The organism is Balneola sp. EhC07 (genome assembly GCF_001650905.1).
Lineage (GTDB): Bacteria > Bacteroidota > Rhodothermia > Balneolales > Balneolaceae > Balneola.
In genome coordinates this window covers 1-41351 of record NZ_LXYG01000007.1, presented here as the reverse complement: position 1 = coordinate 41351, position 41351 = coordinate 1, and the positions used below count along the sequence as shown (strand labels likewise).

Here is a 41351-nt window from a genome sequence, read left to right as displayed (position 1 = left end):
TTTTAAAGATTTCTTAAATAATCTTTAATACCACCTTAACTAAAAGGATAATATTCTGAGAAAGGGTAAATAACTGATTGTTTTTATGTAACCGATCTTTCGCTTACAAAAACCTAGTTCTTGTAATTTTTTACAATGTAATCATTCAGAATAGATTTAAACTCTTTTCCTATCCCCTCACCTTTAAGGGTTTTGAAATGCTCTCCATCTACATAAACCGGAGCTTTGGGCTCTTCAAATGTTCCGGGAAGAGAAATCCCTATATTTGCCGCTCGTGATTCTCCGGGGCCGTTTACTACACAACCCATTACCGCAACATCCATTTCTTCCACACCCGGATATACTTCTCTCCATACCGGCATGGATTCCACTATGTAATCCTGAATTTCTTCAGCTAATTCCTGGAAATATGTACTTTTTGTACGTCCGCATCCCGGGCAGGAAGTCACTTGTGGAATAAAACTCCTGATTCCCAGCGATTGAAGTACTTGCTGAGCAACCTGAACTTCCAATGCTCTGTCAGCGCCGGGCTGAGGTGTTAATGAAACTCTTATCGTATCACCAATTCCTCTTTGTAAGATAACGGACAAAGCCGATGCACTTGCTACCATACCCTTCATCCCCATTCCTGCCTCGGTTAATCCTACATGAAGCGGATAATCTACAACCTCAGCTATTCGTGTGTATACATTTACAACATCCTGAACACCACTCATTTTGCAACTGATGATGATCTTATCCGATCCCAATCCAACATCTTCGGCTAATTTTGAAGAACGCTTTGCACTTTCAACCATAGTATCCAGCATCACTTCTTTGGCTGACTTAGGTTCTGCCAAATCGTTATTTGCATCCATTTTTTGAGCTAGTAACTGCTGATCCAGCGATCCCCAGTTTACACCAATTCGAACGGGTTTGTCATATTTAATGGCTTGTTCTACAATCGTGGTAAAATTCTTGTCACGAGTTTTTGTCCCTGTATTACCGGGATTGATACGGAACTTTCCCAAAGATTCCGCCATGTCGGGATATTTCGTCAACAGCACGTGACCATTATAATGAAAGTCCCCAACGATAGGCACGGGAACTCCACGATTCATCAATTTCTCTTTGATATGAGGAACTGCTTTCGCTGCCGCGTCATTATTTACGGTAATTCTGACGATCTCAGAACCTGCTTTGTGCAGATGATCAATTTGATCTACTGTTTCATCAATATCAGCGGTATCGGTATTTGTCATTGACTGTACAACGATCGGAGCTCCCCCACCAACCGGAACATCACCAACCATTACTTGAATTGACTTTCTTCTTTTTATAGAAGCCATGTATGCCCTAATTTTTCTTACTTAATTCGAATAGTTTCTGTTTTTCTTCCTTCGTCAAAGCATCATAACCGCTTTTAGATATCTTTTCTAAAATTTCATCCAATTCGGTTTGATCAACTTCTTCAACGATCTCAACATCCTTCACAATGCTCATATTCTTATTTTTCGGCTTTGAAGAAGGACTTGGTTTTACCCGACCAAAAAGATACTCAAAATATCGAATTACTTTACTCAGATCTGTTCCTGATTTATGAGCCGTAGTCAATAAATATCCAACCGAAGCTCCACCAATATGAGCAAAGTGAGCAACATTACTTCCGCTGTTCAGAAGCAACACATCGATCGCAACCAATCCTGCAACTAAATATCTGGCTTCAATCGGTGGTAGAAGCAAAAGCATTATCGGTGTTCTTGGAAAAAGAACAGCAAAAGCTACCATAATTCCATTAACAGCTGCAGATGCACCAATCACTAAATTATAGTCAAATACAAATGCTGATGAAAAATGAAACAAAGCACCGGCTACCAATGCAGAAAAATAGATCGTTAAAAATGATCTTGGTCCAATTGTATCTTCCACCGCTCTTCCCATCCACCAAAGCCAAAGCATGTTGAATAGAAAATGCATGAAATCACCATGCAGAAATCCATAGGTAATGATTCTCCAAGGCTCTAAATAAATAGTTGGAAAATTTGGAACAAAACCAAAATTCAATTTGATCCATGTATTTAAACTAGGACCTACCAGCAACTGAATTACAAATATAACTGCATTGATGGCTATGATCGTACGAAGAGCAACAGGCACCCGCATGAAGCCTCGCTTAAAAGTATTTCCAAATGAATCGTATGACTGATTTCTCATCTCTTTCTAATTATCTGAGCTTAAGCATATTCGGATGGTTTCTTTAATCCCCACAACTTGATCAAAATAAAACCTACTAATAAACCACCTAAATGTGCAAAGTGTGCAACGCCACTATCAGCTCTGGTTAATCCATTAAATAATTCAAGTGCACCGTAAAATCCAACAAAATATTTAGCTTTAATTGGGATTGGCGGGAATAAAAGCATGATTCTGCGATTTGGATACATCATTCCGAATCCTAATAAAATCCCATACACAGCACCGGAAGCACCGATAGTTGAACCACTACTCACAAATAGCTGAATCAAACCTGCTCCGATTCCTGTTAAAAAATAGTACATCAAAAAGCGCTTAGTTCCCCATAATTGTTCTAGTGCCTGACCAAATATCCAAAGCGCAAACAAGTTGAAAAAGATGTGATAAAAGTCCGCATGTAAGAACATGTAAGTTACCAGCTGCCATGGCATAAACCCATCACCGAAAGGCTGCAAAACAAGTAACGGAGCCAGAGCCGAACCCATTGGAGTCCATCCTGAACCAAAAATGTTAATGGTGGCCAAAAAGAAGATCCCGTTCCAGATCAATAAGTACTTAATTGCAGGAGGAAAAAATGAAAACTGAGTATTCGGAGAAAATTGATTCAATTGAAAACCTTATCGCTGATTTTTAATTCTGTTCTGATTTTTTTTGATACGCCAATATACGTTGATACCACTTAAAGTTACGCCCGGAATTCCTTGTCCGGGATAAGTTGTATCGCCCACAAGATATAATCCTGAGAATGGCGTTTGGTTTGGTGTCCATTTAAGCAAGCTGCGTGCCATGCTTTGCGGGATACCACCAACCCTGCCTTTTTTGCGGTATACCCAATTTTGCCATGTAATGGGAGTAGCCGTATGAATTGTTTCGATATCACTTTGTTCAAAACCCGGTAGTTTCTGTTTTAGTGTTTCAACTATAAACTCTTCTGTTTGTTTCTTAGCAGATGCATAATCACCATTTAATGAAAACCAATATTCAGGTGAAGCGTGACAGGATATATTGAGCGTTCTTTTTCCTTCCGGAGCTCGATCGGTATCTCCTCTTTTTGACATAGATACAAATATCGAATCTGAATTTGTAAACGGAATAGAATCTTCTTCTTCCAAATGAATTTGATGGTGTAAACTCATTTCATCGGGATAAGTATCCGTGGTTGCTATACCTAATGTGATCGCTCCCCAAGCTTCGTCAAAATCTTCAGATTCTTCTACAAAATACTCCGTCATTTCTCCTGATGTGATATCTTTCATATTCCATATCGGGATATTGGAAACCACGATCGGGGCTTGGTAAATATTTCCTTTTTTGGTTTGAATGATGAACTCTTCTTCTTTTTTACTCAGATGAGTAACCGCTTCCCTAGTATGAAGAGCACCATCCTTTTCCTGAATAAAACTTCTGATGGAGTTGATCATTTCCAGTAATCCACCGGGAACATAAAAATTCGAATAGTTGGTATAAGTCAAACCGGCTGCACCGAATAAAAACGGTGTATCTTCTGCTTTTGATTGAGCTGTGATCATCAACTGTTCATCTACAAATCGACGAAACTTAGGTGTGTCAACTCCAAACTTTCGCATTACATCCTCAACCGATTGAATGGCATAAGGTAACACCCAAACATCTAAGGGAGAATTTAAGATCGCCAGTCTTCCCCAATCGGTTATATTCTGCGGTGGAAAAAAAGGATTTTTGAGTGATACACCCCAAACGGTATCAGAGACTTTTAGTGCTTCTTCCCAGAATGATCTCTGTGCCTGAGGATTACCAAAAACTCGTCCGGCTTCTTCAATCCATTCTGCCCGATCTTTATACCGGATAATCTCTTCGCCATCTAACCTGACCGTCATACTTGGAGTGATCTCTTCTCTGGGAATCTGAATTCCGGTTTCTCTCTCCAATTTCCACAATGGCTGATTTTCATCAAATCCGATAAGTGTAGTCGCGCCAGACTCGAACGTAAATCCTTTTCTGTAATACGATGAACTGCATCCACCCGGAACTGCCGCGGCTTCCAGGATCAGAACTTTGTAGCCGTCATTGGCAAGCATCGCCCCTGCACTCATCCCTCCCATTCCCGAACCAATAATAATTACGTCGTAGTCTTTGTTGATAGTCATGGAAGCAGAACATCTTTACCAATAAGAAATGTTCCATCTAAATGACGTCATCCTGAACTTGTTTCAGGATCTTATGAGCTACCTCAGATCAACCCCTTAAAGTCTCATCCCAATCTTCCAGCTTTGGATTGTGTTGCTTTACCAAATTCCATTTCCATTCTTTATGCCAATTCTTTAATTGCTTTTCGCGATCAATGGTATCCACTATTGAATCGAATTCCTCTGCGTAAACCAGAATAGTTAGCTTATACTTTGAAGTAAACTCTGAACCTTTTCCTTGTTTATGTTCCCAAATTCTTCTAGTGAGATTAGAAGTAAAACCAATATATAGCGTAGTCCTTTGAAAGTTGGTTAGAAAATAGAAGTATCCTTTGCTCATAATTAGTAAGACAGATTCGACTACCATTCCTTACAAAGATCCCGAAATAAATTCGGGATGACGTCCTTTTTGGAGATGAAATCGTAAATCAGAATTATTACTAATTGAAAAATTCTTAATTCTTCATTGAGCCATTCTTAATTGATCAATGCGCCTCCAACCAATTCTCTCCAATTCCGGCTTCAACTTTTAAAGGAACATCCATCTCAAAAGCCGATTCCATCAATTCTTCGATCTTCTTTGGAACTTCATCCAGCTCACTTTCATGGATCTCAAAGATCAGTTCATCATGAACCTGAAGTAACATCCGGCTTTTCTTGTCGTTGTTCTTCAGCCAGTTATGGATGTTGATCATCGCCAGCTTGATTACATCTGCAGCCGTTCCCTGTATCGGCATGTTGATCGCTACACGTTCAGCAAATCCACGAACATTCCAGTTTCCTGAATTGATATCCGGCACATATCTCCTTCTTCCGATCAATGTTTTCACATATCCGTGTTCCTTGGCAAACTGTTTAGTGTCATTGATGTAATTCAGAATATTCGGAAATCGCTCAAAGTATTCATCGATCATTTCCTTCCCTTCTGAATTTTCGATGCCGAGATTTTGAGCTAATCCATACGCACTTAATCCGTAAGGAATTCCAAAATTCACTTCTTTCGCTTTACGACGATGGTCTGCAGTAACATCATCCAGTGAATCCAAGTGAAAGATCTCTTTGGCTGTTCTGGAGTGAATATCTTCCCCATTTTTAAACGCCTCGATCATAGCTTCATCTTTAGCGATATGAGCGATCACTCTCAACTCTACCTGAGAATAATCCGCAGACATCATTTTAAATCCTTTATCAGCTATAAATGCTTTACGGATCTCCCGACCTCGTTTTGTTCGTATCGGAATATTCTGAAGATTAGGATTGGAAGATGAAAGTCGACCCGTTGCCGCCACACTTTGATTGAAATCTGTATGAATTCTACCGGTAGCTTCATCAACAATCGAAGGTAATGCATCAACATAAGTAGATTTTAGTTTCGCCAACTGACGATATTCCAAAATCAGATCCGGCATTTCGTACTTCACAGCCAGTTTTGTCAACACCGATTCATTGGTAGAATACTGACCTGTTTTCGTTTTCTTTCCGGCAGGTAATCCCAGTTTATCAAATAAAATGGTTCCCAACTGTTGCGGAGAATTGATATTAAACTCCTCTCCAGCCTTCTCATAGATCTGCTTCTCCAATTCTTTAAGATCGGTAGCAAGATCTTCGGAAAATCCTTCCAGCATTCCAACATCCAGCTTTACTCCCTGATATTCGATCTCGGCAAGCACTTCCATGAGTGGAAATTCAACTGTTTTTGCAACTTCATCCAATTCATCTTTGGTGAGCTGTTCGCTAAATATCTCATACAATCGTAAAGTTATATCTGCATCTTCACACGCATACAAATACACTTCTTCAGGAGTAAGATCAGCCAAAGAGATCTGCTTCTTTCCTTTTCCGATCAATGCTTCAATCGGAACCGGCTCATAATTCAGATACTTTTTTGATAGTTCATCCATCTTGATCTTTTGAGTCGCATCAATAAGATACGCAGCGATCATGGTATCAAATGGCTTTCCTTTGATCTGAATTCCTGCTCGATGGAGAATCAGCCAATCGAACTTATAGTTATGAGCCACAAGGGTTTTACTCTCATCTTCAAACAACAGACGAATGATATCAACCACTTCTTTTTCATCCAAAGCTCCTTCAACATTTACAGGAATATAAAAACCCATTCCCGGCTTGGCTGAAAATGAGAATCCTACCAATGAAGCCGAAACCGGATTCGGTGAATTTGTCTCTGTATCAAAACAGATCACGGATTCTTTCTTTAGATCCTCAACAAGCTTTTTAACCCCGTCTATGTCTTTGATCAGCTCATATGCATTCTTTTCTTCGTCCAGCTTTTCAGTAGGTTCTTCTTCAACAAAAGTCCCGAAAAGATCTCCCTGATCTCCGGCTTTATTTTCGATGGGCTCTTCGCCTAAATATCTCTTTGTAAGAGTTCTGAATTCCATTCTTTTGAAAAAAGCACCCAGATCATTCTTATTCGGACCATTCCATTCTAACTCTTCCCATTCTGCTGTATCAGGAACATCTGTTTTGATGGTCACCATAAATTTGGCATGCATTGCCTGATCAGCAAATTCCTGTAATCCTTCTCGCTGACGTTTTGCGGAAATGGTGTCAGCTTTGGCGATGGCTTCTTCCAAAGAACCAAACTCATTGATCAGTTTTGGAGCGCCTTTCTTTCCGATTCCCGGAACACCCGGAATGTTATCAGAAGCATCACCGATTATTGCCAGCACATCGATCACCTGATCCGGATACACTCCGAAATAATCATGTACTCCTTCTCTGTCGATGATATTAAATCCACCGTCTTTGTTATCGGGCTTCATCATTTTTACATGATCGTGCACCAATTGCATAAAGTCCTTATCAGGAGTAACCAGATATACATCTACATCATCTGCATTTGCACCTGAAGCAATGGTTCCGATTATATCGTCGGCTTCATAGCCATCTTGTTCAATATTTTTGATGCCCCAATTTTCTACCATTTCTTTGATCAAAGGAATTCCCACTTTCAGTTCATCAGGCTGTGGCGGACGTTGAGCTTTGTAGGTTTCGTCGGCAGTATGACGGAAAGTTGGAGCGTGAGTATCCCAGGCAACGGCAATGTGTGTGGGTTTTTCTTCGTCCAGCATCTTCATCATAGTATTGGCAAATCCAAGCACAGGACCGGTGGCTATTCCTTCAGAATTTTTAAGTCGAGAATTAACAAATGCGAAATGAGCACGATAAGCCAGTGCCATCCCATCAAGTAAAAAAAGAAGTTTCTTTGACATGTAGTCTTTTATTTGTCGAAATTGTAGTCTTTGAAACTAAAGGTTTTGACATTAATTCCGAATTCAGATTCTAAATCATTTGAATAATTTTACTCAACAACTTCAACAACTCCCAAAAGTAGAACTGCACGTTCATCTGGATTGCTCCCTGAGCTTTCTGGTGGTTCAGAAACTACTTCCCGGAACAACACAGGAAGATTATAATGAGCGTTTTGTAGCTCCCGAAAACTGTGGAAGTTTAGTTGAGTATATAAAATGTGCATCTGCCAGCATAGACATCATGCAAACCAGAGAGCAACTGGAATTAGTTACACTGGATTTTATTGAGCAGCTAAAAGCGGATAATGTTATTTATTGTGAAGTTCGCTTTGCACCCCTTCAGCACTTGAATCAAGGATTAACTGCAAAAGAAGTTGTTGAAACCGTCAACGAAACTATTTCAAAAGCCACAGCTGAACTGGAGATGGAAGTTCGACTGATCTTATGCTCTCTTCGCCATTTTTCGGAAGCACAGAGTTTAGAAACCGTTCAATTGGTTCGTGATTTCAAAGACACAAATGTAGTTGGTTTTGATCTTGCTGCGGATGAAGCCGGTTATCCGATTGATGAACACAAATCAGCCTTCGAATTTGCAAGAGAAAATAATATTCCATGTACTTGCCATGCAGGAGAAGCATGTGGACCTAAAAATGTATGGGAAGCCATTGATGAGCTTCATGTTCAAAGAATCGGTCACGGAGTGCGAAGTTATGAAGACTCTACATTGATGGAGTATCTCAAAGAAAAAGATATTCATCTGGAAGTTTGCCCGACCAGTAATATTAAAACGGGAATCTATCCAAAACTGGCAAATCATAATATCGATAAGATTTACAGATCCGGAGTTTCTCTGAGTGTGAATACCGACGGCAGATCACTTTCCAATGTTAGTTTATTAGACGAATACAAAAACCTGAACACCCATTTTGACTGGAAGCTTAAAGACTATTTAGCAACCAATCTCTTCGCCATCGAAGCTGCTTTTGTGGATGAGGAAATGAAAGAAAAATTGAAAAAGAGACTACCAAATCACCTCTGAATAAATAATCTACTCGCATAAACATTCCTATCAGCTATCAGCTATCAGCTATCAGCTATCAGCTATCAGCTAAACGAAATATTAATCAAGCCAATTCAAAACTTTTTGACTATTATTACGAACAAGGCACAAATAAATAATCAGAAGCACATACTTTGAGTTTAAAAAACGAAGCACAGTCGGGTTACGGAACCAAGAAATTCTATCAGGAATATGTTTCCGGAATGTCAAAAGACCGTATTTCCAAAGAGCTCACCGCCGACACCGATCGTTTAAAACTGTTATACAAAGAAGCTGTTGAAGATATCGAACGCCAACAAGGTCAAAATCTTCCCGGACATGTTAAGTTCCTTCGTGTATTTTCTGATCTGACTCAACGCCTTAATCCTACAAGAAGATTAGCATTCGGGTTAGGCTCTGTTGGATTTGTATCTCATTATTTAGTGAACATTTTTGGGTTAGAAGGAATTGTTTTCTTTTCTGAGTTACTTCTCCCCTTTGGTTTTGTATCCATGTTTCTTCTGCTGTTGGTAGAGTTACTCGAAAAGTCCGATGTGCAAAAAGAGATCGATCTTGCCAGAGATATTCAATTGAGCCTGTTGCCAAGTACTTCCTTAAACAAAAAGAATCTGGAAGTCTATTCCTTTGCTCATACTGCTAAAGAAGTAGGCGGCGATTATCTGGATGTGATCGATACTGAAAAAGGCACCTATGTAATTATTGCTGATGTTTCCGGAAAAGGACTTTCTGCAGCTCTTTATATGGTAAGGATGCAGGCGTTAGTAAATATGTTGGTTACCAAAGAACATCCTTCACCAAAAGATCTTTTCATTCAATTAAACGATTACGTAAAAAGTAACAGCCGTGATAAGACCTTTGTAACCGGTTGTGTTGGTTTTTTTCCGAATGACAAAGAAGAATTCGAATATGTTCGCGCCGGTCATAATATCCCGATCTACTACAGCAGAGAAAGAGATACTACTTTCAATTTAAAAGCCGAAGGATTCGCTTTAGGTATGACCAACAGTGCCTTGCTTGCAAAACATCTTGAAGTAAAGAAATTTCATTTCAAACCCGGTGATTCTGTTCTTTTTTATACTGATGGGTTAAACGAATCCAGAAACTATCGTGGTGAAGAGTACGGTGAAGAACGTATTCAGTCCTTGATGGAGATCTATGGTTCCCTTCATGCTAAAACCATAGTTAAAAAACTCCAAAGCTCTTTAGAAGCCTTCATAGGTCAGGAAGCCCCTCTTGATGATGTGACTTTTACGTGCGTACATAGGCCGGAATAAGAATCACTGATTGCACTATTGTTTTTGGATCAAAGATTTTTCGAATTGACTCAAAATTACTGCCTTTGAATCTTTAGTGATAAAGTGAGAGGTGTAAAAGCGTAAGTAAGAAGTCACTCAGGTGAGATTTAAATTAAAGGGTAGATTTGCACGTAGACCTTTGACTTCTTATAGCTTTGAAACCTCGAACGCACTAAAGATTCATCGCAAAGAGTTTTTGTTACTTTTGTCGGTACAAAAGTAAGTAGAATCACTTGAAATATGTCATAAAAAAGGCTGACTAAAATTTAATTCAGCCAGCCTAATTGTGGAGGTGCGGGGAGTCGAACCCCGGTCCGAAACAGTAAACCTACAAACATCTACATGTTTAGTTACTGATTAAATTTCGCGAGAAGCCGAGCCCAGTAACAAAGCGACTTCAAGCTATTCTGTTTAAGTTTTACGCATTGCAGACAGAAAACACCAATACGCTATCCTATCTTGTATGATGTTCAGCCCGGCACTGATAGGCACGCTAACCGGGGGAACAGCTTAGTCAGCTTACGCTGCTAGGCGGTATGAGTAATTATTGTCAATTACATTAATTTCCATAATGGTTATTATTACGAGATCCATTGGACAATCTCGACATGCAACCTGCGATATTACGCGTCCCGTCGAAGCCAGAACACCCCCATCTTTGTTGCTCACCTAAAATACGAATAATTTGAGACAATATTTTCCTCTATAAAATAAGAATTTTGAATGCGTGAATTCTAAATTTTGAATTTGGGTTACACATTTAATACTAAGATCTTCTTTAACTAGAGGACAAATTCAAAATCCATAATTTAAAATTTTTAATTCAAAAAAGATGAAATTCGGAAGCGTAGACGACCCTGGAAATTCAGACCTCTCACTCCCTCAAGACCATCCTGATACCTACAAGGTGTTGGAATCAAATAAACAGGGAAAGCTGGAAGGAATATATGTGGGTTGCGCTAAATGGAACAAGAAAGATCTGAAAGGTTTTTACCCGCGGGGCACAAAAGATGAATTAGAATATTATGCCAAACAGTTCAACTCTATTGAATTAAACGCTACGCATTACAGAATTTTTGGTGAAGACATTGTCACCGGATGGAAAGAAAAAACGGGCGATGACTTTAAATTCTTTCCGAAAGTGGTAAACAGTATTAGTCATTTTAAAAGATTAAAGGGTGTTGAAGCATTAGTTGAAGAATACACACTTCCTATTCGAGCATTTGAGGAAAAATTAGGAATGATCTTCCTGCAACTTCGGGACGATTTTAAACCAAAAGATTTTGATAGAGTTGAACGATTCTTAGAAATCTGGCCTAAAGATCTTCCATTGGCAATAGAACTCCGTCATACAGATTGGTACAATGATGAAACCGTAGCCGCCCGAACTTATAAATTGTTTGAAGAACATAACGTCTCAAATATCATTACTGATACTGCCGGACGACGGGATCTTCTTCATATGCGACTTACAACTCCGGATGCTTTTATCAGATATGTAGGAGCAAACCATGAAACAGATTATTCCAGACTGGATGAATGGGTAGACAGACTTAAGATCTGGAAGGATCATGGTTTAAGAAATCTGTACTTCTTCGTTCATCAAAATGTAGAGAAGGAATCTCCTTTACTCTCAGCTTATTTCATTGAGAAATTAAACAAAGCTCTGGGCACAGATCTGGATTTGCCTAACAAAGATCCTGAACCCCCAAAACTAGATCTATAAATCACATATTCTTAACAATAAAAAGCTATTTATTTCGCTAACTTTTTGAGCGCTTTATCGTTAAAGACCAAAAAAATATTACCGACTCTAATTTATGATAAAACAACTTGCTGCATTTTTGATGCTTTTTATGCCAACAATGCTGATCGCCCAAAATGCTTCGGTAAACGGTTACATAACAGATAAAAGCTCAGGAGAGACTCTTATAAGTGCTAACGTTGCCCTACTCGAAAACAACCGGGGTACATCCACAAACACACTTGGCTACTTTTCACTCACGAATCTGGAACCCGGCACTTATACCATTGCAGGTTCTTACATTGGATTTAAGCTCTTCAGAAAAACTATCACTCTTTCGGCTGATGAAACACTTCGACTAGATATTGAACTGGAGCCGAATGTTGTATCAACTGACGAAATTGTTGTAACCAGCGATCGTGTGAAAGAAGAGCAAAAAGATATTGGAACCGCAGAAATTAATACCGAGCTTATAAAATCACTTCCTAAGGTTTTTGAAGCAGATGTATTTAGATCCATTCAACTTCTTCCAGGCGTAAAGGCTGCTTCCGACTTTTCGAGTGGTTTGTATATACGTGGAGGAAGTCCTGATCAAACCCTGATCCTGCTTGACAGAAATACTGTTTATAACCCAAGCCACTTTTTCGGGTTTTTCTCAACCTTCAATCCGGATGCTATTAAAGATGTACGCCTTTACAAAGGTGGATATCCTGCAGAATATGGTGGGCGGTTAGGTTCAGTGCTTACCATTTATAACAAAGACGGAAATAGAAATGAAACAGAGGGAACTGCAACGTTGGGGATGTTAGCCTCTCGTATATCCATTGAAGGACCTTACAAAAAAGGATCCTGGATGTTTTCAGCCAGAAGAAGCACTTTAGAACCGGTACTTGCTGCTTTAAGAAGTACAAGTGATAACATCCCATCCAGCTTCTATTTCTTAGATTTTAATGGGAAAGTAAATTTTGACGCTTCTAAAAACGACAAACTTTCTCTGGCCTTCTATTCCGGACAGGATAAAGTGAATTTCCCTTTTTCAGATGACGCTGAATTTAAACTGAACTATGGTAACAGAACATTGAGTACAAACTGGACTCATATTTTCAGTAATAAACTTTTTTCGAATTTTGTTCTTACCGGTTCTCAATATTTCAATTACCCGGAAGTTGAACTTGGCGGTACTCCCATCGAAAGAAGAAATAATATTTACGACTATTCGGTAAAAGCTGATCTGGAATATCTTCCTAACGAAAAGCATGAACTTGCCATAGGAATTTGGGCAGGAACACTTACTATTAGATTAAACGATCGTTTTGATGACGAACCAAGTTTTAGTTCCAGAAGCCATTCTAAATATGGTTCGGTATATTTATCCGATACTTGGCGCCCATCAGATAAATGGAAAATAGTTAGCGGTATCAGAACCTCTTACTTATCTGATGGAGATTATTTTCGTTTAGAGCCTCGTGTATCCCTCGAATATAAAGCTAACGACAGGATTCGGCTCCAAACCGCTTACGGGCGCTATAACCAATACCTGACATTGATAACAAATGAAGCCTTTTCCGGATTTGACGTTTGGCTGACTGCTGATGATGGAGTAAAACCTTCATTCGGAGACCAATTTATAGTAGGAGCAAAAACAATCCCCTTTTTAGGTTATGGTTTAGATATAGAATTCTACTATCGTACGATGAATGATATGTTTGAACTGGATCCGTTCTTACAAGATGTTTCCGGATTAGATTATCCTGAACTGTTTAGAATTGGAAACGGTGATGCCTATGGAGCTGAACTTTTCTTTGAAAAAAGGGTCGGGGATCTTACAGGTTTTATAGGATATACATTTGCTTACACATGGAAAAAATTTGATGAATACAATAATGACATCGGTAATCCTGATGGCTCCGGCAGAAGATACCCGCCAAAATATGATCGGAGAAATGATGTAAATCTGGTTCTTTCATATCAGCTTAGTAAACGCTGGAAATCTACTTTGTCTTTTAACTATGCTACAGGTCAAGCTTACACTCAAGTATTAGGTCGTTATACTGTCAGCAACACTCCTTGGTCAAATGCTGATTTTAATACTTTTACCGTGGGTAAAATCAATGCATCCCGACTACCTGCCTATCACAGAATGGATGTTTCCTTTGCAAGAAGCGGCACCTTTTTCGGGATGGGCGAAGCCGAATGGCAGTTCCAGATCATTAATGTTTATTCAAGAAGAAACATTTGGTTCTATAATTTCGATTTTGATGAAAATCCCGTTTCCAGATCGGCAGTCCCACTCCTCCCACTCCTCCCTACAATTTCTTATACCGTAAATTTTTAATTCATGAGACATTTAACTTTAGCCTTACTGGTTTTTTCTGTACTTCTCATTTCATGTGAACTTTATCCTCAGGATGAATATGAAGAGTTTTATGTTGTTGAAAATTATTTAACAGCGTTGGATGAACTATCAAATTTATATCTATCAACTACTGCACCTGCAAACATAGAGTACAGTTTTGAAGACTTCGCTGTCAGAAATGCCAGCGTTCAGGTAAACCTGCTTTCTGAGGGAGTTGGATCTTCTATTGAAGATGAGTTTCCTTATGAAATGAATGAACCGGGTGTTTATAGCCCTCTGGTAGCTCATAGAACTTTACCGAATAGAACTTATCAATTGACGATCTCTAATATTCCCGGAGATATTGAAGCCTCTATCGAGGCTTATACAACAGTACCTGATACTTTCAGCACTGTGAGTCAGGTACAGGATACCGTGATTTATCAGTCTGAGAATCAGATTGAAATAGATATTACTCCTAGTGAAAATTCTGAACGCCAAAGTTATTTTGTATTTACAACCATATCTCAAAATCCAAGCATTGAAAACCTCACTCCTCTTTATGCTGATTTCTTTGAGGATGAAGAAGGAGATATAAAGGAATTTGCTAAAACAAGTTCAGGCATAGTTAATGAAGCAAATTTTGAGCAAACACCGAATGGCTCCATAAGGCTGAAATACCCCTGGTTAGCTGTGGCTTTCTTTGAAGACAATAAGATCGTAGCAAATATAATTGATGATAACATTTATGATTTCCTGCGATCCCAATCTGTTCAACTAGGTGGTTCTACACTTTCTCCAGGAGAAATCCCGAATGCTCTTTACAGAATTGAAGGTGGAATTGGTGTATTCGGATCGCTTGCTGCAGACACCATTCAAACCTATATTAAAAGACCTGAATAGAACTATTATTCTATGAAATACTGCTTATTACTTTGTTTTCTTTTCTTTCTCAGCCAACCTGCTGTTTCTCAAGTATCCGGAGAATTTGAAATAGCACGGGTAAAATATCGTGGTGGCGGAGATTGGTATAATGATCCTTCTGCTCTTACAAACTTAATTGGGTATGCAAAAAATCAGATCCCGATCAGTATTGCTGAAAAATATAAAGATGTCTCCATCGGCAGTAGTGATTTACATAGTTATCCTTTTTTATTTTTAACGGGACACGGAAACATCGCTATAAATTCATCCGAGGCAAGTAATTTAAGAGCCTATCTTGATAATGGAGGTTTCTTATTTATTGATGATGATTACGGCATCGATGAACACGCCAGAAAAATGATGAAGCAAGTGTTTCCCGATGAAGATTTCATTGAGATCCCTTTTGCTCATCCGATCTATACAAATGTCTATAAATTTGAAAACGGTCTGCCAAAGATCCACGAACATGACAATCAGTCTCCGAGGGGTTACGGACTGTTCAGAAACGGAAGATTAGTTGTCTTTTATGCTTATGAATCTAATTTGGGAGATGGTTGGGCTGATCCGGAGATCCATAATAATCCTGCCTCTGTTCGTCAGCAAGCTCTGAGGATGGGGACGAATATTTTAGTATATGCACTTACAACACTTTAATGGATAAAATTATGGATTTAATTTCTCCCTATTTAATCTTTCAAGGAAATTGCGAAGAAGCTGTCAACTTTTATCATCATTGTTTAGGAGGAGAACTGGCTATAAAACGCTTTGGAGATACCGAAATGCCTGTTGATGAAGATTATAAAGACAAAATTATGCATGCAGAATTAAGCATTGGTGATCTAAAGATCATGTTTTCTGATGGTGCCCCACATAAAAAGATAACGGTTGGAGATAACATTCAGATTAATCTTCACTTTGAAAGTGAAGACCATATGGAGAAAGTGTTTAACAACCTGGCAAAAGGTGGTAAAGTAACTATGCCAATCGATGTTACTTTCTGGAATGCTAAATTTGGTATGCTTGAAGACAAGTTCGGAATTAAATGGATGGTAAACTACTCCCTTAAACCCTGATCCTGATTCAATAGTTTTTTAGTGCTGACAAAATAGTATTGATAACAAAATTTAGTTGTTCATCAGAAATTATCAATGGTGGAGCTAGTCTGATCAGTTGATTTGAGTGGAGAGTCCAACCTAACAAAATTCCCTTCTCAAAGCATTGATCAACAACATGTTTGGTTAACTCAACACTCTCTAGTTCAAGACCAAGCATGGCTCCTATTCCACGTACTTCCTTGATCCCTTTACCTTTTAAGCCGGACTTCATGATCGTTTCAATTTCCTGAGCTCTTTTAAAGTAATTTCCCTCCAGAAGTTCTTTTAAATTTGCATGAGCCGCTGCACAACTAACCGGATGTCCTCCGAAAGTTGTTACATGGTTTAAAGGTGGGTCGTATTTAAAAGTCTGGAATATCTGTTTTGATGAAACAAATCCTCCAATTGGCATTCCTCCACCCATTGCTTTCGCCATGCATAAAATGTCCGGTGTCACTCCATAATGCTCAAAAGCAAAAAGCTTTCCTGTTCTGCCAAATCCACTTTGTATCTCATCAAAAATTAAAAGCGTATTATGTTCATTACATTTCTTTCGTAATGATGTTAACCATTTTTTATCTGCCGGAATTATTCCACCTTCCCCTTGAATAGGTTCTAAAATTACAGCAGCTGTTTCATCACTGATCAAGTCAAGTGCAGAGTCAGAATTGAATTCTCCAAAATACACATCAGGAAGTAAAGGTAAATACGGATCTCTGTAAATATCTCTTCCCGTTACACTTAAAGATCCCTGTGTGTCGCCATGATAGCTATTATTAAAAGCAACAAATTCAGACCTCCCTGTATATTTCTTAGCTAATTTTAAAGCTCCTTCATTAGCTTCTGTACCACTATTTACCAGATAGATCTGTTCCATTGAGTCAGGAAGTTGATCCAAAAGTAACTGAGCAAATTCAAGTTGGGGCTTTTGAATATACTCCCCATATACCATAACATGTAAATGACGATCTATCTGTTCGTGTAGCGCTTTAATGATCTTTGGATGTCCATGCCCCAAACTACTTACAGCAATTCCTGATATAAAATCCAGATACGATTTTCCGGAACTGGTATAAATATAACAGCCCTTTGCATTAGATATCTCTAGTGCCATTGGTGAATCACTTGTTTGTGCAATTATGTGTTGGAATAAGAGTTTATTCAAAGTTGCTGTTATTAATCAAAATATTATAAATTAATACGGTAATAGTTGCTGTAAATTACAATATTGTTTCAACTATTAATTCATCTTTTTAAATGAAAAAACATGTTCTTTTAGCTATTTGTGCTCTCTTTGTAATAAGTTGTGCGAATAAAAAAAATACAACCGATACTTCCCAACCAAGCCCTCAAGCTGAGCTAAGTTTGGCTCCCGGTTATATTCAAGCTGATCTAAAAATTTTGAATATTGAGGATAACGGTGAACAAAAGATCATTTCTTCTGAAGTTTTAGATATTCTAAACTACGGAAGTTCTACAGACCCTGTACCCAAAGGAACTTATCTTAAGTTTACTATTGATAAAGAACTTTACAATAGTTCATCTTCCAAATTCAAATCGAATGGAACTCTTACCGCAATACTTTCTAAACAAGAAAGTGGTATGATGATGGGTGGTCAAGAAAAGTCAAATCTTTGGAAACTAATAACTATCAACAACTAACAATGAAGAGAAAATTACAAACCATTTCAAGTGCTCTTTTATTAGCTCTTACGCTAGTTTTTTTGATCACATTATCAACATATAAGAACTCTGAGAATTTAAACAATAGTTTTGTTCCTGGCCAGGAAAAGTCTGTTAATGACAGAGCTGAAAATTCGCAAGCACGTAGAGAACACTTTTTTAGATTAACTAGAAGTCCTCATACTAATACTATTCCTAAAAATATTAGATCAAGAGAGCTTTCTCATGCCAAATCGCTTGAGAATTCATTTAACTATAAAACCAATACACTCCTTCAGGATGAGATCTCAATAGTGGAAGCCGGCCCAAATGATGTTGGCGGCAGGACAAGAGGTCTGGGAGTTGATTCAAGAGATTCAGATATAATACTTGCAGGAGGTGCCTCAGGTGGTATGTGGAAATCTGTTGATGGAGGTGCAAATTGGTCTCAAACTAGTGATCTGGGAGAAAATTTAGGTGTTACTTCTCTGATTCAGGATCCTGATAATCCAGACACTTGGTATTATTCAACAGGTGAATTTTCCGGAGGTTCAGCCAGAGCAAGAGGCGGTGGTGGTCAACTTTATGGATCAGGAATTTATGTTTCTAATGATAACGGTGATAGTTGGGCTCAAATTCCTACTACTGATGATTCTGACGTTTCCTTCAATTCCAAATTCGACTATATTTCAAGAATTGAAGTAAGTCCTACTACAGGGACAACTTTCTTTGCGAGTAATGCCATAGGTGTTCATAGGTCTACGAATGACTTTGTAAGCAGTTCTCTTGCTTTAGGTGGAACTAATCAACATGTTTATAGTGATGTTCAGGTGGCCTCTGATGGAGTTGTTATAGCTGCTATTTCAAGACCTTTTGATGGCTTTTCCCAAGCAAATTCTTCCGGTGTTTATATTTCAACAAACGATGGTATTACATGGACAGATGTTACTCCTGCTACCTATCCATCTAATCCCGGAAGAGCTGTAATTGGAGTGTCAGAGTCTGATCCCTCCTTCTTTTATGTATTTGCTGCTGATAATTCAAACCAACCTACTTTGTTTAGTTTTAATATTTCCGACCTACAAAATGTTCTGTCATTCGATCGAACTGACAATATTCCTAATTTCGGTCCACAGGTGGGTAGTTTAAATCTGCAAGGCGGGTACAATATGGTTTGTGAAGTACACCCAACTGATCGTAATACAGTTTTGATTGGTGGAACTAACTTATTCAGATCTGTTGATGGATTTACTTCTACTCCGGCAGATAATGAAGACCAAAATGGAAATGCAGGAAGTGATGGTTATGCTGATAATACTGAAAAAGATAAGTTCTGGATCGGTGGCTACGCACCTCAAAACAATGTATCACAATATCCAAATCACCATCCTGATCAACACTTTGTAGTGTTTGATCCAAACGATGTGGATCGTGTTTTCAGTAGCCATGATGGAGGAATAAGTGTTACTTCAAATATTAAAGCAAACACTATCAGCTGGCAAGATCTTAATAACGGATATAATATAACTCAGTTTTACACTGTTGCCATTCATCCTGATGCCGGTGACGAACGCGTTCTGGGAGGCACTCAGGATAATGGGTCCCCGTTTTTTGAGTTTTCAGCACTTTTAGGAACTAGTGGATCTTTTGATATATCCTCCGGTGATGGAGCCTATGCTTATCTGGGTGAAAATTATCTTACAACCTCATCTCAAAGAGGCCGGTTAATACAATATAGATACACATTGGATGGAGACCCGACAACATTCTCTTATATCGCTCCAATAGACGCCAGTAATCAGTTATTTATCCATCCGTATTTAGTCAATCCTAATAGTGAGAATCATATTTTTTATCCAGCTGGTAATAAATTATTCAGAAATTCATCAGCAACGCTAATTCAGACAAATCAAAGTAATCCGGATGGTACTTCGGAAGGGTGGTCTGAATTAACAAACTTGGCAACACCTGCCGGTACAATTATTTCTACTTTAGCAATAAGTGCCAGTAATCCGGGTAATGTGCTTTATTATGCTTCATACTCAGCATCTCAAAAGCCTGAAATTTACAGATTGTCTAATGCTAACAGCTCTTCATCCACCAGCGACCTTAAAGTACAAACCTTTACAGCTGCTAATTCGGACTCTATTCCACCTGAAGGCGCTTACATACATGATATTGCTGTAAGTGAGGATAATGGTGACGAGATTATTGCTGTAGTATCTAATTACAGTACAGAAAGTATCTATTACTCTACAAATGGAGGCGATACCTGGACCGGAATTGGAGGCAACCTTGAACCTTCGAATGGAAACGGACCTTCTGTGAGAACTGCAGCGATTACCAAGACCGCTTCAGGAGAAAAAACATATTTTGTTGGAACCAGCACGGGGTTATATGCAACGAATACCCTCGCAGGTGGAAATACAGAATGGAAATTTCAGGGAGCTTCAACTGTTGGAAATACTGTAATTGAATATTTAGATTACAGACCCTCCGATAAAACACTTGCAATAGCAACCCATGGTAGAGGAATCTTTCTGGGGAACGTATCAATGTCGGTTTCAAATGAAGTAGCAGATCTCTCTGATATTCCTGGAGAATTTAGTCTGGATCAAAACTATCCAAATCCTTTTAACCCATCTACAAATATCTCATATTCGCTACCCTCAAACAGTACAGTGAATATCTCAGTATATGATATAAACGGAAGAAAAGTAGCAGATCTTCTTGCAGGAGAATCTAAAACTGCCGGGAACCATACTTTAAGTTTTGATGCCAGCAATCTTGCTAGTGGTGTCTATCTCTACAGAATTGATGCTAACTCTGTTTCTCAAAATCGTTCTTTTTCTCAAATAAAAAGAATGACTTTGATCAAATAAAAAGAATGACTTTGATCAAATAAAAAATCATAGATCACAAAAAAGCCCCTTTCTTATAAAAAGGGGCTTTTTTTATTTCAACGAAATTTAAAGGAGTTTATCTCTGGGATTCTACTGCTTCAACTACTTTTTCAGTTGTAATCCCAAAATGCGAATACAGCTCTTCATAAGGAGCTGATTCACCAAATGAGTCAATACCGATAGCAATACCTGTGTTACCTATCCATTGGTTCCATCCAAAGGTTGTGCCGGCTTCTACTGAAACTCTATTTGTTACAGATCCGGGTAGTACTTTCTCGATATACTCGGCATCTTGTTTTTGAAATAACTCCCAACAAGGCATGCTTACAACTCTTGCATCAATTCCTTTTTCTGATAAAATTGCTTTAGCTTCCATCGCTAAATGAACTTCTGATCCTGTCCCAATAAGAATTGAATCAGGAATTTCCTTGTCTGAATCAGATAGAATATAAGCCCCTTTTTCGGTTAAGCTTGCAGCATTACTTGATGTTCTGGAGAATGTTGGGATATTCTGTCTTGTTAAAACAATAATGGTAGGAGTATCTTTACTTTCAATGGCTATTTTCCATGCATATGAAACTTCATTAGCATCTCCGGGTCTGATTACATTTACATTCGGCATTGCTCTTAAACTAGCTAAATGCTCTATAGGTTGATGGGTTGGCCCGTCTTCTCCTAATCCAATACTATCATGAGTCATAACATAGATGGAAGGCGTCTGCATTAAACCAGCCAAACGAATTGAAGGTCTACAGTAATCTGTAAACACAAAAAATGTTCCACCAAAAGGAATCATACCACCATGTAATGCCATTCCATTCAGAGCTGCAACCATTCCGTGTTCTCTAACTCCATAATGCACATTCCTGCCTACGGAATTTTCCGAGCTAAATACACCTTCATCTTTTAGATTGGTCTTAACACTGCCCTCTAAATCTGCCGAACCTCCAAAGAGATTAGCAATTTCATCTTTTAAAGCATTTAACACAGTACCTGATGCTGATCTTGAAGCAACTCCCTTTTGGTCTTCGTCAAAATCAGGCAACAAACTCTCAATATTCTCAGAGATCTTTCCATTCATCCAGTCTTCGAATAAAGAAGCTAACTCTTTATTTTCTGATCTATATTCATTTAGCAATTTATTCCATGATTCCTCAAGAGCAATCCCTTTAGGTACTTCTTTTCTGTACAAAGCAAGAGCCTCTTCAGGAATGAAGAATTTTTTCTCGGGGTCCCAACCATAGGCTTTTTTTGTAAGCTTTATCTCATCCTCTCCTAATGGAGATCCGTGCGAAGAAGCTGAATCTTGTTTGTTAGGACTTCCAAATCCAATATGAGTTCTGCAAATTACAATAGATGGCTTTTCTGTTTCTGACTGCGCATTTTTTATCGCTGATTCAATTTCATCATGATTATGGCCATCGATTTCCTGTACATGCCATCCATATGCTTCAAATCGTTTTACAGGATCTTCAGTAAATGCAAGATCAGTTGAACCATCAATGGAAATAGAATTGGCGTCGTAAAGATAGATCATTTTTCCCAGCTGTAAGTGCCCGGCCAAAGATGCTGCCTCATGAGATATTCCTTCCATCAGGTCTCCGTCACTTACAATTGCATATGTATAATGATCCACGATCTTATGTTGATCTGTATTAAACTTACCCGACAGAAATTTTTCTGCCATAGCCATACCAACCCCGGTTGCAAATCCTTGCCCCAAAGGCCCTGTAGTCATCTCTACTCCCGGTGTTAAATGCTTCTCAGGATGTCCTGCTGTTTTACTACCCATCTGGCGAAAGTTCTTAATCTCATCCAAACTCAGATCATAACCTGTTAGATGAAGAAGACTATAGATAAGCATTGAACCATGACCGGCTGATAAAATAAATCGATCTCTGTCAAACCATTGCGGATTTTTCGGGCTGTGTTTGAGAAATTTTGTCCACAAAATATAGGATACATCAGCCATTCCCATTGGCATTCCGGGATGCCCTGAGTTGGCTTTTTGAACAGCGTCTATTGAAAGAGTTCTTATTGTATTGACACACAGCTGATCTAAAGAAGCCATAGATAAAGAGTAGTTAATTTTTAAAATTTAAGAAAACGAAGGTCTTTTCAATCAAAAAAGATAAGCCTTTTTCCAGAAGTTATTTTAAATAAAAAAAGCCCAATGAAAAAATCATTGGGCTTTTAAGATACATTAAATAATATGCTAGTTAGTTGAACTACACTTTAGTTCGAACTCCATTGAATGCTTTGCAGGAGCACTGAATGATCCAAAAGATGCATTCGTATAAGCACTACAAGCATCTGCTTTATTCCCTTTCATTTGGTAAGCATATCCCATTTCAAAATAAATTTTAGCTTTATCAGTTTTCCCTCCTTTTTCATAAGTGAGAGCAGTTTTAGCATTAGATATAGCTGAATCATATTTACTTTGCTGATTATAAGCCTCTGCTAATCTGTAATACACATCTGCAGATTCAGCATCATATTCAGTTGCTAAATTTAGAAGATCGATAGCATCGCTAAAGTTTTTTGCTTCGATAAGTTTCGATCCTCTGAAAAGAAGTTCGTCATGAGCTGCATTTTTTGCTTGTCTGGCGATTTGACCCTTATTCGTTTTATCAGCTACAGCAATTGCCTGATCAAACCATCTTAAAGCATCATTGATATCATCAGATAATTTCTTAGCAACCAGACCTTTGGTATAGTATGGCTGAGCGTAATTAGCATTTGCTTGAATTGCACTATTTAAAGCATCATCCGCTTCTTCGTACATTTCTCTTTTAAATAGCATAGTAGCTTTCTGGTAATAAAGCTGAGGAACATATCCTTGTGCAGCCTGTGTTACACGAGTATCTTCGTATTCTTTACCGATCTTTACGGTTTCTTCAAAAGCAACTATAGCCAGATCAAGATCAGGAATTTGCTTAGAAGATCTGAATGCATTAAATAAATTTCCTGCTTTGTTCAGTTGAACCTTGGGTATTTGTTGCTCAGAACGAGATTTAATATCTGCTCCCTGTGGTGTTCCCAATTCTTCACCAATCTTTGCTGCTTCCATATAGGTAGAAATAGCTTTATCGTATTCCTTTGCTGATGCTTGTTCAGCAGCACTATTATATAATTTTACTGCATCTTCATAAGTGCTTTGCGCATAAACAGCGCTTGATAACAGCCCCACAAATAAAACCAATAAACTTTTATTGATAAACTTCATTTTTCTAATGTCTAGTGTTAATTATTTCAAAGCTTTTAATTTAAATAAAAAAAAGCTTCATATCTAAAATTAATAACCCATTTATTCCGATGGTTATTTCTCACATATTCATGTTAGTATAAATGTTCTTCATTATTTATTTAAAATGAAAAATTCGGTTTTGGTTCCTTTTTCTCATAAAAGTCACATATTATCTTTACAGCTTCTTCTTTGCTATCCGTAACATGAAATAAATCAGAATCTTTCTCTGAAATTGTACCGGACTCCTTCATAGTACTATTAATCCAATCAACTAAACCTGTCCAATAATCAGACCCAAAAAGGATGATCGGAATTTTTGAAATCTTATGAGTTTGAATCAATGTCAGACTTTCAAAAAGTTCATCTAAAGTTCCGAACCCACCCGGGAAAACGATAAATCCCTGAGCATATTTTACGAACATTACTTTTCTGACAAAGAAATAATTGAAATCCACTGAATAATCTTTGTTTACAAATTCATTCATCCCCTGTTCAAACGGAAGCTCTATTCCCAACCCAACTGAGCGACCATTTCCAACCGAAGCCCCTTTATTTCCTGCTTCCATAATTCCGGGGCCACCACCGGTAATGACACCAAATCCTTTTTCGGTAATAAGTTTACCCGTTTCAACAGCGAGTTCGTAATACTTATCACCTGGTTTTGTTCGTGCGGATCCAAATATTGAAATACAGGGACCTACTTTGTATAAAGTATCAAAGCCTTCAACAAATTCCCCCATAATTTTAAAGACACTCCAAATATCTTTATTACTCCCTTCCTCATACTGCCTTTGTATTTGTGCTTCTGATTTTTTGGATTTATTCATACTAAAAACTTATTGAAAGTGAAATTGAAGGTACATCTCCGAGTAAAGGAGAAGTAATGTTGTCCGGCTTAAATGTTCTATTCATTGAAAGGTCATCTGATACATCAAAAGGCCGTAAATGTGCAAAAACATATGCATCTACTGCATTTAACACATATGACAGAAATATCGTTACATAAATAAAATCCCTTCTGTTTCTGAGAAAATCTCTGTTACTTTTTAACGCCGTTTGACCTTGACCGATCAATCGATCCGGAGTTGGCCCAAATCTCATATCTGTGTTTGAATCAAAAGAATTATAGTAGGCGGCTCTGTAATCATGATATTGTTTTGTAAGATATACACTGTAATATCCAAGTCCGCCTAGCAAACCATAAACTATGGGGACTTTCCAGGCTTGCCTGTTTGTTATTTGTCCCCAGCCCGGAACTATTAGTGATCTTCGTACTACTAATTTAGGGTCAGGATATTGAGTTTTTGTACTATCTGTATTTAGAGAATAGCTATAAGAATATTTTTCTAAATCTGCTTTTTGCAAATACTGGGCTTTTGTATTTACGCTGCTTAAAATAACTAAGCTTGCAAAAACGATATTAAATCGAATCAAAAATCCCAAGAATGCGCTCCAGGTCATCTTCTGAATAATATTCGATTTTGATTTCTCCACCTTTGGCTTTTGGGTTAACCTGCACTTTAGTACTAAAAGTTTGTCTCAGTCTTGAAGATATTTCTTCGTAAAATGGATTATTGGGATCTTTTTTAGATGAGGTTTTCTTTTTCTTACCAGCTGAAGATAATGCTCTTACCGCATCTTCCATTTGTCGTACTGACCATTCATTTGTGACCGCTTTTTTCAACAATTTTTGCTGATCAGAAATATCTTCGATAGTAATAAGAGAACGAGCATGCCCCATAGCTATTTCATTCTTTTTTAATGCTGTTTGAATGAAATCTGGCAAGGTCAATAACCGTAACATGTTTGTAACCGTAGTTCTGTTCTTGCCTACTCTTTCCGCAACTTGAGCTTGAGTATAATCAAATTCCTCTAAAAGCCTTTTATAGGCCATAGCAACTTCAAGGGCATTCAGATCTTCCCGCTGAATATTCTCTATCAAAGCAAATGCCATGCTTTGCTCATCATCGGCTTTACGAACGTATGCTGCTATCTCTTTAAGCCCTGCAAGTTTCGATGCTTTTAATCTGCGTTCACCACTTATCAGCTCAAACTTTCTTTCGCCAATATACCTGACCGTAAGTGGCTGAATAATTCCATGCTCTTTAATAGAATCAGCCAGTTCGTCCAGCTTCTCTACATCGAATTCCTTACGCGGCTGGTGTGGATTTGCTCTGATATCATCTACAGGAATATGAAGAACAACGTTTACTAATTCGGCAGGATCAACTTCAACTGTTTTTTCCGAATCAGAGCCTTTTTGTTTTGCTATAGGCTCTCTTTTATTCTCTTCGGATTTCTCCTCGTCGGATTGATACTCCGGGAAATATACACCTAAACCTCTTCCTAAAACCTTCTTTGCCATTCTATTATTCCTTAATTAGAAAGTACAGGACTATTCTTAAATAGCTTTCTGTTTTTCTTAATGATCTCACGAGCTAAAGACAGATAATTTTTACTTCCGGTACTGGTAGAATCATATAAAAGCGCCGGTTTACCAAAACTTGGAGCTTCAGCAAGCCTGATATTTCTGGCGATCACTGATTTGAAAACTCTGTCATCAAAATAACGCTTTACTTCTTCAGCCACCTGATTGGATAATCTAGTTCTGGTATCATACATCGTCAATAAAACGCCTTCAATATCCAAGTCAGGATTCAAGTGTTGTCTTACAATTTTGATCGTATTCAATAATTGACCAAGACCTTCTAATGCAAAGTACTCGCACTGAACAGGTATTACAATAGAATCCGATGCTGTAAGCGCGTTGATAGTTAAAAGTCCCAGAGAAGGCGGGCAGTCAATAATGATAAAGTCATATTTATCTCTTAGATCACCGATAGCCTTATCAAGAATTCTTTCGCGATCCTCTCTGTCAATCATTTCGATTTCCGCACCTACCAAGTTTATGTGAGCCGGCACCAAATCCAAAAAATCTAATTCTGTTGAGCGTATCGTTTCAGTAGTGTCTGTGCTACCAATCATCACTTCATATACAGAATTGGTAACCGTCTTAACATCAATACCTAATCCACTTGTTGTATTACTTTGAGGATCTATATCAATTACAAGTGTTGGGTGCTCTATGGCCGCTAAACTAGCAGCTAAGTTGATAGCAGTAGTTGTTTTACCTACTCCTCCCTTTTGATTTGCTATAGAGATAACTTTACCCATTAAATACTCGCTTATTTTGGTTCTTTGACATTAAAATCAATATAAAGCGAGGTATCATGCGATACAAAAATACTTATTCACATCCATATAGCAAGTTATCCACAATTGGGATTAGTTATTAACCGGAGAACTGGTTAATAGTACTCCCTGTCTTTGATTTGAGGATATATCAACTTTATCTACCGGTATAAGTTTTTCATAACTCTTTTCGTACTCGGCACCAATTCTTTGTGCCTGAACCGCGTCTGTACGATCTGATATATTAATAATTTCATTCCTGTCAACCCATGGCTGAACGGTACCGGCAGAAATTACAGTGGTTTGAGCGGGTGAGCTGGTTAACGTTCCAAAATCAATGAAATATGCAGAAATCGAAATAAGTAGCAGAATAGTTGCGGCTACTGCTACCGATTTCCCAAACCAACCTATTAACTTAAACGAACTTCGTAGTCGCTTTTGCTGATCGGATACAGCTTGTTCTTTAACTTTATTGAGTATTTCAGCAGGTGTCTGCTTTAATGGTAACTTTTTAACCTTATTGTATGTGCTCCTTAAACTTTCAACTTCTATGAGTAAGTTTTCATTACTCATCATTTCTCTTTCAAATTCGATCTCCTCAGAGGGATCCATCTCCCTCATGAGGTACCGAATACAGTCTTCATCGTTTATTTGCATGTTTAAACTCATGTTGTCTTTCTTCCTCAAAGTGCTTGCGCAAATTTATCAACGCATAACGCATACGACCTAGTGCCGTATTTATTGATACATTAGTCAATTCTGCGATTTCTTTAAAGGGCATTTCATAATAATGCCTCAAAAGTACAACGGTGCGTTGTTCCTCAGGTAATTTAGCTATATGAGCCATTAAACTGGACTTTGTTTCGCCCTCAACTAATTGCTCATCTGCGTCTACCCAACTCTCGTCCGTCATTCTATCGAAGTAATCTGAGCGAGAATCATCATCGTCGTACCAAGAGTTAACGTCAATGTAACGCTTTTGTTTTCTTATATGGTCAATTGTTGCATTGTGCGCAATTCTCATTACCCACGCAATCCATTTACCCTGTTCGTTGTAGGTGTCATCCATTTTTGTGACCACCTTCGTAAACACTTCCTGAAAAATATCATTAGCTGTTTCAGGGTTGTTGATCATACTATAAATGTATGAATAAATTTTTGCCTGGTGACGGTTCATTAATTCATTGAATGCAGCTTCGTCAGCCTTTTTTCTAAAATAACGTACCAGATCTCTGTCCCGAAGATCTTTATAAGATGCCTTTGTAGTTCTCTTTAATAGTTCCATTGTGTTCACCCGTGTATTTTGGGGTTAACTCTTTGCCAACGTATTGATTAAACTCTGAATACCTCAATTACATTCAATCAATAACATTTATTAACACAAAGAGCATTTTACCTCTTGTCTTGCACTATTGTACGAAGAGCTAAGACAATTGGCTTGGTTCTATTTTAATTCATGATGCTCAACCTTCATATCACATGATGATGTTAGCCGTATTATCACATCACAAGCTAAGACGATCTAATTATTGAAATGGTTGTAAACTTTTTCTCCGGATTTTTCCCCGATCACTTTTTGAATCTCTTCTATTTCAGCTTGTTTTACTTTTTTTACTGAACCAAATTCCTTCAACAGTGTTTGTGATGTTTTTTCACCCACTCCCTCTATATCAGTGAGTTCTGTGATCAATGTTCTCTTGGACCTTTTTTGACGATGAAATGTGATCGCAAACCGATGTGCTTCATCTCTGGCTTGTTGGATCAGTTTAAGGGCAGTTGATTTTTTGGGGATCATAATAGATTCTGACTTCTCAGGTAAAAAGACTTCTTCCAATCTCTTTGCTAAGCCGATAATTTCACATTCACCGTAGAACCCAATTTCTTTAAGGGCTTGCACTGCAGAACTAAGTTGTCCTTTCCCACCATCAACAATAATAAGATCCGGAATTTGCAATCCATCTTTCATCACTTTGGAGTAGCGCCGTGTCAATATCTCTTTCATCGATGCGAAATCATCCGGGCCAACAACTGTTTTAATATTGAATCGCTTGTACTCGCTTTTTCGAGGTTTTGCGTCCACAAAGCAAACCATAGAAGCTACAGGATCTGATCCTTGTAAATTTGAATTATCAAAACACTCAATTCTTCTGGGAAGTCTCTGTAAACCTAAATGCTCTTTCAGCTCTTTTACTGCGTGAGGAATGCGATCGCGTTCTGCTTTTTCTTTTTCTAATCTTCTTTCATTCAAATGAAGCTTCGCATTCGATTTGGCCATTTTGATCAACTGTGCTTTCTCTCCGATCTGCGGTACATGAACCGGTACTTTTTTCCCTTTTTCCTGATACAGATACTGTACCAATGCTTCATCATCTTCCATTTCTTTGCTGATATACACCTCATCCGGAATGGCCGCTGTATATTGACCGGTGTAATAATCTTCCACAAAAGACTGAAGCAGAACACCTTCAGCCAGTCCTTCAATATTTTTCAAAAAGCGATGGAATTTACCGATCAACTTTCCTTCACGAACTTTAAATAAAACCCCACAGGCTTCTCCAAGTTCCGAATCGATTATCAATGCAAATACATCGCGATCTACTTTTTTATCCGCGACCATTTTCATTTTTTTGCTGTAGCGCTCCACGGCAATAAGACTATCCCGAAGCTTAGCTGCTTCTTCAAATGCTAAAGCGGAAGATGCTATTTCCATCTCTTCCTTAAGTTCGCGGATCAATACTTCCGTTTGTCCGTTCAACAGGCGCTCTACTTTTGATACAACAACATTATAGCGTTCATTATCCCAATCGCCGGAGCAGTTCTCTAAATAATCATCAAAACAGGAATGCCACTTAGGAATCCCGCGAGTTCGATCAATATTCTTGATTGAAACCGCACAGGTACAAAGATCAAATGCTTTACGAATGGTTTCCAGCATTCGCTTCATGTTTATCACACTGTCGTACGGACCGTAATATTTACTTCCGTCTTTTACGATAGTCCGGGTTGGAAACACTCTGGGTTTATCGTCTTTTGTGATGCAGATATAAGGGTACGATTTATCATCCCGATACATAATATTGTAGCGAGGCTGATACTGCTTAATGAAGTTATTCTCCAAGATCAGAGCTTCCGCTTCCGAATCAGTAACTACCACTTCCAGATCATCGATCTTAGAAACCATCGTTTTGATGCGCCCATCTACATTCCGGGATTCCTGAAAATAAGAACGAACTCTGTTTCGGAGCTTCTTGGCTTTTCCTACATACAACACACTTCCGCTTTTATCTCTGTAGATATACACTCCGGGTGAAAGCGGTAGATTCGCTACTTTTTCAGAAACTTCTATGTTGATCTTGGTATTGCTCACAACTCAAAGATATAAAAGAATCAGTAATCTAATTTGAAGTATCCCACTCATCTGTTACTTTCTCAAAAATAAATTTCTATGAGCGAATCAAAAGACAGACTGGATCAGCTTCAACATAAGCTGGATAGCTTTTTGCAAAAACAACAACAGATGCAAAAAGAAGTATTATTACTCCGTTCTGAAATCAGATCCCTTCAACGCAGAGAACAGTTTGATCTGAAGAAGCCCGAAGATTCTGAGCAACCAACTGATAAGAATAAAGAAGAAGCTGTTCCTAAAAAAGAACTTCCATTACCGGAAGAATTCGATTCTTTTGTGCTTGGAAAATATCAAGAGAATAAGCCGGAGATTCATGAGGAGGCAAATTCTGAAAAGCGATCGAAAGCAAGCTGGTTGGATTTTGAGAAATTACTCGGTGAAAATCTTATTAATAAAATTGGGATCATTATCACAGTAATTGGTGTGGCTATCGGTTCCAATTATGTCATTGAAAATGATCTGATAAGTCCTCTTACAAGAATCATATTAGGTTATTTATTTAGCATTGGATTAGCCGGGGTAGCTTATCGCCTCAAAAATAAATACCTGAATTATAGCGCAGTAATAATGGGTGGTGCTATGGCATCCATGTATTTGATAACTTTTGCAGCCTACAATTTTTACGGTCTTATTCCACAATTAGTAACTTTTATCATCATGGCTTTGATAAACGGCGTTACCGTTGTAACAGCGATTGGTTATAACAAAGAATGGATATCTGTATTCGGACTTGTTGGCGGTTATGCAGTGCCATTTTTAGTTGGAGGAGAATCAAGCAACTATATTGTTTTATTCAGTTACATACTCTTTATAAATCTTGGAGTATTATTTATCGCCCTTCAAAGGTACTGGAAGATCCTGTATTACTCAGCTTTCTTATTTACATGGTTAATCTTTTTATCGTGGTTTAATCTGGACTTCTCCTATGAAACTGATATTGTAACCAGTTTACTATTCTCGACTTTATTCTTTTTTATTTTTTATGCATCATCGCTTGCGTACAAGATCAGAAACAAGAAAAAACTCTCCTCTCTTGATATCTCCACAATTCTGACAAATACATTCTTGTTTTTTGGTATTGGATATCAAACCCTTGAATTTGAATATGAACACCTTCATGGACTTTTTACCGTATTGGTAGCTTTAATACATTTTCTTGCCGGCAGGGCTGTAAAGAAATTTGAATTACCTTCCCCAACCACCCTGAATTTTCTAAACGGTTTGGTTCTTGTTTTTTTAACACTCGCTATTCCAATTCAGTTTCAGGATCAATGGATAACTATGGCGTGGAGTTTGGAAGCTCTGTTACTGGTTTGGATGGGACGAAAAAAGGGCTTAAGGATTTTTGAAGTGTTGTCGTACCCTGTAATAATTCTGGCTTTTTTAGGCTTGCTCGGTTATTGGTTTGACTTCCTAGTTTTCAGCGCCTCTTCGGATACTTTACCATTTATAAATTCATTATTTGGAACCTTTCTCGTTTTTTGGGCTGCTTTTTATGCGATCCAATATCTTATTGTAAAAAATCCAAGTGATTTAATTCTTAAACCGGATTCTAAACGATTGCTATTTTTTAAGATTGGAATCCCTTTTGTTTTAGTTTTTACTCTTTACTTCAACTTACTTTTCGAGATTCAGAATATTTTTAGTTATTGGGATCTTGATAGCATTCTGATATTCAAAGGAGATGGGCAATATTCAGAATCTAATCCTGTAAAAGCAATTTGGGTAATGAATTATACTTTTACCTTTCTTGGGTTAGGAACACTTGTTAATAAACGATGGTTTAGAATTCCTCAACTCGATAAAATAAGTCTCTATCTGTATGGAGCTTTATTCTTGTTCTTTTTTGCATCATTCTTTACCGAAGTCAAGTTTCTCAGGGAATTGTACCTTGGAGAATTCGACACAAAAGGCTTACATCAAAGCGCTTGGAATATTGTACTCAGATATATTCTTATCGGATTTGCCGGCTGGGGACTTTTCGTTTGCAAAAAACTGGCCTCTGAACACTATAAAAAACCGGATCAAAAAGTATATTTCGAATTATTTTTAGCGTTCTCCGGGATCTTTATTCTAAGTACTGAATTAATACAATGGTTGGATATCGCCGGGTTCAGTAATTCTTATAAACTGGGTCTAAGCATTTTATGGGGAGCATGTTCACTAGCTTTGATTTTCTATGGTATAGTTGTTCAAAAAAAACATCTCCGAATCGGTGCAATCTTTGTGTTTTTTGTTACACTGTTAAAGCTATTCTTTTATGATATCAGTCATCTGTCAACAATCTCAAAAACGATAGTTTTCATCTCTCTCGGTATTCTATTACTTGTTATATCATACTTGTATAATCGATTCAAGGACGAACTTTCCACCGAACCCAGAGAGGAATCATCATGAACAACAAAATCCCAAAAGGCTTAGTTTTTTCTACTCGATCACCAAATCGGAGAAAGCGTGCATTTATTTTAGTTCCGATTCTGGTACTGATTCAGATCTGTTTGATCTGGCCGGTTTATCCACTGATGAGTTCAGCAAGGCCACTAATTCTTGGGCTCCCACTCTCCTTTTTCTGGGTTATTCTGATGGTTTGTTGCTCCTTTACAGCACTCTTTCTCTTTTTCAGAAAAGATACTGAGGAGGAAAGCTAATTGGCTGACTGGATCATTATCCTCGGAATTTGTGGGATCTATTTGGCGATCACTTTGGTGATGGGAATCATCCCCGGAAGAAAAGTGAGTAACAGTGCAGCCGGATATGTAGCCGGTGATCGCTCCATGAATGTGTTCATTCTCTATTTTGTGTTGGGCGCTTCCATATTTTCGTCTTTTGCATTTTTGGGTGGACCGGGTTGGGCGTATTCTCGTGGAGCAGCCGCTTTCTACATTATTGCTTATGGAGCTTTGGGAATGGTTCCCTTTTACTTTTTTGGTCCCAAGGCCAGAAAACTTGGAGCAAAACACGGATTTGTGACTCAGGCTGAATTACTTCAGGATCGTTATAACAGTAAAGTACTTTCTGCTCTTTTAGCTATACTAACAGTGGTGGTATTAATTCCCTATTTAACCCTTCAAATGAAAGGCGCCGGATTGGTGCTGAATACGATCAGTGAAGGAACTATTCCTGAATGGTTGGGCGCCGGAATTGCATACGGAGTTGTGCTTGTGTATGTGTTCTTCAGTGGAGTGATGGGGGTTGGGTGGACGAATACTTTCCAAGGAATTTTCATGCTGATCATTGCATGGTTTTTGGGAATATATCTTCCTGAAAAGATGTATGGAGGAATCGGGCCGATGTTTGAGGAATTGATTGCTTCCGATTTTGGTGACGCTTTAACTGCTCCGGGTTTAACCAGTAGCGGAGCCGTCTGGGATTGGTGGGGATTCAGTTCAGCCGTATTGATCTCTGCGATTGGATTTTCGATGTGGCCACATTTCTTTATGAAAGCGTTTGCTGCAAAAAGTGATCGAACTATTAAATTAACTGTTGTCCTCTACCCTACTTTTCAGGTCTTTTTGGTTCCGATTTTGATCATCGGTTTTGCTGCCGTTCTGGCTTTTCCGAATGTAACTCCGGCTGACTCTATTCTTCCACATGTATTGCTTCAAATGGATCTGCCTGTAATTCTGATCGGTTTGGTTTGTGCCGGAACTTTGGCGGCTTCAATGTCTTCGGGTGATGCCATTGTTCACGCAGCAGCTTCGGTTGCCGTTCGGGACGGACTTTCAAAATCCCCATCACTTGCAAACTGGATGAAAGCTGAAGGCAATGAACGGACATTGATACGAATTTTAGTAATTGTAATAAGTTTGATCGCCTATTACTTCGCGGTGTTTTCAGAAACGGATATTGTATCTCTATTGCTGGGAGCATATGGCGGAATTGCTCAGATGTTCCCGTTGGTATTTGCCATGTTTTATTGGCCTCGAGCAAATGGAAAAGGTGCACTTGCAGGATTGATCGGCGGGATTGTGGTCACATTATTCTTCCTTTACAATCCCGAATTCAAACCGCTCCCCATGCATGAAGGAATTTATGGTTTGATCGTGAATCTGGCTTTATTAATAGGAATTAGCTTGACCACCGAGCCTGAGGACAGAGACCGAATTGAGAGGTATACGGAGCTTTAAAAATCATGTGTTACCATGTAATTATGTCAACTTAAAATGGGAAATAGATTTTATATTCAAATATTTGGGCAAGTAGTAATATGCTTTGCTTTGAGTTTATTCTGCTTCTTAATTCTATTAGACGCTATTGTTGATTATAGAACGTGGAGACCCATTATTTTCATTCTCCAATTTTTACTACTTCCAATTTGGCTATTTCTTACTCATCGAAAGGCTTTTAGAGCAAAAGAGGATTGGTCGAATTCATTTGTAGTTATTATTTCAATTTTAATTTCAGACTTATTAATCTTACTAATGGGAATATTTTCATTCCTAATATGGCTTGACCTTGCTGACGGTAGGACAGACATACTATTGCCATAAGATTAAAATCTGATTTCTCACAAAACAATCCTTTTCAACATTTTTTAACTGGAAATTTGAAGAATTACAATGAACCTATCCACCAACCCAAAAACCATCGAAGTATTTGAGAATTATCCGGGTTCTGTTCGGTCTCAAATGGAGAAACTAAGAGAATTGGTACTGGAAGCTGCTTCAGAAGTTGATGGCTTGGAAAACTTGGAGGAAACGTTGAAATGGGGAGAACCGAGTTATCTTACTAAACACGGAAGCACAGTCCGCATGGACTGGAAAGAAAAGAAACCGGATCAATATGCCATGTATTTCAAATGCACTTCCAAACTAGTTCCCACTTTCAAAAAACTCTATCAGGATACATTCATTTTTGAAGGTGACCGAGCCATTGTATTTAAGCTGGATGAAAAAATCCCCGAGAACGAACTCAAGCATTGTATAAAGCTTGCTCTTACTTATCATAAAGTGAAGCATTTGCCGCTTTTGGGAGCTTGAAAACACGTTACTTTCAAGGACAATAAATTTTAGTAATTCTATAAATTCAATTCAAGATAATTAACTGTCAAAAGGATTTTCCCCATAGATCGCCGGAACCCAGTTCTGGTTGTTTATAGAAGGTCTTTCATAATCTGTATCAACAATTAATGGTGGCAACTCGATTGGGTCAGGAGTTAGATCCTGATAATCGATTTTACTCAAAAGATGGGTCATACAGTTTAAGCGGGCATGTCTTTTAACGTCAGCATTTACCACATACCAAGGAGATTCAGATGTATCGGTATGTTCTAACATTATATCTTTAGCTTTAGAATATTCCACCCATTTACTTCTTGCCAAGAGATCCATATCACTGAGTTTCCATCGCTTGAGAGGATCATTATTTCTATCCTGAAAACGTTTATCCTGAACGCCGTCACTGATCGCAAACCAATATTTTATAAGAATAATACCTGATCCGATGAGCATTTTCTCAAAGTCTGGACACGTTCTAAGGAATTCCCAATACTCTTCATCAGAACAAAAACCCATTACTCGCTCTACTCCTGCTCTGTTATACCAACTTCGGTCAAAAATCACGATCTCGCCTGCTGAAGGAAGATGTTGTACATATCTCTGAAAATACCATTGTGTTTGCTCCTTTTCAGTTGGTTTTGCAAGTGCAGCCACGCGAACGGTTCTGGGATTCAATGGAGCAGTTATCCTTTTTATGACTCCACCCTTTCCTGCAGCATCTCTTCCTTCAAAGATCACGCACACTTTTAGCTGCTTTTCTTTTACCCAATATTGCAGTTTTAGTAATTCTGACCGTAGTTTGGCAAGTTCTTCAGCATATACTTCGTACTTCAGCTTACCATTTTTATAATTTTCTTTGTCCATATCAAAAGAAGAGATATTTAGTAATTTTACATTGGATCAAGATCATTACTGGCAAGTCATTTTCAAAATTAATATTCATAAGTACGAAGGTGAAACTTATTCACATACGGGTGAACATAAAGAGGTCTCTATAACAGATAAGATGATGATATTATTGAATTTTTACCAGTAATGCCTACCATTATTGGAGGACAAGAAGCTTTGTAGTTATCCCGGGAAAAGTACTATTGACAGAGGAAAACGCAGATCTACTAACGATAGAAACTTATTTATCTATAATATACTAGCTAAATTGTAGTTTAAATTACTTCCTAATCAGTTCAAAACTAAAATTTGCCACCAATATTCCGAAACTAAATTCGGGACAACTTGCTTTAAGCCATTTTCTTTTGAATACTAAAAATTACTAACTTTTTTAATGCTCATTTGGCGAGCAGAGTTGATCAGATTATAAGCTACCAGTCTCGGTTCTTCTCCTTTCTTAACAGGATTTAGAATGGCAATTAACATTCTTTGATTTTCCTGTGAACCTATTAAGTTATATACCTTGATAGAGTCCTCGTTCAATACTGGATTTGAAAGGTCTTTCAAAGATTGAGTATCATTTTCTTGAATTAGTTTAGCAATATCTTTAAATATTGATTTGCTTTTACTTCGAATGGTTGCGATCTCAATGGAATGCTGGTAGCGGAAGTCAATATCATTATCCAAAAATACTTTTGGGATACAAATTTCTCTAAATACTTCCTTTTTCTTGAACCAATTAAACATATTTCGTCTTTAGATGAACTTTTTTCTCTTTTGTGGTTTTATAATCACTACTATACTAAGAGTGAGCTTAATGCCAGATGTTACAATTAAAGAACTGAACGGGCTACCTTAACTTTTATTTGCTCACCAGTGTAAATTAAGAATACTTTTATTAATAAGCTTTTCCCTCTTTTAATATTAAGGCTTTATAAGAATAATTTTAAATATTTTAATTCATTGAAAGTCAATGGATTAATCAAAAGCAAATAGAAATCAGGATTTAAAAAGATGTATTTTCCTCAAGAACCTGAGAATGAATATGAAAAAACAGACTACGCGCACTAATCCGGATATCCCTATTATTTATGAAGACAATCATTTATTGGTGATTGATAAACCTGCAGGTGTTCTATCACAAGAAGATCACACCGGAGACCCTGACGTATTAACTCTTTGTAAAAAGTACATTAAGAAGAAATATAACAAACCAGGCGATGTTTGGATGGGATTGGTTCACCGATTAGACAGACCTGTCAGTGGAGTAATGGTGTTGGCAAGAACTTCTAAAGCTGCTTCCCGATTATCGGAGCAGATTAGAAATAATAAAATGGATAAAACTTATTGGGCAATGGTTGAGGGAATGACTCCGCCAAGTGCCACATTGGTTCATTACCTGGAGAAAGATAATCGTTCGAATAACGTTTCCGCATATAAAAAGCCCAGGGGCAAAGCCAAAGAGTCTAAGCTCAGCTTTGAAACCATCAAACAAAATGCCAATTACAGTTTAGTTGAAATAGACTTGTTTACAGGTCGACCTCATCAGATAAGGGTACAAATGGCTAAAGAAGGACATTCATTATGGGGCGATTACCGATACGGAGAAGAAGGAAACAAAGACGGAAAAGAAATGGGTTTAAGAGCCGTACGGTTGACTATTGAGCATCCTACTCTTAAAAAGAAAATGACTTTTGAGGCTAGTGTACCAAATCTTCAACCCTGGAATTTCTTTGAATACTGATTCAGTTCAGTGTTTCTAAAAATTCTTTGAACTCTACCTGAGTGGTTTTGCCTTTATCTCTGGCATACCACAAATGAAGTTCTTCAGCTGCTTTCTTATTATCATAATCAGCATCTCTCCTTTTCTGAACATAATCATCATGTACGGCTTTTGGTCGTGGTCCCCAGCTCCCCAACACATCAAGAGTTTCTTTATTCAGAACAACAACTTTCGGAATTGACCGACTTCCATCTGTTAAAAACTCATCCATCACTTCGGGATGCTGATCTCTGAGTATGAGCTTCAGTTCAATTTTCTCATTTAGCTCTGATATTTTATTTATAAAAGGAAGTATCTGAGCAGCATCTCCGCACCACCCTTCTGTGATCACCAACCAGATCTGATCGTTATTAATCTTATTGACCACTTCCTTCAGATCATCATTCAGCTTAGCTCTCTTTTCCCATCTTGAAGCCCGCTGAATATTCAGCTTGGTATAGTTCAACTGACTTTCAGAATTATCGTCATTGGTTGTTCTGTTTTCAGAAAAAAGATCTCCTATCAGCTTCGTATAACTGTCATAGTTAAGAGCTTTGGTCAGAACTTCGTTGGTAATAGCTGATGACTTCATCATTTGTTGTCTCATTTAAAATTTTACCAAACTTATAAACTATTTCTATCACAATTGATTGATATATGTGATAAGATTGATAGTCTATTTTATTGAGACAAGTTGAATTAAAATTTATCAAGTTTATAATTCATGATTAATCCCGAAGGGATTCAATATCAATAGATGTAAGATATTCGCACAAAAACCCTGAAAGGGTTAAATCCAATTCCTTATCTTTGGATATGCAAGCAGTTATACCTGACATAAATATAGACGTGGTTCTCCCTGAAGAAGAATGGAAGTCCAGACAAACAGACCACGAATCTAAAGTAGATAATTTAGTCGGTCAATATTTGATCGAGCGTTCTCAACACAAAAAGAATCCGGTAATGGACTTCTTGTTTCAATATTACGCCTTTCGTCCTTCAATGCTAAAGAGATGGTCGCCCGGATTTGGAACCGCTCTTGAGTTTTCTGATGTGGAAACTCTTCCTGATTTTGAGGAATTGAACATATCAGATAATAAAGCATGGATCGATATGGACCTTTTTCCGGAAAGAAGAATTCGTTCTGCCACCTGGATTCTGGAAATGCTGAAAAGTACTCAAAACAGTCGTCCGTCTTTTGGATGTTTTGGCATGCATGAATGGGCTATGGTCTACAAAGCCGAAAAACCAAGACATGATCAGGTTCCACTGCGAATGGAGCCGGATGAGCTTGCTGAATTTGTGGAATCACGACCACTGCTTTGCACTCATTTCGATGCTTTTCGCTTTTTCACTAAACCTGCACAGCCAATGAATCGATTTGAGCTTTCCAGAGATACATTCTCAGAAACCGAACAGCCGGGTTGTATTCATTCTAATATGGATCTGTATAAATGGGCGTTCAAATTATATCCGTGGGTAAGCAGCGATCTTATTCTGGAAGCATTTGAACTGGCATTAGAAGCCCGAACCATTGACATGCAAGCTAGTCCGTATGATTTGCGAGATCATGGCTTAGAACCGATTAAAATCGAAACAGAAGAAGGAAGAAAAGAATACAAGGCGCTTCAGGAAGCTATTTTTGAGAAAGGGAAACCGGTTCGAGATAAATTAATTACTGATTATGGTAAGCTCTTAATTAAATTTTAAGCTAATCCTATAAACTAACCTTCCCCAACTCCCACTCTCCCCCAACAACACATTCGTTTGCAAGAAATGCCATCAACACCGCTTCTTTGGAATCTGCTGTTATTCCTGATTCTTCAAAATCTTTGAATTCAGCATTACCAAGCCTCTCTTTCAGCCCACTCATAACGGTTAAGTTATGCACTCCCCCACCAGATATAAAAATTTCAAAAGGCTTATTTCCAATAACTTCTTCAAAAGCTCGTGTAATACTTTGAACTGTTAAATGGGTAAGTGTTGCTACAAGATCTTCGGGTTCCAGCTCGATCTTGAATCCGGTCATTAGTTCTTCCACCAGATCCAGATTAAAATCTTCCTGTCCCGTTGTCTTCGGAAATGGTTTTCTGAAAAATGGTTCCAGTAATAAATATTTCAGCAATCCGGAGTGTACATTTCCATTTGATGCCACTTTTCCATTCTCATCAAAAGGTTTGTTGAAATGCTTCTTCATTGCTTCGTTGATAAGCGTATTGGCCGGACCAATATCTGAGGTCAATATCTCCTCACCACTTTCCTTACTTGGTAGCCAGGTAAAGTTTGAGATCCCACCAAGATTTAACAGTAATCGGTGTTTTGATTCCGACCTGAATAATGCCTCGTCCATAATTCCTGCTATCGGAGCACCTTCACCTCCTTTGGCAACATGTTTTTGGCGGAAATCAGAGATAGTAACAATTCCGGTTTTTTCGGCAATATGATCTCCATCAACGATTTGAAGTGTGCTGTTCATCTTTTCATTCGGATGGTGATAGATCGTTTGTCCATGACTGGCAATCAAGTCCACCTGATGCAGCTCAATTCCCCATTCTTCCAGAGATTCCAAAACCAGATCAGCGTATAAGTGAGCCAACTCTGTATGCAAAACACAAACTTCCTGAAGATTAACCTGTACCTGAGACTGAACAGCCCTGATTCTGTTTCTTAAATCTTGGGAATACTCTACAGTTCTGAAATTCAGCAACTGAGGCTTCTTCCACTTGAACTTACACATAGCGATATCCAGTCCATCCAGTGAAGTTCCGGACATCAACCCAATAATAGTTCTCTGAGGTTTTTGGGCAATCTCAGTTAGTCGAAGAAGTTGCTTGTTCATGACTCAAACTCGGGGTATTTTTGCTTCAAATCAAATCCATCTGCATGAATAATATAGAAGAAACAGAACATCAATCCTTTGAAGAAGATCTTCAATTTCTAATTAAAACGTTAAAAGAGAGCTTCGAGTCCACGGATGTTCAATATTTTGTGGATGACCATAATGATACTTTGTATGTAAAACTCGAAGGCCTGGATGAATATCCCGAGGAAGAAATTGAAGAGATAGCTACACCGATCTTTGAAATTCTTGATCTGGATTTTGAAGAGATTATTTTATTACCGCTTTAGCTGATAGCTGATAGCTGATAGCTGATAGCTGATAGCTGATA

General features: G+C 38.1%; 36 protein-coding genes and 1 other RNA gene. 16 read left to right on the top strand and 21 right to left on the bottom strand.

The window, feature by feature from the left end; translation table 11 throughout:
• Window positions 1-113 precede the first annotated feature (113 nt).
• From ispG to polA, 6 genes are all read right to left on the bottom strand, one after another.
• Window positions 114-1328, bottom strand: a complete 1215-nt coding sequence (gene ispG / locus A8B79_RS03510; protein ID WP_066218001.1) for a flavodoxin-dependent (E)-4-hydroxy-3-methylbut-2-enyl-diphosphate synthase — start codon at window positions 1326-1328, stop codon at window positions 114-116.
• Window positions 1329-1335: 7 nt separating this feature from the next.
• On the bottom strand, window positions 1336-2193 hold the full coding sequence (locus A8B79_RS03505; protein WP_066217999.1) for a rhomboid family protein: 858 nt from the start codon (window positions 2191-2193) through the stop codon (window positions 1336-1338).
• A 20-nt stretch (window positions 2194-2213) separates the two neighbouring features.
• Complete coding sequence (locus A8B79_RS03500) at window positions 2214-2840, bottom strand: rhomboid family intramembrane serine protease (protein ID WP_066217998.1); 627 nt, start codon at window positions 2838-2840, stop codon at window positions 2214-2216.
• A 9-nt stretch (window positions 2841-2849) separates the two neighbouring features.
• Window positions 2850-4358: a phytoene desaturase family protein gene (locus A8B79_RS03495; protein WP_066217995.1), complete on the bottom strand. Its 1509-nt coding sequence runs from the start codon at window positions 4356-4358 to the stop codon at window positions 2850-2852.
• Window positions 4359-4446: 88 nt separating this feature from the next.
• Entirely contained in the window at window positions 4447-4737 is a 291-nt protein-coding gene (locus A8B79_RS03490) for a GIY-YIG nuclease family protein (RefSeq protein ID WP_066218014.1), read from the bottom strand.
• 145 nt (window positions 4738-4882) lie between these two features.
• On the bottom strand, window positions 4883-7633 hold the full coding sequence (gene polA, locus A8B79_RS03485; RefSeq protein WP_066217993.1) for a DNA polymerase I: 2751 nt from the start codon (window positions 7631-7633) through the stop codon (window positions 4883-4885).
• 79 nt (window positions 7634-7712) lie between these two features.
• Between polA and add the strand changes: the two genes are divergently transcribed.
• Window positions 7713-8711, top strand: a complete 999-nt coding sequence (gene add, locus A8B79_RS03480; protein WP_066217992.1) for an adenosine deaminase — start codon at window positions 7713-7715, stop codon at window positions 8709-8711.
• 155 nt (window positions 8712-8866) lie between these two features.
• Window positions 8867-10006, top strand: coding sequence for a PP2C family protein-serine/threonine phosphatase (locus A8B79_RS03475; protein WP_066217989.1), 1140 nt, complete (start codon window positions 8867-8869; stop codon window positions 10004-10006).
• Window positions 10007-10311: 305 nt separating this feature from the next.
• Here A8B79_RS03475 and ssrA read toward each other — a convergent pair.
• Window positions 10312-10681: a transfer-messenger RNA gene (ssrA, locus tag A8B79_RS03470) on the bottom strand.
• 178 nt (window positions 10682-10859) lie between these two features.
• Here ssrA and A8B79_RS03465 point away from each other — a divergent pair.
• The 5 genes from A8B79_RS03465 to A8B79_RS03445 all read left to right on the top strand — a co-directional run bounded on the left by A8B79_RS03465 (window position 10860) and on the right by A8B79_RS03445 (window position 16103).
• Window positions 10860-11753, top strand: a complete 894-nt coding sequence (locus A8B79_RS03465) for a DUF72 domain-containing protein (RefSeq protein ID WP_066217987.1) — start codon at window positions 10860-10862, stop codon at window positions 11751-11753.
• Window positions 11754-11847: 94 nt separating this feature from the next.
• Window positions 11848-14106, top strand: coding sequence for a TonB-dependent receptor (locus tag A8B79_RS03460; RefSeq protein ID WP_066217985.1), 2259 nt, complete (start codon window positions 11848-11850; stop codon window positions 14104-14106).
• 3 nt (window positions 14107-14109) lie between these two features.
• Window positions 14110-15009 carry a hypothetical protein gene (locus A8B79_RS03455; protein ID WP_066217983.1) on the top strand — a complete coding sequence of 300 codons (900 nt, stop codon included), beginning with the start codon at window positions 14110-14112 and terminating at the stop codon, window positions 15007-15009.
• A gap of 12 nt (window positions 15010-15021) precedes the next feature.
• Complete coding sequence (locus A8B79_RS03450) at window positions 15022-15684, top strand: DUF4159 domain-containing protein (protein ID WP_066217981.1); 663 nt, start codon at window positions 15022-15024, stop codon at window positions 15682-15684.
• A gap of 11 nt (window positions 15685-15695) precedes the next feature.
• Window positions 15696-16103, top strand: a complete 408-nt coding sequence (locus A8B79_RS03445) for a VOC family protein (protein ID WP_066218012.1) — start codon at window positions 15696-15698, stop codon at window positions 16101-16103.
• A gap of 7 nt (window positions 16104-16110) precedes the next feature.
• Here A8B79_RS03445 and A8B79_RS03440 read toward each other — a convergent pair whose 3' ends face one another.
• Complete coding sequence (locus tag A8B79_RS03440; protein WP_076782522.1) at window positions 16111-17238, bottom strand: aspartate aminotransferase family protein; 1128 nt, start codon at window positions 17236-17238, stop codon at window positions 16111-16113.
• Between the two features lie 143 nt (window positions 17239-17381).
• Here A8B79_RS03440 and A8B79_RS03435 point away from each other — a divergent pair, with 143 nt between their 5' ends.
• Both A8B79_RS03435 and A8B79_RS16260 read left to right on the top strand, forming a co-directional pair.
• Window positions 17382-17786, top strand: coding sequence for a hypothetical protein (locus tag A8B79_RS03435; RefSeq protein WP_066217977.1), 405 nt, complete (start codon window positions 17382-17384; stop codon window positions 17784-17786).
• Between the two features lie 2 nt (window positions 17787-17788).
• Window positions 17789-20668, top strand: coding sequence for a T9SS type A sorting domain-containing protein (locus tag A8B79_RS16260; protein ID WP_066217975.1), 2880 nt, complete (start codon window positions 17789-17791; stop codon window positions 20666-20668).
• Between the two features lie 97 nt (window positions 20669-20765).
• On the opposite strand, the gene tkt is transcribed toward A8B79_RS16260, so the two are convergent.
• The 9 genes from tkt to uvrC all read right to left on the bottom strand — a co-directional run bounded on the left by tkt (window position 20766) and on the right by uvrC (window position 30495).
• Window positions 20766-22760, bottom strand: a complete 1995-nt coding sequence (gene tkt, locus A8B79_RS03425) for a transketolase (protein ID WP_066217973.1) — start codon at window positions 22758-22760, stop codon at window positions 20766-20768.
• 144 nt (window positions 22761-22904) lie between these two features.
• Entirely contained in the window at window positions 22905-23915 is a 1011-nt protein-coding gene (locus A8B79_RS03420) for a tetratricopeptide repeat protein (protein WP_066217971.1), read from the bottom strand.
• A gap of 140 nt (window positions 23916-24055) precedes the next feature.
• Window positions 24056-24763 (bottom strand): TIGR00730 family Rossman fold protein, encoded by a 708-nt coding sequence (locus A8B79_RS03415; RefSeq protein ID WP_082894050.1) that lies wholly within the window; start codon window positions 24761-24763, stop codon window positions 24056-24058.
• A gap of 1 nt (window position 24764) precedes the next feature.
• Window positions 24765-25301, bottom strand: coding sequence for a DUF5683 domain-containing protein (locus tag A8B79_RS03410; RefSeq protein WP_066218008.1), 537 nt, complete (start codon window positions 25299-25301; stop codon window positions 24765-24767).
• Window positions 25302-25356: 55 nt separating this feature from the next.
• A complete protein-coding gene (locus tag A8B79_RS03405; RefSeq protein ID WP_066217969.1) occupies window positions 25357-26301 on the bottom strand; it encodes a ParB/RepB/Spo0J family partition protein in 945 nt (314 codons plus the stop codon).
• Window positions 26302-26312: 11 nt separating this feature from the next.
• A complete protein-coding gene (locus A8B79_RS03400) occupies window positions 26313-27110 on the bottom strand; it encodes a ParA family protein (protein WP_066217965.1) in 798 nt (265 codons plus the stop codon).
• A gap of 111 nt (window positions 27111-27221) precedes the next feature.
• Window positions 27222-27785, bottom strand: a complete 564-nt coding sequence (locus A8B79_RS03395) for a hypothetical protein (RefSeq protein ID WP_066217964.1) — start codon at window positions 27783-27785, stop codon at window positions 27222-27224.
• The gene (locus A8B79_RS03390) at window positions 27769-28413 is read right to left on the bottom strand and encodes an RNA polymerase sigma factor (protein ID WP_066217962.1); all 645 of its coding nucleotides are present in this window, start codon (window positions 28411-28413) and stop codon (window positions 27769-27771) included. The genes A8B79_RS03395 and A8B79_RS03390 overlap by 17 nt, the downstream gene beginning before the upstream one ends.
• A 237-nt stretch (window positions 28414-28650) precedes the next feature.
• Window positions 28651-30495, bottom strand: coding sequence for an excinuclease ABC subunit UvrC (gene uvrC / locus A8B79_RS03385; RefSeq protein ID WP_082894049.1), 1845 nt, complete (start codon window positions 30493-30495; stop codon window positions 28651-28653).
• A 78-nt stretch (window positions 30496-30573) separates the two neighbouring features.
• Between uvrC and A8B79_RS03380 the strand changes: the two genes are divergently transcribed.
• From A8B79_RS03380 to A8B79_RS03360, 4 genes are all read left to right on the top strand, one after another.
• Window positions 30574-32931 carry a DUF2339 domain-containing protein gene (locus A8B79_RS03380; RefSeq protein ID WP_066217959.1) on the top strand — a complete coding sequence of 786 codons (2358 nt, stop codon included), beginning with the start codon at window positions 30574-30576 and terminating at the stop codon, window positions 32929-32931.
• Complete coding sequence (locus A8B79_RS03375; RefSeq protein WP_066217958.1) at window positions 32928-33182, top strand: hypothetical protein; 255 nt, start codon at window positions 32928-32930, stop codon at window positions 33180-33182. The genes A8B79_RS03380 and A8B79_RS03375 overlap by 4 nt, the downstream gene beginning before the upstream one ends.
• Window positions 33183-34661 (top strand): sodium:solute symporter family protein, encoded by a 1479-nt coding sequence (locus tag A8B79_RS03370; RefSeq protein WP_066217957.1) that lies wholly within the window; start codon window positions 33183-33185, stop codon window positions 34659-34661.
• Between the two features lie 432 nt (window positions 34662-35093).
• Window positions 35094-35513 carry a DUF1801 domain-containing protein gene (locus A8B79_RS03360; protein ID WP_066217954.1) on the top strand — a complete coding sequence of 140 codons (420 nt, stop codon included), beginning with the start codon at window positions 35094-35096 and terminating at the stop codon, window positions 35511-35513.
• A 60-nt stretch (window positions 35514-35573) separates the two neighbouring features.
• On the opposite strand, the gene ppk2 is transcribed toward A8B79_RS03360, so the two are convergent.
• The gene (gene ppk2 / locus A8B79_RS03355; RefSeq protein ID WP_066217952.1) at window positions 35574-36395 is read right to left on the bottom strand and encodes a polyphosphate kinase 2; all 822 of its coding nucleotides are present in this window, start codon (window positions 36393-36395) and stop codon (window positions 35574-35576) included.
• Window positions 36396-36791: 396 nt separating this feature from the next.
• Complete coding sequence (locus A8B79_RS03350) at window positions 36792-37166, bottom strand: hypothetical protein (RefSeq protein WP_066217950.1); 375 nt, start codon at window positions 37164-37166, stop codon at window positions 36792-36794.
• A gap of 292 nt (window positions 37167-37458) precedes the next feature.
• Between A8B79_RS03350 and A8B79_RS03345 the strand changes: the two genes are divergently transcribed.
• Window positions 37459-38163 carry an RluA family pseudouridine synthase gene (locus A8B79_RS03345; protein WP_153038337.1) on the top strand — a complete coding sequence of 235 codons (705 nt, stop codon included), beginning with the start codon at window positions 37459-37461 and terminating at the stop codon, window positions 38161-38163.
• A gap of 1 nt (window position 38164) precedes the next feature.
• Here A8B79_RS03345 and A8B79_RS03340 read toward each other — a convergent pair whose 3' ends face one another.
• Complete coding sequence (locus A8B79_RS03340) at window positions 38165-38776, bottom strand: thioredoxin family protein (protein ID WP_082894048.1); 612 nt, start codon at window positions 38774-38776, stop codon at window positions 38165-38167.
• A gap of 221 nt (window positions 38777-38997) precedes the next feature.
• Between A8B79_RS03340 and A8B79_RS03335 the strand changes: the two genes are divergently transcribed.
• On the top strand, window positions 38998-39891 hold the full coding sequence (locus A8B79_RS03335) for a 3-methyladenine DNA glycosylase (RefSeq protein WP_066217943.1): 894 nt from the start codon (window positions 38998-39000) through the stop codon (window positions 39889-39891).
• Window positions 39892-39898: 7 nt separating this feature from the next.
• Here A8B79_RS03335 and A8B79_RS03330 read toward each other — a convergent pair whose 3' ends face one another.
• Window positions 39899-41020, bottom strand: a complete 1122-nt coding sequence (locus A8B79_RS03330) for an anhydro-N-acetylmuramic acid kinase (RefSeq protein WP_066217941.1) — start codon at window positions 41018-41020, stop codon at window positions 39899-39901.
• 44 nt (window positions 41021-41064) lie between these two features.
• Here A8B79_RS03330 and A8B79_RS03325 point away from each other — a divergent pair, with 44 nt between their 5' ends.
• Complete coding sequence (locus A8B79_RS03325; protein WP_066217939.1) at window positions 41065-41310, top strand: hypothetical protein; 246 nt, start codon at window positions 41065-41067, stop codon at window positions 41308-41310.
• The last annotated feature ends 41 nt before the right edge of the window (window positions 41311-41351 follow it).

Bases quoted from the DNA above. Each gene is read 5' to 3' on its own strand.
- ispG (WP_066218001.1), bottom strand. From the start codon at position 1,328: ATGGCTTCTATAAAAAGAAGAAAGTCAATTCAAGTAATGGTTGGTGAT.
- A8B79_RS03505 (WP_066217999.1), bottom strand. From the start codon at position 2,193: ATGAGAAATCAGTCATACGATTCATTTGGAAATACTTTTAAGCGAGGC.
- A8B79_RS03495 (WP_066217995.1), bottom strand. From the start codon at position 4,358: ATGACTATCAACAAAGACTACGACGTAATTATTATTGGTTCGGGAATG.
- A8B79_RS03490 (WP_066218014.1), bottom strand. From the start codon at position 4,737: ATGAGCAAAGGATACTTCTATTTTCTAACCAACTTTCAAAGGACTACG.
- polA (WP_066217993.1), bottom strand. From the start codon at position 7,633: ATGTCAAAGAAACTTCTTTTTTTACTTGATGGGATGGCACTGGCTTAT.
- A8B79_RS03465 (WP_066217987.1), top strand. From the start codon at position 10,860: ATGAAATTCGGAAGCGTAGACGACCCTGGAAATTCAGACCTCTCACTC.
- A8B79_RS03460 (WP_066217985.1), top strand. From the start codon at position 11,848: ATGATAAAACAACTTGCTGCATTTTTGATGCTTTTTATGCCAACAATG.
- A8B79_RS03455 (WP_066217983.1), top strand. From the start codon at position 14,110: ATGAGACATTTAACTTTAGCCTTACTGGTTTTTTCTGTACTTCTCATT.
- A8B79_RS03450 (WP_066217981.1), top strand. From the start codon at position 15,022: ATGAAATACTGCTTATTACTTTGTTTTCTTTTCTTTCTCAGCCAACCT.
- A8B79_RS03445 (WP_066218012.1), top strand. From the start codon at position 15,696: ATGGATTTAATTTCTCCCTATTTAATCTTTCAAGGAAATTGCGAAGAA.
- A8B79_RS03440 (WP_076782522.1), bottom strand. From the start codon at position 17,238: ATGGCACTAGAGATATCTAATGCAAAGGGCTGTTATATTTATACCAGT.
- A8B79_RS03435 (WP_066217977.1), top strand. From the start codon at position 17,382: ATGAAAAAACATGTTCTTTTAGCTATTTGTGCTCTCTTTGTAATAAGT.
- A8B79_RS16260 (WP_066217975.1), top strand. From the start codon at position 17,789: ATGAAGAGAAAATTACAAACCATTTCAAGTGCTCTTTTATTAGCTCTT.
- tkt (WP_066217973.1), bottom strand. From the start codon at position 22,760: ATGGCTTCTTTAGATCAGCTGTGTGTCAATACAATAAGAACTCTTTCA.
- A8B79_RS03420 (WP_066217971.1), bottom strand. From the start codon at position 23,915: ATGAAGTTTATCAATAAAAGTTTATTGGTTTTATTTGTGGGGCTGTTA.
- A8B79_RS03415 (WP_082894050.1), bottom strand. From the start codon at position 24,763: ATGAATAAATCCAAAAAATCAGAAGCACAAATACAAAGGCAGTATGAG.
- A8B79_RS03405 (WP_066217969.1), bottom strand. From the start codon at position 26,301: ATGGCAAAGAAGGTTTTAGGAAGAGGTTTAGGTGTATATTTCCCGGAG.
- A8B79_RS03400 (WP_066217965.1), bottom strand. From the start codon at position 27,110: ATGGGTAAAGTTATCTCTATAGCAAATCAAAAGGGAGGAGTAGGTAAA.
- A8B79_RS03395 (WP_066217964.1), bottom strand. From the start codon at position 27,785: ATGCAAATAAACGATGAAGACTGTATTCGGTACCTCATGAGGGAGATG.
- A8B79_RS03390 (WP_066217962.1), bottom strand. From the start codon at position 28,413: ATGGAACTATTAAAGAGAACTACAAAGGCATCTTATAAAGATCTTCGG.
- A8B79_RS03380 (WP_066217959.1), top strand. From the start codon at position 30,574: ATGAGCGAATCAAAAGACAGACTGGATCAGCTTCAACATAAGCTGGAT.
- A8B79_RS03375 (WP_066217958.1), top strand. From the start codon at position 32,928: ATGAACAACAAAATCCCAAAAGGCTTAGTTTTTTCTACTCGATCACCA.
- A8B79_RS03360 (WP_066217954.1), top strand. From the start codon at position 35,094: ATGAACCTATCCACCAACCCAAAAACCATCGAAGTATTTGAGAATTAT.
- ppk2 (WP_066217952.1), bottom strand. From the start codon at position 36,395: ATGGACAAAGAAAATTATAAAAATGGTAAGCTGAAGTACGAAGTATAT.
- A8B79_RS03350 (WP_066217950.1), bottom strand. From the start codon at position 37,166: ATGTTTAATTGGTTCAAGAAAAAGGAAGTATTTAGAGAAATTTGTATC.
- A8B79_RS03345 (WP_153038337.1), top strand. From the start codon at position 37,459: ATGAATATGAAAAAACAGACTACGCGCACTAATCCGGATATCCCTATT.
- A8B79_RS03340 (WP_082894048.1), bottom strand. From the start codon at position 38,776: ATGATGAAGTCATCAGCTATTACCAACGAAGTTCTGACCAAAGCTCTT.
- A8B79_RS03335 (WP_066217943.1), top strand. From the start codon at position 38,998: ATGCAAGCAGTTATACCTGACATAAATATAGACGTGGTTCTCCCTGAA.
- A8B79_RS03330 (WP_066217941.1), bottom strand. From the start codon at position 41,020: ATGAACAAGCAACTTCTTCGACTAACTGAGATTGCCCAAAAACCTCAG.
- A8B79_RS03325 (WP_066217939.1), top strand. From the start codon at position 41,065: ATGAATAATATAGAAGAAACAGAACATCAATCCTTTGAAGAAGATCTT.